This window comes from Pseudomonas sp. HMSC066A08 (assembly GCF_001813025.1).
Classification (GTDB): Bacteria; Pseudomonadota; Gammaproteobacteria; order Pseudomonadales; family Pseudomonadaceae; genus Pseudomonas; species Pseudomonas aeruginosa.
The window spans coordinates 1-51457 of the sequence record NZ_KV811305.1; the positions used below are offsets into that span (position 1 = coordinate 1).

Annotated in this window: 44 protein-coding genes, 2 tRNA genes and 1 pseudogene; 33 read left to right on the forward strand and 14 right to left on the reverse strand. The window is 61.1% G+C overall.

The features are described from left to right. On the forward strand, positions 1-188 hold a 188-nt coding region (locus HMPREF2886_RS34850; RefSeq protein WP_204372646.1), incomplete at its 5' end, for a hypothetical protein. 61 nt (positions 189-249) lie between these two features. Next, positions 250-1101 carry a D-hexose-6-phosphate mutarotase gene (locus HMPREF2886_RS16295; RefSeq protein ID WP_003112064.1) on the forward strand — a complete coding sequence of 284 codons (852 nt, stop codon included), beginning with the start codon at positions 250-252 and terminating at the stop codon, positions 1099-1101. 8 nt (positions 1102-1109) lie between these two features. Here the strand turns inward: HMPREF2886_RS16295 and HMPREF2886_RS16300 are convergent, their stop codons facing one another. Further along, complete coding sequence (locus HMPREF2886_RS16300) at positions 1110-1967, reverse strand: MurR/RpiR family transcriptional regulator (RefSeq protein ID WP_033978814.1); 858 nt, start codon at positions 1965-1967, stop codon at positions 1110-1112. 186 nt (positions 1968-2153) lie between these two features. On the opposite strand from HMPREF2886_RS16300, the gene zwf reads away from it, so the two are divergent. From zwf to HMPREF2886_RS16315, 3 genes are read left to right on the forward strand one after another with little or no spacing between them, the layout of a single operon-like run. After that, positions 2154-3623, forward strand: a complete 1470-nt coding sequence (gene zwf, locus HMPREF2886_RS16305) for a glucose-6-phosphate dehydrogenase (RefSeq protein WP_003091465.1) — start codon at positions 2154-2156, stop codon at positions 3621-3623. After that, entirely contained in the window at positions 3610-4326 is a 717-nt protein-coding gene (pgl, locus tag HMPREF2886_RS16310) for a 6-phosphogluconolactonase (RefSeq protein WP_033971625.1), read from the forward strand. The genes zwf and pgl overlap by 14 nt, the downstream gene beginning before the upstream one ends. A gap of 17 nt (positions 4327-4343) precedes the next feature. Next, positions 4344-5006: a bifunctional 4-hydroxy-2-oxoglutarate aldolase/2-dehydro-3-deoxy-phosphogluconate aldolase gene (locus HMPREF2886_RS16315; RefSeq protein ID WP_039028008.1), complete on the forward strand. Its 663-nt coding sequence runs from the start codon at positions 4344-4346 to the stop codon at positions 5004-5006. A 90-nt stretch (positions 5007-5096) separates the two neighbouring features. Here the strand turns inward: HMPREF2886_RS16315 and HMPREF2886_RS16320 are convergent, their stop codons facing one another. Next, entirely contained in the window at positions 5097-5534 is a 438-nt protein-coding gene (locus tag HMPREF2886_RS16320) for an NUDIX hydrolase (protein ID WP_003107683.1), read from the reverse strand. A gap of 147 nt (positions 5535-5681) precedes the next feature. On the opposite strand from HMPREF2886_RS16320, the gene rluB reads away from it, so the two are divergent. Both rluB and HMPREF2886_RS16330 read left to right on the forward strand, forming a co-directional pair. Beyond that, positions 5682-6842 carry a 23S rRNA pseudouridine(2605) synthase RluB gene (gene rluB, locus HMPREF2886_RS16325; protein ID WP_033971624.1) on the forward strand — a complete coding sequence of 387 codons (1161 nt, stop codon included), beginning with the start codon at positions 5682-5684 and terminating at the stop codon, positions 6840-6842. Between the two features lie 92 nt (positions 6843-6934). After that, positions 6935-7312: a hypothetical protein gene (locus HMPREF2886_RS16330; RefSeq protein ID WP_070747849.1), complete on the forward strand. Its 378-nt coding sequence runs from the start codon at positions 6935-6937 to the stop codon at positions 7310-7312. 103 nt (positions 7313-7415) lie between these two features. On the opposite strand, the gene HMPREF2886_RS16335 is transcribed toward HMPREF2886_RS16330, so the two are convergent. The 8 genes from HMPREF2886_RS16335 to HMPREF2886_RS16370 form a co-directional block, all read right to left on the reverse strand. Further along, positions 7416-8339: a GGDEF domain-containing protein gene (locus tag HMPREF2886_RS16335; RefSeq protein WP_033971618.1), complete on the reverse strand. Its 924-nt coding sequence runs from the start codon at positions 8337-8339 to the stop codon at positions 7416-7418. A gap of 228 nt (positions 8340-8567) precedes the next feature. Next, positions 8568-9782, reverse strand: coding sequence for a sodium/glutamate symporter (gltS, locus tag HMPREF2886_RS16340; RefSeq protein WP_033978818.1), 1215 nt, complete (start codon positions 9780-9782; stop codon positions 8568-8570). A gap of 38 nt (positions 9783-9820) precedes the next feature. After that, a complete protein-coding gene (gene hutG, locus HMPREF2886_RS16345) occupies positions 9821-10756 on the reverse strand; it encodes a formimidoylglutamase (RefSeq protein ID WP_033971607.1) in 936 nt (311 codons plus the stop codon). A gap of 15 nt (positions 10757-10771) precedes the next feature. Beyond that, on the reverse strand, positions 10772-11500 hold the full coding sequence (locus tag HMPREF2886_RS16350) for an IclR family transcriptional regulator (protein WP_003091454.1): 729 nt from the start codon (positions 11498-11500) through the stop codon (positions 10772-10774). Between the two features lie 158 nt (positions 11501-11658). Next, a complete protein-coding gene (locus tag HMPREF2886_RS16355; RefSeq protein ID WP_003091453.1) occupies positions 11659-12399 on the reverse strand; it encodes a YciK family oxidoreductase in 741 nt (246 codons plus the stop codon). A gap of 64 nt (positions 12400-12463) precedes the next feature. Then, a complete protein-coding gene (gene mupP, locus HMPREF2886_RS16360) occupies positions 12464-13144 on the reverse strand; it encodes an N-acetylmuramic acid 6-phosphate phosphatase MupP (protein ID WP_078452126.1) in 681 nt (226 codons plus the stop codon). Beyond that, positions 13141-13839: a bifunctional 2-polyprenyl-6-hydroxyphenol methylase/3-demethylubiquinol 3-O-methyltransferase UbiG gene (gene ubiG, locus HMPREF2886_RS16365; protein WP_003122245.1), complete on the reverse strand. Its 699-nt coding sequence runs from the start codon at positions 13837-13839 to the stop codon at positions 13141-13143. Before ubiG ends, mupP begins: the two co-directional genes overlap by 4 nt. Before the next feature lie 150 nt (positions 13840-13989). Then, positions 13990-15324 (reverse strand): TRZ/ATZ family hydrolase, encoded by a 1335-nt coding sequence (locus tag HMPREF2886_RS16370; RefSeq protein ID WP_033971604.1) that lies wholly within the window; start codon positions 15322-15324, stop codon positions 13990-13992. Between the two features lie 109 nt (positions 15325-15433). On the opposite strand from HMPREF2886_RS16370, the gene mtnA reads away from it, so the two are divergent. The 22 genes and pseudogenes from mtnA to HMPREF2886_RS16455 all read left to right on the forward strand — a co-directional run bounded on the left by mtnA (position 15434) and on the right by HMPREF2886_RS16455 (position 42354). Further along, positions 15434-16510, forward strand: coding sequence for an S-methyl-5-thioribose-1-phosphate isomerase (gene mtnA / locus HMPREF2886_RS16375; RefSeq protein WP_033971602.1), 1077 nt, complete (start codon positions 15434-15436; stop codon positions 16508-16510). A gap of 236 nt (positions 16511-16746) precedes the next feature. Beyond that, positions 16747-19512, forward strand: coding sequence for a DNA gyrase subunit A (gene gyrA / locus HMPREF2886_RS16380; RefSeq protein ID WP_003116419.1), 2766 nt, complete (start codon positions 16747-16749; stop codon positions 19510-19512). Positions 19513-19599: 87 nt separating this feature from the next. Next, positions 19600-20685: a 3-phosphoserine/phosphohydroxythreonine transaminase gene (serC, locus tag HMPREF2886_RS16385; RefSeq protein ID WP_033978820.1), complete on the forward strand. Its 1086-nt coding sequence runs from the start codon at positions 19600-19602 to the stop codon at positions 20683-20685. Beyond that, positions 20685-21782: a prephenate dehydratase gene (gene pheA / locus HMPREF2886_RS16390; RefSeq protein ID WP_033978821.1), complete on the forward strand. Its 1098-nt coding sequence runs from the start codon at positions 20685-20687 to the stop codon at positions 21780-21782. Before serC ends, pheA begins: the two co-directional genes overlap by 1 nt. Positions 21783-21850: 68 nt before the next feature. Further along, on the forward strand, positions 21851-22960 hold the full coding sequence (gene hisC / locus HMPREF2886_RS16395) for a histidinol-phosphate transaminase (protein ID WP_033971597.1): 1110 nt from the start codon (positions 21851-21853) through the stop codon (positions 22958-22960). Then, entirely contained in the window at positions 22953-25193 is a 2241-nt protein-coding gene (locus tag HMPREF2886_RS16400) for a bifunctional prephenate dehydrogenase/3-phosphoshikimate 1-carboxyvinyltransferase (RefSeq protein WP_070747852.1), read from the forward strand. The genes hisC and HMPREF2886_RS16400 overlap by 8 nt, the downstream gene beginning before the upstream one ends. Further along, positions 25193-25882 (forward strand): (d)CMP kinase, encoded by a 690-nt coding sequence (cmk, locus tag HMPREF2886_RS16405; RefSeq protein WP_033978822.1) that lies wholly within the window; start codon positions 25193-25195, stop codon positions 25880-25882. The genes HMPREF2886_RS16400 and cmk overlap by 1 nt, the downstream gene beginning before the upstream one ends. Positions 25883-26149: 267 nt before the next feature. Continuing rightward, entirely contained in the window at positions 26150-27829 is a 1680-nt protein-coding gene (gene rpsA, locus HMPREF2886_RS16410; RefSeq protein ID WP_003091442.1) for a 30S ribosomal protein S1, read from the forward strand. 136 nt (positions 27830-27965) lie between these two features. Next, entirely contained in the window at positions 27966-28250 is a 285-nt protein-coding gene (gene ihfB, locus HMPREF2886_RS16415; RefSeq protein ID WP_003091441.1) for an integration host factor subunit beta, read from the forward strand. Between the two features lie 40 nt (positions 28251-28290). Then, on the forward strand, positions 28291-28533 hold the full coding sequence (locus HMPREF2886_RS33395) for a LapA family protein (RefSeq protein ID WP_071534085.1): 243 nt from the start codon (positions 28291-28293) through the stop codon (positions 28531-28533). Between the two features lie 86 nt (positions 28534-28619). Next, positions 28620-29681, forward strand: coding sequence for a Wzz/FepE/Etk N-terminal domain-containing protein (locus HMPREF2886_RS16420; protein ID WP_256562542.1), 1062 nt, complete (start codon positions 28620-28622; stop codon positions 29679-29681). Positions 29682-29806: 125 nt separating this feature from the next. Continuing rightward, positions 29807-31004 (forward strand): annotated as a pseudogene (locus HMPREF2886_RS35325) (oligosaccharide flippase family protein). Further along, on the forward strand, positions 31004-32008 hold the full coding sequence (locus HMPREF2886_RS33410) for a glycosyltransferase family 2 protein (protein WP_071575244.1): 1005 nt from the start codon (positions 31004-31006) through the stop codon (positions 32006-32008). Before HMPREF2886_RS35325 ends, HMPREF2886_RS33410 begins: the two are co-directional and overlap by 1 nt. Further along, positions 32005-33240 carry a hypothetical protein gene (locus tag HMPREF2886_RS34735; RefSeq protein WP_177344456.1) on the forward strand — a complete coding sequence of 412 codons (1236 nt, stop codon included), beginning with the start codon at positions 32005-32007 and terminating at the stop codon, positions 33238-33240. The genes HMPREF2886_RS33410 and HMPREF2886_RS34735 overlap by 4 nt, the downstream gene beginning before the upstream one ends. Then, positions 33233-34267: a polysaccharide biosynthesis protein gene (locus tag HMPREF2886_RS33415; RefSeq protein ID WP_058173203.1), complete on the forward strand. Its 1035-nt coding sequence runs from the start codon at positions 33233-33235 to the stop codon at positions 34265-34267. Before HMPREF2886_RS34735 ends, HMPREF2886_RS33415 begins: the two co-directional genes overlap by 8 nt. Positions 34268-34270: 3 nt before the next feature. After that, positions 34271-35389, forward strand: coding sequence for a UDP-2-acetamido-2,6-beta-L-arabino-hexul-4-ose reductase (locus tag HMPREF2886_RS33420; protein WP_071575243.1), 1119 nt, complete (start codon positions 34271-34273; stop codon positions 35387-35389). A gap of 17 nt (positions 35390-35406) precedes the next feature. Beyond that, the gene (wecB, locus tag HMPREF2886_RS16435; RefSeq protein ID WP_033978835.1) at positions 35407-36537 is read left to right on the forward strand and encodes a non-hydrolyzing UDP-N-acetylglucosamine 2-epimerase; all 1131 of its coding nucleotides are present in this window, start codon (positions 35407-35409) and stop codon (positions 36535-36537) included. Positions 36538-36554: 17 nt separating this feature from the next. After that, positions 36555-37757 (forward strand): glycosyltransferase family 4 protein, encoded by a 1203-nt coding sequence (locus HMPREF2886_RS33425; RefSeq protein ID WP_071575242.1) that lies wholly within the window; start codon positions 36555-36557, stop codon positions 37755-37757. Further along, the gene (locus HMPREF2886_RS16440; RefSeq protein WP_033978826.1) at positions 37754-38698 is read left to right on the forward strand and encodes an NAD-dependent epimerase/dehydratase family protein; all 945 of its coding nucleotides are present in this window, start codon (positions 37754-37756) and stop codon (positions 38696-38698) included. The genes HMPREF2886_RS33425 and HMPREF2886_RS16440 overlap by 4 nt, the downstream gene beginning before the upstream one ends. Positions 38699-38798: 100 nt before the next feature. Continuing rightward, positions 38799-39824 (forward strand): MraY family glycosyltransferase, encoded by a 1026-nt coding sequence (locus HMPREF2886_RS16445; RefSeq protein ID WP_033978827.1) that lies wholly within the window; start codon positions 38799-38801, stop codon positions 39822-39824. Positions 39825-39836: 12 nt separating this feature from the next. Continuing rightward, the gene (locus tag HMPREF2886_RS16450; RefSeq protein ID WP_033978828.1) at positions 39837-41834 is read left to right on the forward strand and encodes a polysaccharide biosynthesis protein; all 1998 of its coding nucleotides are present in this window, start codon (positions 39837-39839) and stop codon (positions 41832-41834) included. Between the two features lie 190 nt (positions 41835-42024). Further along, complete coding sequence (locus HMPREF2886_RS16455) at positions 42025-42354, forward strand: ComEA family DNA-binding protein (protein WP_003091430.1); 330 nt, start codon at positions 42025-42027, stop codon at positions 42352-42354. Positions 42355-42426: 72 nt separating this feature from the next. Here the strand turns inward: HMPREF2886_RS16455 and HMPREF2886_RS16460 are convergent. Then, positions 42427-42502: transfer RNA gene (locus HMPREF2886_RS16460), tRNA-Asn, on the reverse strand. Between the two features lie 68 nt (positions 42503-42570). Beyond that, positions 42571-43767: an amino acid aminotransferase gene (locus HMPREF2886_RS16465; protein ID WP_003104588.1), complete on the reverse strand. Its 1197-nt coding sequence runs from the start codon at positions 43765-43767 to the stop codon at positions 42571-42573. Between the two features lie 187 nt (positions 43768-43954). Here HMPREF2886_RS16465 and uvrB point away from each other — a divergent pair, with 187 nt between their 5' ends. Beyond that, a complete protein-coding gene (gene uvrB, locus HMPREF2886_RS16470) occupies positions 43955-45967 on the forward strand; it encodes an excinuclease ABC subunit UvrB (RefSeq protein WP_003104590.1) in 2013 nt (670 codons plus the stop codon). A 3-nt stretch (positions 45968-45970) separates the two neighbouring features. Here the strand turns inward: uvrB and HMPREF2886_RS16475 are convergent, their stop codons facing one another. Together HMPREF2886_RS16475 and HMPREF2886_RS16480 are read right to left on the reverse strand one after the other, a co-directional pair. Next, positions 45971-47470 carry an MDR family MFS transporter gene (locus HMPREF2886_RS16475; protein ID WP_079385360.1) on the reverse strand — a complete coding sequence of 500 codons (1500 nt, stop codon included), beginning with the start codon at positions 47468-47470 and terminating at the stop codon, positions 45971-45973. 49 nt (positions 47471-47519) lie between these two features. Further along, entirely contained in the window at positions 47520-48554 is a 1035-nt protein-coding gene (locus HMPREF2886_RS16480) for an HlyD family secretion protein (RefSeq protein WP_033971542.1), read from the reverse strand. A 102-nt stretch (positions 48555-48656) separates the two neighbouring features. Here HMPREF2886_RS16480 and HMPREF2886_RS16485 point away from each other — a divergent pair, with 102 nt between their 5' ends. The 3 genes from HMPREF2886_RS16485 (at position 48657) to HMPREF2886_RS16495 (ending at position 51376) form a co-directional block, all read left to right on the forward strand. Continuing rightward, positions 48657-49577, forward strand: a complete 921-nt coding sequence (locus tag HMPREF2886_RS16485) for a LysR family transcriptional regulator (RefSeq protein ID WP_033971541.1) — start codon at positions 48657-48659, stop codon at positions 49575-49577. Between the two features lie 37 nt (positions 49578-49614). Then, positions 49615-51099, forward strand: a complete 1485-nt coding sequence (gene gltX / locus HMPREF2886_RS16490) for a glutamate--tRNA ligase (RefSeq protein ID WP_070747859.1) — start codon at positions 49615-49617, stop codon at positions 51097-51099. Positions 51100-51300: 201 nt separating this feature from the next. Further along, positions 51301-51376, forward strand: a tRNA-Ala gene (locus tag HMPREF2886_RS16495). Positions 51377-51457: the final 81 nt, after the last annotated feature.

Here is a 51457-nt window from a genome sequence, read left to right on the forward strand (position 1 = left end):
CTGGTGGCGGGGATCAAGATCCAGACGGTGTTCTGACCGTCGCGTTGCCTGCTCCGGTGTTGTGCCTGGGCCCGCCCGAGCGTTTCGGGCGGGCCGTTTTTTCCGGCGACCGTTCTTCCCGGCTGCCTGTTACAAACCGACTACGCTTTTCCTGTGCCGATCATTTGGGGCTTGCGTGCGAAATGTAGTAAAACTACACGGATACACGCCCGGGCTTTCCGGGAAGGGGAGAGGGTAGGACAATCGGACATGCTTGAGCATCCGCTGCAGCGTTTCTTTCATTCCATGCGGGCCAAGCGACCGTTCGACTGGGTACGCTTCCAACGTCGCGATCTGCTGTTGATCGACCATCCACTGTGCCAGGCCGTATTCAGTCGGCAAGGGGCGCAGCTCCTGCATTTCCAGCCGCAGGGCGAACGCCCGTTGCTGTGGTGCGCCAGCGAATGGCCGGCCCTCAGCAGTGCGCCGGTGCGCGGCGGCATCCCGGTCTGCTGGCCGTGGTTCGGTAGCCATCCGAACGGCAGCGAATGGCCGCAGCAGGGCTGGGCGCGGCAACGCGAATGGCGCCTGCTGGATGCCTACGCCGACGAAAGCAAGGTGGTGGTGAGCTGGCAACTGGATCTGGAGGACTGGCACGTGCGCCTCGATGCGCGCCTTGGCCAGCGCCTGGAGCTGGAGCTGTGCAGCTACCATGAGGAAGACGACGATTGTCTGTTCAGCTTTGCCCTGCAGCCCTACTGGCGGGTCGGCGCGCTGAGCCGGGTGGTGGTGCACGGCATGGAGCTGGAGTCGGCTCGCGGCCAGCGCGGCGCTTCGCGGATTCCGGGAACCTGGATACCGCGCGGCGCGGTCAAGCAGGTGCTCTACCATCCCGGATCGCTGGTGCTGGAGGACGGCGGCTGGAACCGCCGCCTGCGGATCGACAAGAACGTCAGCGCCGGTAGCGTGATCTGGCACCCCGGCAGCCGCCCGGTGGAGCAGGTCGAGCCGGGCGAAGCGGAACGCTTTCTCTGTATCGGCGCCGCTGGCTACCGCCCGGGCGGGCTGATCCTGGCGCCCGGCGAACGCATGCGCCTGAGCCTCGCCGCCGGCCTGCAATAGACGGGCGGTCAGTTGTCCTCGTCGAGGGGATAGCGGGTCGGTACCAGGCTTTCCTTGATCCGCCGCAGGTGCGGCTGGAAGTCCACGCCGCGGCGCAGGGTCACCCCGGTGGCCAGTACGTCGAGCACGGTGAGCTGGACGATCCGCGAAGTCATCGGCATATAGATGTCGGTGTCTTCCGGCAACGGGATATCCAGGCACAGGGTACTGGCCCTCGCCAGCGGCGAGCCGGCAGCGGTCAGGCCGAGCACCGAGGCGCCGTTCTCCCGCGCCAGGTGCGCCACCTCCACCAGCTCGCGGGTGCGTCCGGTGTAGGAAATCACCACGAACAGGTCGCCGGTATGCGCCACCGAGGCGACCATCCGTTGCATCAGCACGTCGGCCTGGGCGCTCACCGCCAGGTTGAAGCGGAAGAACTTGTGCTGCGCGTCGAGCGCTACCGAGGCCGAGGCGCCGAGACCGAAGAAGTGGATCTGCCGGGCCTGGATCAACAGGTCCACGGCGCGGTCGATGACGCGTGGGTCGAGCAGCTTGTGGGCGCCGTCGAGGGAGGCGATGGTGTTGCTGAAGATCTTCCGCGTATAGGCTTCCGGTCCGTCGTCCTCGGCTACCGCCTGGGTGACGAAGGCAGCGCCGCTGGCCAGGCTCTGGGCCAGCTGGATCTTCAGTTCCGGATAGCCGCTCATGCCGAAGGAGCGACAGAAGCGGTTCACCGTCGGTTCGCTGACCGCTGCCGCCTGGGCCAGGGCGGCGATGCTGAAGCGGGTGGCCTGCTGCGGGTTCTGCAGGATGACCTCGGCGACTTTGCGCTCCGCCTTGTTCAGTTCGTCCAGGCGGCTCTGGATCTGCTCCAGCAGGTTTTTCATCCGGGTTCCTCGTGTTCTGTCGGCCCGGCGGGGAAGGGCCGGCGGCGGCGCCTATCCTAACGTCAGGCCGGCATGCGACCAACAGCGTGGCGGACTTGGAAAAATATGTTGTTTAATTACTACATATTTGTCTTAATTGCGCAGTGGATGGCTCAATATCACTCAATATTTGGTTGGTAACAACAAATGCCTGATGTCCGCGTTCTGCCTTGCACGTTAGCGCTGTTCGGTGCGCTGGGCGATCTCGCCTTGCGCAAGCTGTTCCCGGCGCTCTACCAACTCGATCGCGAGAACCTGCTGCACCGCGATACCCGCGTCCTGGCCCTGGCCCGTGACGAAGGTGCTCCCGCCGAACACCTGGCCACGCTGGAGCAGCGCCTGCGCCTGGCGGTGCCGGCGAAGGAGTGGGACGACGCGGTCTGGCAGCGTTTCCGCGAACGCCTCGACTACCTGAGCATGGACTTCCTCGACCCGCAGGCCTATGTCGGCTTGCGCGAGGCGGTGGACGACGAATTGCCGCTGGTCGCCTACTTCGCCACGCCGGCCTCGGTGTTCGGCGGCATCTGCGAGAACCTCGCCGCCGCCGGTCTCGCCGAGCGCACCCGGGTGGTGCTGGAGAAGCCCATCGGCCATGACCTGGAGTCGTCCCGCGAGGTCAACGAGGCAGTCGCCCGGTTCTTCCCGGAAAGCCGCATCTACCGGATCGACCATTACCTGGGCAAGGAGACGGTGCAGAACCTGATCGCCCTGCGCTTCGCCAACAGCCTCTTCGAGACCCAGTGGAACCAGAACCACATCTCCCACGTGGAGATCACCGTGGCCGAGAAGGTCGGCATCGAAGGCCGCTGGGGCTACTTCGACCAGGCCGGGCAACTGCGCGACATGGTGCAGAACCACCTGTTGCAACTGCTCTGCCTGATCGCCATGGATCCGCCCAGCGACCTTTCGGCGGACAGCATTCGCGACGAGAAGGTCAAGGTGCTCCGCGCCCTCGAGCCGATTCCCGCCGAACAACTGGCTTCGCGCGTGGTGCGTGGGCAGTACACCGCCGGTTTCAGCGACGGCAAGGCAGTGCCGGGCTACCTGGAGGAGGAACATGCGAATCGCGACAGCGACGCGGAAACCTTCGTCGCCCTGCGCGTGGACATCCGCAACTGGCGCTGGTCCGGCGTGCCCTTCTACCTGCGCACCGGCAAGCGCATGCCGCAGAAGCTGTCGCAGATCGTCATCCACTTCAAGGAGCCGCCGCACTACATCTTCGCTCCCGAGCAGCGTTCGCTGATCAGCAACCGGCTGATCATCCGCCTGCAGCCGGACGAAGGGATCTCCCTGCAAGTGATGACCAAGGACCAGGGCCTGGGCAAGGGCATGCAATTGCGTACCGGCCCGCTGCAACTGAGTTTTTCCGAGACCTACCACGCGGCGCGGATTCCCGATGCCTACGAGCGTCTGCTGCTGGAGGTCACCCAGGGCAACCAGTACCTGTTCGTGCGCAAGGACGAGGTGGAGTTCGCCTGGAAGTGGTGCGACCAGCTGATCGCCGGCTGGGAACGCCTGAGCGAAGCGCCCAAGCCGTATCCGGCGGGGAGCTGGGGGCCGGTGGCCTCGGTGGCCCTGGTGGCCCGCGATGGGAGGAGTTGGTATGGCGATTTCTGAGTTGAAGCTGCCGGCCGGCGTCGGCCTGAAGGTCTGGGACAGCGCCGCCGAGCAGGCCCGCGGCCTGGCCGCCGGGGTCGCCGACCGGTTGCGCTCGGCGCTGGCCGAGCAGGGCCAGGCGCTGCTGGTGGTGTCCGGCGGACGCAGCCCGGTGGCCTTCCTCGAAGCCTTGAGCGAGGAGCCGCTGGACTGGTCGCGGGTCACCGTCAGCCTGGCCGACGAGCGCTGGGTGCCGGAGTCGCATGCCGATAGCAACGCCGGCCTGGTTCGCCGCCACCTGCTCCGTGGCGAGGCGGCGAAGGCGCGCTTCATCGGCCTCTACCAGCCGGCGGCGAGCCTGGAGGAAGCGGCCGAACTGGCCGACCACCACCTGCACGAGCTGCCGTTGCCGATCGACGTGCTGGTTCTCGGCATGGGCGACGACGGCCATACCGCCTCGCTGTTCCCGAACAGCCCTGGCCTGGACCTGGCGATGGATCCCCAGGGGACGCGCCGTTGCCTGCCGATGTGGGCGCCGAGCGTGCCGCACCAGCGCCTGACCCTGTCGCGCGCCGTGCTTGCGGCTGCGAAGGTGCAGCTGCTGGCGATCCAGGGCCAGTCCAAGCTGGCCACCCTGAACACCGCGCTGGCGGTCGAGGACGAACGGCGGATGCCGGTTCGCGCCTTCCTCCGCGCGCCGCTGACGATCCATTGGTACCCCTGAGTGGCGGAGCTGTAGCCATGCACAACCTTGAACAGAAGACCGCCCGCATCGACACGCTGTGCCGGGAGGCGCGCATCCTCCCGGTGATCACCATCGACCGCGAGGCGGACATCCTGCCGATGGCCGATGCCCTCGCCGCCGGCGGCCTGACCGCCCTGGAGATCACCCTGCGCACGGCGCACGGGCTGAGCGCCATCCGTCGCCTCAGCGAGGAGCGCCCACACCTGCGCATCGGCGCCGGCACCGTGCTCGACCCGCAGACCTTCGCCGCTGCGGAAAAGGCCGGGGCGAGCTTCGTGGTCACTCCCGGCTGCACCGACGAATTGCTGCGCTTCGCCCTGGACAGCGAAGTCCCGCTGTTGCCCGGCGTGGCCAGCGCTTCCGAGATCATGCTCGCCTATCGCCATGGCTACCGCCGCTTCAAGCTGTTCCCCGCCGAGGTCAGCGGCGGCCCGGCGGCACTGAAGGCATTCTCGGGGCCATTCCCCGATATCCGCTTCTGCCCCACCGGAGGCGTCAGCCTGAACAATCTCGCCGACTACCTGGCGGTACCCAACGTGATGTGCGTCGGCGGCACCTGGATGCTGCCCAAGGCCGTGGTCGACCGTGGCGACTGGGCCCAGGTCGAGCGCCTCAGCCGCGAAGCCCTGGAGCGCTTCGCCGAGCACCGCAGACACTGAGACTGCCCGCCTGGGCATGCCCGGCTTCGGCCGGGTTTTTTTTATGCCGCCCGGACTATCCGGGGCATAGAACGGATAACGTCATCCGCGTTATTCGCCGATGCGCCGGCGTTCCCGCAGATAATCGCCGAGCCGGCTCTGCAGGTAGGGTACGGCCATGGCATGCGCGAGGTAGGCGTCCACCTCCATCAATCGCCAGTATTGTCCTTCGTCGCCGAAGCGGATGGCCTCGAACTCGCGGTCCTCCAGGCGCGCCACCAGGAAGTAGGCGAAGGGCGCGCTGCCGCTGGTGCTCGGATACTGTCGCTGCCATTCGATACGAGGTTCTTCCAGGCGGATGGAGAACTCTTCCTCGAGTTCGCGCAGGGCGCATTCGGCAGGCGTCTCCAGGCCCTCGCGGCCGCCGCCGGGAAAGTCCCAGTAGCCGGGGAAGGGAATGCCGGGTTTTTCGTCGCGTTTGTAGACGACCAGGTGGTCGCCATAGAACAGCGCCAGCTTGGCGCCGCTGAAGGGGGGGACATCGTGCACCGGGGCCTCCGGGTGGCGGGGTGGGTGAACCCGGCCTAGTCTAGCGGGATTGTCCGGGTTTCCGCCCGGGGACGGTGCTTTGTCCTGACGAAGCGCGTATGATGCGCGCCCTTCGATTCGTTGCCAGCCACACCGGGAGGTGCCCAGATGAACGATACCCCAGAGAATCCCCACGTACCGGTCGGGGAAAAATTGCAGAAAGTCCTCGCCCGTCTCGGTGTCGGTTCCCGGCGCGACGTAGAAGTGTGGATCGCCGAAGGCCGGGTCAACGTCAATGGTAGCGTGGCCAGCCTCGGCCAGCGGGTCGACAGCCACGATGCGATCACCGTCGATGGCCACCTGATCCGCCGCGAAGAGGCCGCCGAGAGTGTCCGTCGCGTGCTGATCTACAACAAGCCGGAAGGCGAGGTCTGCACCCGCGACGATCCGGAAGGTCGTCCGACCATCTTCGACCGCCTGCCGCGCCTGCGCACCGGACGCTGGATCAATGTCGGTCGCCTGGACATCAACACCACCGGGCTGCTGCTGTTCACCACCGATGGCGAACTGGCCAACCGCCTGATGCATCCTTCCTATGAGATGGACCGCGAGTACGCGGTACGGGTGCGCGGCGAGGTTACCGAAGAGATGATCGAGCGCCTGCTCAACGGCGTGATGCTCGAGGACGGCCCGGCCAAGTTCAGCGATATCCAGCAGGCGCCGGGCGGCGAAGGCTTCAACCACTGGTACCACTGCGTAGTGATGGAGGGCCGCAACCGCGAGGTGCGCCGGTTGTGGGAATCCCAGGGGTTGGTGGTCAGCCGCCTGAAGCGGGTGCGTTTCGGCCCGGTGTTCCTGACCTCCGAGCTGACCATGGGCCGCTACCGCGAAATGGACCAGCGCGAGATCGATATCCTCAGCGAGGAAGTCGGCCTCAAGCCGGTGACCCTGCCGGGCATGACCACCAAGGCGCGCGAGAAGGCCGAACGCCAGCAGCGCAAGCAGGCCCGTCCGCTGGCGCGCAGCGAACGCCCGGAAGCCGGGCGCAAGCGTGCGCCGCGGCGCGAGGAGGGCGAGAATGCCGCTCGTCGCGCGCCGGCTTCGCGTCCCGCGCGCGGTCCGCAGCCGAGCGCCGAGCGCAAGGGGCGCGAGCAGGGCACTCCGGTTGCCGAGCGGCCTCGTGAGAGCAACCGCAAGCCGCGCCCGAGCAAGCCGCGCGACGAGCGTCCGGCCAGCGCGCCGGGCGACAAGCCGGCGGCCCGCAAGCCGCAGGTCAAGCGGCGGCCGAAACCGGCCGGCGACGGTATGCGCCCGGGCTTCCGCCGCTGAGCGGAAAGCGCCCTGGAAAGGCCCCTTCGGGGGCCTTTTTCATGCCTGGGAATCGGTGTCTAATGGTCGCTCGCACACAAGGAGGTGGTGAAATGCACAGGATCCTGGCTATCGCGTTCTGCACGCTATGGAGCGTCGCCGGGCTGGCGGAGGATGCGGCGATGCCGGAGCAGAGCTGCGCAAGCCTTGGCGAGGCGACGGCTGACCCCGAGGACAACTTCCGTCCGCCGCTGGAGGGCGAGGTGATCGACAAGGGGCGCGCCTATTTCCACAGCGCGCCGCGTGCCGACTGTGCCACTGGGGTCTTCGTGATTCCCGGCGACTTCGTCACTGTCTACAAGCCGAGCGGCGAGTGGCTGAACGTCATGTACGTGGCTCGAGACGGCAAGGAAACCAGCGGCTGGCTGCTGGAGAAGCGCGTCCGCTTGCGCCAGGCCTATGGCGCCCCGGACGAGCCGGCGCAGCCATAAGAGGCAGGGCCTTGGCGGAAACCGTGACTGCGCCGGTGAGAGCCGTTGCTACTGCCATCGCCCGATGCGCCTGCTCCGCGCTTCGAGGGCGAGGCGGCGGGCCTCAGGCGCAGCGCAGGCGGTTGCGGCCGTCGCGCTTGGCTTCGTAGAGCGCCTCGTCGACCCGTCGCAGCAGGTCGTCGCTGCCTTCGCCGGGCCGCAGGTCGGCGCAGCCGAGGCTGATCGACAGCTTCAGCGCTTCGCCGGCGTGCCGGTAGTCCAGTTCCTCCACCGCCTGGCGCAGGCGTTCGCCGACCATGCAGGCAGCCTGCAGCGGTGTGCTGGACAGCAGGACGAGGAATTCCTCGCCGCCGAAGCGGAACACCATGTCGACATTGCGCAGGTGGTCCTTGATGGTTTCCGCCACGGCCTTGAGGGCTTCGTCGCCGACGGCGTGACCGTAGTGGTCGTTGACCCGCTTGAAGTGGTCGATATCGAGCATCAGCACCGAGAGCGGCTGCAGGTTGCGCCGGGCCAGTTCCAGTTCGCGGCCGAGCGCCTGGTCCATGGCGATGCGGTTGCCGGTGCCGGTCAGGGCGTCGCGCAAGGCGGTCTGGATCGCGGCGCGATAGAGCAGGGCGTTGCGCAGCGGGAATAGCAGGGTGCCGAGCAGGCTCTCCAGTTGCCGTTGTTCGTCTTCGCCGAGGCGCTGGCGACGACGGAAGATCAGTTCGCCGAGGTAGTCGCTATCGTGGCTCAGGCGATAGCTCACCGAATGCTTGGCGCTGCTGCCGAACTCCAGGCGCAGGTCGGAGCCCGGATGGCGATAGCCAAGGGCGTCCAGCGGGATCAATTGGCGGACTTCCTCGAAGAACAGGCCGAGAATCCGCTCTGCCTCCAGGCTGCTCTGCAACTGCTGGGTCAGTTGCTGGCGCAACTCCATCAGGTTGCCGGCGCGCGGCCCGCTGGCGTTACCGCCGGGCTGGGAGCCGCGCTTCTGCTTGGCGGCGTCGAAATCGATGGTATTGGACTGTTTGGGAGGAGCCATGCGCGGGACCTCTGGCGCGAAAGACGGCGACAGTAGGGCTAAGGCGAGTTTCGTGCCAGCCAACTGAAGAACGGAGAAATCAGAGGCACAGACAGGTTTTCCTAGGAATTGTTTCCACATTCTGTAGGAATTTCGAAGAGATTTCGACGGAATAATGGCGTTTTGATTGCAAACTGCCGCAGTGCTCGTCGGAAAGCTGGCGCTCCGCTGGCGGAGCGCCGCCATGGTTCAACTGAAGGCGTTGATGAACCAGGTGATCGCCGGGATGGCGACGAGATCGATCAGTACCGCGCCGCACAGGGGTACGATGATGAAGGCCTTGTGCGAGAACACCCGATAGTGCTCGCAGACCGCGCCCATGTTGGCCACCGCGTTGGGCGTGGCGCCCAGGCCGTGGCCGAGGAAGCCGGCGCAGAGCACCGCGGCGTCGTAATTGCGGCCGAGCAGGCGGAACAGCACGAAGATCGTCAGCAGCAACAGCACCGCGACCTGGATGAGCAGTACGCCGAGCAGCGGCAGGCCGAGGTTCTCCAGTTCCCAGAACTTCAGGCTCATCATCGCCATGGTCAGGAATATACCCAGGCAGACGTCGCCCAAGGTGCCGACGGCATGGTCCGGAATGCGCAGCCAACCGAGGCGGTCGTCGAGGTTGCGCAGCACGATGGCGATGAACATCGCCCCGACATAACTGGGCAGCACCAGGCCCAGGCGTTCCTCGAGCGCGTCGCCGAGCCAGAAGCCGAGCACCATCACCAGCAGCACGCAGGTCAGCAGGCGCAGCAGGAGATTGCCGTCCAGCGTGGCCCCGGCCTGCTGGCGCCGCTCCTGCTGGCCGAGGGCTTCCAGCCGGCTGTCGCTTTCCGCCTGCACCGGCAAGCGATTGCGTTCGATCAGCCAGCGCGCCACCGGGCTGCCGAGCAGGCCGCCAGCGACCATGCCGAAGGTGGCCGAGGCCAGCGCCACGGTGGTCGCGCCCTGGGCGCCGAGCCCTTCCGCAACCGGGCCGAAGGCCGCCGCCGCGCCGAAGCCGCCTTCCAGCGACACCGCGCCGGCCATGATCCCGAGCAGCGGGTCGAGGCCGAGCAGCCCGGCGCTGCCGACGCCGATCAGGTTTTGCAGTATCGCCAGTGCCCAGCAGGCCGCCAGGTAGACCAGCAGGGTCTTGCCGCCCTTGCGCAGTAGGCCGAGGCTGCCGCCGAGGCCGACGGTGGTGAAGAACGCCACCATCAGGGGCGTCTGCAGGCTGGTGTCGAGGCCGATGTCGAGCCAGCCGCGATCCCTGAGCAGCCAGACCAGGAAGGCGAAGCCGAAGCCGGCGATCACCGGCGACGGTACGCACAGACGTGTCAGCCAGCGGCTGCGCTTCTTCAATTGGCTGCCGAGGGCGAGCAGGAGCAGGGCGAGGGCGGTGGTGGACAGGGCGTCCAGGTGCAATGTCGGCATGGTGTGGCTCTATTGTTGTTGTGTGGGCGAAAGGGCGATCAGTTGACCAGGCTGTCGACCAGGCGCGCGGCGATCCGGGCGGTGCGCTGGTCGCTATCGAGTTGCGGGTTGAGTTCGGCGATGTCGGCCAGGCGCAGCTTGCCGCTGGCCTTGGCGCGGCGGACCAGGTGCTCCACCACCGGCATCTCCACGCCGTGCGCCGAGGGTGCGCTGACGCCGGGCGCCTGGGCGGCCGGGAGCACGTCGAGGCAAACGGTCAGGTAGAGGTGGTCGACGGATTGCAGGAAGCCGTCGAGGAAGGCTTCGCTGCGTTCCAGATTCCACGGCTGCAACTGGCGGTCCAGCAGGTAGCGCACGCCCAGGCGCTGGGCCTGGTCGAACAGCGCCGCGGTGTTGCTCAGGCGGCTGATGCCCAGGCAGCAATAGGCGAACGGCCAGTCGCTGGCCTGGCAGAGTTCGGCGATCTGGCGGAACGGCGTGCCGGAGCTGGCCCGTTCGGCGTGGCGCAGGTCGAAATGCGCGTCGAAATTGAGGATGCCGATGCGCGGCAGGCGCTCATGCCGACTCAGGTGGCGGGCTAGGCCGGCGAAGCTGGCATAGGCGATTTCGTGGCCGCCGCCCAGGCCGACCACCCGATGGCCGCGCGCGAGCAGGTCGGCGACGCGTTGCGCGTAGCGTTCCTGGGCGGCTTCCAGATCTTCGCCGGCGACGATGTCGCCGGCATCGTAGATCGCTTGCTCGCCGTGCCAGGCCAGGTTGGCCAGCGCGCGACGCAAGGCTGGCGGTCCGTGGCGCGCGCCCTGGCGACCCTGGTTGCGGCGCACGCCTTCGTCGCTGGCGAAACCGAGCAGCACGCTGGCCGCTTCGGCGTCGTCTGCGTAGGGACGCATCCATTGGTGCCAGCGCCGCGCGTCGGCGCCTTCCTGGCTATCGATCCGGCCTTGCCAGAGGCTCATGTCGGGGGCGGGGTACATCGAAACTCCTGTTGGTCAGTCCAGCCGCGCGGAAAGTCGCGCGGCGGCGTCGAGGGTCCATTGCCGCAAGCGTTCGCTGCGCGACTGGGCGCGCAAGGCGGGGGCCATCAGGCTGAGGGCGCCGTGCAGGCGCTGGCGGCTGTCCAGCAGCGGTACGCTGATACCCCAGACGCCTTCGTCGATCTCGCCCTGGCTGACGGCGTAGCCCTGTTCGCGGATCAGCCGGAGTTCCTGCTCCAGCTTGTCGATACGCTCGGCGGAGAGTTCCTGGGCGAGGTACAGCTCCTCGCGCCGTTCGTCCTCCAGGTGCGCCAGCAGGGCTTTGGCCGAGGCGCCATGCAACAGCGGCTGCGCCAGCCCTTTCTGGTAGCAGCAGCGCAGCGGCTGCGGACTGTCGAACAGTTCCAGGCAGATCGCCTGCTGGTTGCTGGCTACCATCAGCGCCACGCTCTCCTGGCTCAGGTCGGCCAGGCGCTTGAGTTCCGGTTTGGCGAGACCGATCAGCGAGGCCTCGCGATCGAATTTCTTCGCCAGTTGCAGGCAGGCCGGGCCGGGCAGGTAGCGGCCCTGGCCGGCCTGTTCTTCGGCCAGGCCCCAGCGCAACAGGGTCTTCAGGTGGCGGTAGGTGCTGCTCAGCGGCTGCTCCAGGGTCAGCGACAGCTCCTTGGCAGACAGGGCTTCGGGAGCCTGGCCGAGGGCAATGAGGATCTGCAGCAGGCGATCGGTGGGGGAATGCTTCGACATGGGAACTCCTTGACCCACAGGGTGAAGGCGATTTCCCGGAAAATGAAACCACTTTCCCACTCAGTGGGAAAAATATGCAAAAAGAATGGGAAGTTCCGGACGGGAAGAGAGAAAGGAAGGACAGGGCAGCCTCGCCGGGCGGCGAGGCTGCCGGCGAATCACTGGGCGTCGAAGGCCTGGCCGTTGACGCCGGCGCTGTCCGGCCCCATGAGGTACAGGTAGACCGGCATGATCTCCTCGCCGGTGGGGTTGTTCAGCGGGTTTTCCCCAGGGTAGGCGAGGGCGCGCATGCTGGTGCGGGTGGCGCCGGGGTTGACGCTGTTGGCGCGGATCGCGCTGGTACCGTCGAGTTCGTCGGCAAGGGTCTGCATCAGGCCCTCGGTGGCGAACTTCGATACCGAATACGCGCCCCAGTAGGCGCGGCCCTTCCGGCCCACGCTGCTCGAGGTGAAGATGATCGAGGCGTCGCTGGAGAGCTTCATCAGTGGCAGCATGGCGGTGGTCAGCATGAACATGGCATTGACGTTCACCTGCATCACGCGCATGAAGTTCTCCCCGGAAATCTGCTGCATCGGCGAGCGCGGACCGAGGATCGAGGCGTTGTGCAGCAGGCCGTCGATGCGGCCGAACTCGTTCTCCAGGGTTGCCGCCAGTTCCTCGAACTGGTGCGGCTGGGCGGTCTCCAGGTTGAACGGGATCACGGCGGCCTGCGGATGGCCGGCGGCCTCGATGGCGTCGTAGACCTCGTTCAGGTACTCCTCGGTCTTGCCCAGCAGCAGCACGGTGGCGCCGTGGGCGGCGAAGGTTTTGGCGGCGGCGGCGCCGATGCCGCGGCCGGCTCCGGTGACCAGGATCACGCGGTCTTTCAGCAGGTCGGGGCGAGCGGAGTACTGGAACATGTCGAATCCTTTGAATGCATGACCCGCCTGGCGGCGGGTCGTTGTCTGTCGGCGGCGCTGCGGATCAGCAGTCGCAGAGCGCGCGGTCGAGAACGTCGATGAGTTCGCGCGGGTGGTCGACGATCACGTCGGCACCCCAGTGCGCGGGGTTGTCTTCGGGATGGATGTAGCCATAGCGCACCGCCGCGGTCTTGGTCCCGGCGTCGCGGCCGGATTCGATGTCGCGCAGGTCGTCGCCGACGAACAGCACCCTCGACGGATCGATGCCGAGCTGGCTACAGGCCAGTAGCAGTGGCTCGGGATCGGGCTTGCTGCGGGTCACGTGGTCCGGGCAGACCAGCACCCTGGAACGCTCGGCGTAGCCCAGGCGCTGCATGATCGGTTCGGCGAAGCGCACCGGCTTGTTGGTCACCACGCCCCAGATCAACCCGGCTTTCTCGATCGCCGCGAGCAGTTCGGGGATGCCGTCGTAGGGCCGGCTGAGAACCGCGCAATGCTCCTGGTAGCGGTCGAGGAACTCCTGGCGCAGGGGTTCCAGTTCCGGGCTGTCCAGCGACAGGCCGAAGGCCGCGGCGACCATCGCGCGCGCGCCGCCGGAGACCACGTCGCGCACCCGTTGCTCGTCCACCGGCGGGAGGCCATGGGCGGCACGCATGGCCTGGGTGATGGCGATGAAGTCCGGCGCCGTGTCGAGCAGGGTGCCATCCATGTCGAACAGTACCGCTTTGAGCCGCATGCGCTTCACGCCTCCCGCTGGGTCTGGACCATGTAGTTGACGTCGACATCGTTGGCCAGCTTGTAGTGCTTGGTCAGCGGGTTGTAGGTCAGGCCGATGATGTCCTTGACCTCGAGACCGGCCTCGCGCGACCAGGCGCCGAGTTCCGACGGACGGATGAACTTGCGGAAGTCGTGGGTCCCACGCGGCAGCAACTGGAGGATGTATTCCGCGCCGATCACCGCGAACAGATAGGCCTTGGGATTGCGGTTGATGGTCGAGAGGAATACCTGTCCGCCCGGCTTGACCAGGCGGTGGCAGGCGCGGATCACCGAGGCCGGGTCCGGCACGTGTTCGAGCATCTCCAGGCAGGTGACCACGTCGAACTGCCCGGGCATTTCCTCGGCCATCTGCTCGGCGGTGATCTGCCGGTAGTCGACGGCGACACCGGATTCCAGCTGGTGCAGGCGCGCCACCGCGAGCGGCGCTTCGCCCATGTCGATGCCGGTGACGCTGGCGCCGCGCTGGGCCATGGCTTCACTGAGGATGCCGCCGCCGCAACCGATGTCGAGCACCTTCTTGCCGGCCAGGCCGGCGCGCTCGTCGATCCAGTTGACGCGCAGCGGGTTGATGTCGTGGAGCGGCTTGAACTCGCTCTCGCGGTCCCACCAGCGATGGGCCAGTGCCTCGAATTTGGCGATCTCGGCGTGGTCGACGTTGCTCATAATCGTTCCCGTTGAAGAATGAAGCCTTTGGGGGAAGGGCCGCGGCGGCGGAATCCAATCCTTCATGTTGCCAGCTTTGGCGGAGGGATGGGGCCGGCGGCGGTTCGCCTTCCTATGTCAGTTTGTCGCAGCGGGCCCGCCCGCCGCGGTTCAGGACCTGTCGCTGGCGGCGATCTTCGCCCCCCATTCGCGGGCCCTGGCGATCAGGCGCTGTTCGTCGTGACGGAGCAGGCGGCCGTCGTCGAGGAGTTGCCTGCCGCCGACCCAGACATGCCGAACGCAGTCGCGGCCGCTGGCATAGATAAGTTGCGAAACCGGGTCGTAGACCGGTTGCTGGGCCAGGCCGGACAGGTCGAAGGCCACCAGGTCGGCGGCCTTGCCGGTTTCCAGGGAGCCGATCAGGCGCTCCAGGCCAAGCGCGCGGGCGCCGTTCAGGGTGGCCATGCGCAGCGCGCGATGGGCGTCGAGGGCGGTGGCCTGGCCGTACACTGCCTTGGCCAGCAGCGCCGCGGTGCGGGTCTCGCCGAGCAGGTCGAGGTCGTTGTTGCTCGCCGCACCGTCGGTGCCGATGGCTACGTTGACCCCGGCCTGCCAGAGCTTTTCCACCGGGCAGAAGCCGCTGGCCAGCTTGAGGTTGGATTCCGGGCAGTGGATCACCGAACTGTTGGTTTCCACCAGCATCGCCAGGTCGTCGTCGTCCACCTGGGTCATGTGCACCGCCTGGAAGCGCGGGCCGAGCAGGCCGAGGCGGTGCAGGCGGGCCAGCGGGCGCTCGCCGTTGCGCTCCATGGCCTGCTCCACCTCGAAGGCGGTCTCGTGGACGTGCATCTGGACGCTGGCGTCGAGTTCTTCGGTGAGCACCAGGATCTGCTCCAGCTTGTCGTCGCTCACCGTATAAGGTGCGTGCGGGCCGAAGGCGATGCGGATGCGTGGGTGGTGCTTGAGGTCGTCGAACAGCGCCATGCCCTGGCGGATCGCCTCGGCGCTGTCGCGGGCGCCGGGGATCGGGAAGTCCAGCACCGGGATCGCCACCTGGGCGCGTACCCCGCTGTCATGGACCACGCCGCAGATGGCCTGTGGATAGAAGTACATGTCGGAGAAACAGGTGATGCCGCCCTTTACCTGTTCGGCGATGGCCAGCTCCGTGCCGTCGCGGATGAAATCCTCGCTGACCCATTGGCCTTCGGCCGGCCAGATGTGGTCTTGCAGCCAGGTCATCAGCGGCAGGTCGTCGGCGAGACCGCGGAACAGACTCATCGCCGAATGGCCGTGGGCGTTGACCAGGCCGGGGGCGAGCAGCATGCCGGGCAATTCGCGGATTTCCGTGGCGCCATGGCGCATGGCCTGCTCGCGCGGCGCGACCAGGGCGATCTGGCCGTCGCGGATGCCCAGCGCGTGATCGCGCAGCACCACCCCGGCGGGCTCCACGGGGACGATCCAGGTCGGCAGCAGGAGGAGGTCGAAGGGGTTACGGACGTTGGGCATGGCGGCGCATCCTGGGCGCAGAGCGGGAAGCCGGAAGTATACCCGAGCGTCCGCGGCTGGGGCTCGTTATAATCCGCAGCTTTTCCGTGATTCAGCGAGAGGTGTGTGCATGCGAGAGCGACTGCTGGCGGCCGAGCGGGTCAAGGCGATCGAGTGGCGGGACGGTACGCTGCGGTTGCTGGATCAGCGCCTGCTGCCCCAGGAGGAGGTCTGGCTCGAACACGAGTCGGCGGCCGAGGTGGCCAAGGCCATTCGCGATATGGTCGTGCGCGGCGCGCCGGCCATCGGCATCAGCGCCGCCTACGGTATCGTCCTTGGCGCCCGCGCGCGCCTGGCGCAGGGCGGCGACTGGCGCGCCGCGCTGGAGGAGGACTTCCGCCTGCTGGCCGACTCGCGACCCACGGCGGTCAACCTGTTCTGGGCGCTGAACCGCATGCGCGACCGTCTGGAGCGAATGAAAGAGGGCGACCGGCCGCTGGCGGTGCTGGAAGCCGAGGCGATCTCCATCCATGAAAGCGACCGCGAGGCCAACCTGACCATGGCCCAGTTGGGCATGGAGCTGATCCGCAAGCAGCAGGGCAGCCCGCAGAACATCCTCACCCACTGCAATACCGGCGCCCTGGCGACCGGCGGGTTCGGCACCGCGCTGGGGGTGATCCGCGCCGCGCACCTGGAAGGCCTTGTCAATCGCATCTACGCCGACGAAACCCGGCCCTGGCTCCAGGGCTCTCGGCTGACCGCCTGGGAGCTGGCCAACGAAGGCATCCCGGTCAGCCTGAACGTGGATTCGGCCGCCGCGCACCTGATGAAGACCGAGAACATCACCTGGGTCATCGTCGGCGCCGACCGCATCACCGCCAATGGCGATGTCGCCAACAAGATCGGCACCTACCAGTTGGCGGTCAACGCCATGCACCACGGCGTGCGCTTCATGGTGGTGGCGCCGAGTTCGACCATCGACATGAACCTGGAGAGCGGCGAGGACATCCCGATCGAAGAGCGCGACGGTCGCGAGCTGCTGGAAATCGGCGGGCGACGGGTGGCGGCCGAGGTCGATGCCTACAATCCGGTATTCGACGTGACCCCGGCGGATCTTATCGATGCCATCGTGACCGAGCGTGGCGTCGTCGAGCGTCCCGACGCCGAGCGCATGGCCGCCCTGATGAGCCGCAAGCGCCTGCATTGAACGAGGCGACTGGAGGTCGTCCCCGCCAGGGCCTTTGCCTTGGGCTGGGGCGTGGGCTGTGGTAAGCTCCGACGGTTATTCGAGCGCCCCGCGGAGGGGCCTCGAGAGTGCGCGAATCCTTGACTCAAGTCGTTGATTTGTAGTGAGTTGGCGCTGCTCGGGCATGCGCCGACCTACTTCGTTTGCCTCAGGATCGAGGCGGCGAAGTTCCACCAGAAAAAGGAACCAGGCTTCTCATGGGCGAACTGGCCAAAGAAATTCTCCCGGTCAATATCGAAGACGAGCTGAAACAGTCCTATCTCGACTACGCGATGAGCGTGATCGTCGGGCGGGCCCTGCCGGATGCACGTGACGGCCTGAAGCCGGTGCACCGCCGTGTGCTTTATGCCATGAGCGAGCTGGGCAACGACTGGAACAAGCCCTACAAGAAATCCGCCCGTGTGGTCGGCGACGTGATCGGTAAGTACCACCCACACGGCGACACCGCGGTCTACGACACCATCGTGCGCATGGCGCAGCCGTTCTCGCTGCGCTACATGCTGGTAGACGGCCAGGGCAACTTCGGTTCGGTGGACGGCGACAACGCCGCAGCCATGCGATACACCGAAGTGCGCATGGCCAAGCTGGCCCATGAACTGCTGGCGGACCTGGAAAAGGAAACCGTCGACTGGGTGCCCAACTACGATGGCACCGAGCAGATCCCGGCGGTCATGCCGACCAAGATTCCCAACCTGCTGGTCAACGGTTCCAGCGGTATCGCCGTGGGCATGGCGACCAACATCCCGCCGCACAACCTCGGCGAAGTGATCGATGGCTGCCTGGCGCTGATGGACAACCCCGACCTGACCGTCGATGAGCTGATGCAGTACATCCCCGGTCCGGACTTCCCCACCGCCGGTATCATCAACGGCCGCGCCGGGATCATAGAGGCCTACCGCACCGGGCGCGGGCGCATCTACATCCGCGCCCGCGCCGTCGTCGAGGAGATGGAGAAAGGCGGCGGCCGCGAGCAGATCATCATCACCGAGCTGCCGTACCAGTTGAACAAGGCGCGGTTGATCGAAAAGATCGCCGAGCTGGTGAAAGAGAAGAAGATCGAGGGTATTTCCGAGCTGCGCGACGAGTCCGACAAGGACGGCATGCGCGTGGTCATCGAGCTGCGTCGCGGCGAGGTGGGCGAGGTGGTCCTCAACAATCTCTATGCCCAGACCCAGCTGCAGAGCGTGTTCGGCATCAACGTGGTGGCCCTGGTCGACGGGCAGCCGCGCACGCTGAACCTGAAGGACATGCTCGAAGTGTTCGTCCGCCACCGCCGCGAAGTGGTGACCCGGCGTACCGTCTACGAGCTGCGCAAGGCCCGCGAGCGCGGGCACATCCTGGAAGGCCAGGCGGTCGCCCTGTCGAACATCGACCCGGTGATCGAGCTGATCAAGAGTTCGCCGACCCCGGCCGAGGCCAAGGAACGCCTGATCGCCACTGCCTGGGAGTCCAGCGCGGTGGAAGCGATGGTCGAGCGTGCCGGCGCCGACGCCTGTCGTCCGGAAGACCTGGATCCGCAGTACGGCCTGCGCGACGGCAAGTACTACCTGTCGCCGGAACAGGCCCAGGCGATCCTCGAGCTGCGCCTGCATCGCCTGACCGGCCTGGAGCATGAGAAGCTGCTCTCCGAATACCAGGAAATCCTCAACCTGATCGGCGAGCTGATCCGCATCCTGACCAATCCGGCGCGCCTGATGGAGGTGATCCGTGAGGAGCTGGAAGCGGTCAAGGCCGAATTCGGCGATGCTCGCCGCACCGAGATCGTGGCTTCCCAGGTCGACCTGACCATCGCCGACCTGATCACCGAGGAAGACCGCGTGGTGACCATCTCCCACGGCGGCTACGCCAAGTCCCAGCCGCTGGCCGCCTACCAGGCGCAGCGTCGCGGTGGCAAGGGCAAGTCCGCCACCGGGATGAAGGACGAGGACTACATCGAACACCTGCTGGTGGCCAACAGCCATGCGACCCTCCTGCTGTTCTCCAGCAAGGGCAAGGTCTACTGGCTGCGTACCTTCGAGATCCCGGAAGCCTCGCGTACCGCGCGTGGCCGGCCGCTGGTGAACCTGCTGCCGCTGGACGAGGGCGAGCGGATCACCGCGATGTTGCAGATCGACCTGGAGGCGCTGCAGCAGAACGGCGGCGCCGATGACGACCTCGACGAAGCCGAAGGCGCGGTGCTCGAGGGCGAGGTGGTCGAGGCCGCCGAGGTCGAGGAAGTCGAGGGCGAGACCGCCGAGCTGGTGGCCGAGCCGACCGGCGCCTACATCTTCATGGCCACCGCCTTCGGTACCGTGAAGAAGACCCCGCTGGTGCAGTTCAGCCGTCCGCGCAGCAGCGGCCTGATCGCGCTCAAGCTGGAAGAGGGCGACACCCTGATCGCCGCCGCGATCACCGATGGCGCCAAGGAAGTCATGCTGTTCTCCAGCGCCGGCAAGGTGATCCGCTTCGCCGAGAGCGTGGTGCGCATCATGGGCCGCAACGCCCGTGGCGTACGTGGCATGCGCCTGGGCAAGGGACAGCAGCTGATCTCCATGCTGATTCCGGAGTCCGGGGCGCAGATCCTCACCGCCTCCGAGCGCGGCTTCGGCAAGCGTACCCCGCTGAGCAAGTTCCCGCGTCGCGGCCGTGGCGGCCAGGGGGTGATCGCCATGGTCACCAACGAGCGCAACGGCGCGCTGATCGCCGCGGTACAGGTCCAGGAAGGCGAGGAGATCATGCTGATTTCCGACCAGGGCACCCTGGTGCGGACGCGTGTCGACGAAGTCTCCCTGTCCGGCCGCAATACCCAGGGCGTAACCCTGATCAAGCTCGCCAGCGACGAGGTACTGGTCGGTCTGGAGCGTGTCCAGGAGCCGTCGGGCGGGGATGACGAGGACCTGCCCGAGGGCGAGGAAGCTGCCGAATCGCTGGGCGAGTCGGCCGAATCCGAACCCGCGGCGGAAGCGGAAGGCAACGAAGAGTAAGGCTCGGGGCGGGCGCTTGCGCCCGCCCGGCCGATGACGTCGGCGGATAACTCACGGCTATCCGCCCTACCTATAGCGAGAGTGGATGTGAGCAAGCGAGCCTTCAATTTCTGCGCCGGTCCCGCGGCGCTTCCCGACGCAGTTCTGCAACGTGCCCAGGCCGAGCTTCTCGACTGGCGGGGCAAGGGCCTTTCGGTCATGGAAATGAGCCACCGTAGCGACGACTACGTGGCCATCGCCAGCAAGGCCGAGCAGGACCTGCGCGACCTGCTCGACATTCCCTCTGACTACAAGGTGCTGTTCCTGCAGGGCGGCGCCAGCCAGCAGTTCGCCGAGATCCCGCTGAACCTGCTGCCCGAAGATGGCGTCGCCGACTATATCGATACCGGTATCTGGTCGAAGAAGGCCATCGAGGAGGCCCGTCGCTATGGCAGCGTGAACGTCGCGGCCAGCGCCAAGGAGTACGACTACTTCGCCATTCCGGGTCAGAACGAGTGGACGCTGACCAAGGGCGCGGCCTATGTGCACTACGCCTCCAACGAGACCATCGGTGGCCTCGAGTTCGACTGGATTCCCGAGACCGGCGACGTGCCGCTGGTCACCGACATGTCCTCCGATATCCTCTCGCGCCCGCTCGACGTGTCCCGCTTCGGCCTGATCTATGCCGGGGCGCAGAAGAACATCGGCCCGTCCGGCCTGGTGGTGGTGATCGTTCGCGAAGACCTGCTCGGCCGCGCCCGCAGCGTCTGCCCGACCATGCTCAACTACAAGATCGCCGCGGACAACGGTTCCATGTACAACACCCCGGCGACTTACTCCTGGTACCTGTCCGGCCTGGTCTTCGAATGGCTGAAGGAGCAGGGCGGGGTGACCGCGATGGAGCAGCGCAACCGCGCCAAGAAGGACCTGCTGTACAAGACCATCGATGCCAGCGACTTCTACACCAACCCGATCCAGCCGAGCGCCCGCTCCTGGATGAACGTGCCGTTCCGCCTGGCCGACGAGCGTCTCGACAAGCCGTTCCTGGAAGGCGCCGAGGCGCGCGGGCTGCTCAACCTGAAAGGCCACCGCTCGGTCGGCGGCATGCGCGCTTCCATCTACAACGCCCTCGGCCTGGATGCGGTCGAGGCGCTGGTCGCATACATGGCGGAGTTCGAGAAGGAGCACGGCTGATGGCGGACCAGGACCAGCTCAAGGCCTTGCGCCTGCGCATCGACAGCCTCGACGAGAAGTTGCTCGAGCTGATCAGCGAGCGTGCCCGTTGCGCCCAGGACGTGGCGCGAGTGAAGACCCAGACCCTGGGCGAGGGCGAGGCGCCGGTGTTCTACCGTCCCGAGCGCGAAGCCTGGGTGCTCAAGCACATCATGCAATTGAACAAGGGGCCGCTGGACAACGAAGAGGTCGCGCGACTGTTCCGCGAGATCATGTCGTCCTGCCTGGCGCTCGAGCAGCCGCTGAAAGTGGCCTATCTCGGACCCGAGGGCACCTTCACCCAGGCCGCGGCGCTCAAGCATTTCGGCAATGCGGTGATCAGCACGCCGATGGCGGCGATCGACGAGGTGTTCCGCGAGGTTGCCGCCGGCGCGGTGAACTTCGGCGTGGTGCCTGTGGAAAACTCCACCGAGGGAGCGGTCAACCATACCCTCGACAGCTTCCTCGAGCATGACATGGTGATCTGCGGCGAAGTCGAGCTGCGTATCCACCATCACCTGCTGGTCGGCGAAACCACCAAGATCGACAACATCACCCGGATCTATTCCCATGCCCAATCCCTCGCGCAATGTCGCAAGTGGCTGGACTCGCACTACCCGAGCGTCGAGCGGGTGGCGGTGTCGAGCAACGCCGACGCGGCCAAGCGGGTGAAGAGCGAGTGGAATTCGGCAGCGATCGCCGGCGACATGGCGGCCAGCCTGTACGACCTGAGCAAGTTGCACGAGAAGATCGAGGACCGCCCGGACAACTCCACGCGTTTCCTGATCATCGGCAACCAGGAGGTGCCGCCGACCGGCGACGACAAGACCTCGATCATCGTTTCCATGCGCAACAAGCCGGGGGCCCTGCACGAGTTGCTGGTACCGTTCCACAACAACGGTATCGACCTGACCCGCATCGAAACCCGTCCGTCGCGCAGCGGCAAATGGACCTACGTGTTCTTCATCGATTTCGTCGGCCACCATAAAGAACCGCTGATCAAGGACGTCCTGGAGAAGATCGGCCAGGAAGCCGTCGCCCTGAAGGTCCTGGGGTCCTATCCGAAAGCGGTGCTCTGAGCGCGCTGTCATTCCGAAGAGACGGGGCATCGATGAATGCCCCGTCCCGCGTCGAGGCTGAACTATCCATGTCCGATTTCCTTGCCCTGGCCCAGCCGGGGGTGCAAAAGCTGTCGCCCTACGTCCCTGGCAAGCCGGTGGACGAACTGGCCCGCGAGCTGGGCCTCGACCCTGCGGCGATCGTCAAGCTCGCCAGCAACGAGAATCCGCTGGGTGCGAGCCCACAGGCGCTGGAGGCAATCCGCGCCGAACTGGCGGAACTGACCCGTTATCCTGACGGCAACGGTTTCGAGCTCAAGCGCAAGCTGGCCGAGCGTTGCGCGGTGGATGCGGCGCAGGTGACCCTGGGTAACGGCTCCAATGACATTCTCGACCTGGTCGCCCGTGCCTACCTCGCGCCTGGTCTGAACGCCGTGTTCAGCGAACATGCCTTCGCCGTCTACCCGATCGCCACCCAGGCCGTGGGCGCCGAGGGGCGGGCGGTCAAGGCGCGCGCCTGGGGGCATGACCTGGAGGCGATGCTCGCCGCCATCGATGGGCAAACTCGCGTAGTGTTCGTCGCCAACCCGAACAACCCGACCGGGACCTGGTTCGGTGCGGACGCCCTGGAGCGTTTCCTCGCCCGGGTGCCGGCGGAGGTGCTGGTGGTGCTGGACGAGGCCTATATCGAATATGCCGAGGGCGACGAGTTGCCCGATGGCCTGGACTACCTGGCGCGTCACCCCAACCTGCTGGTCTCGCGGACCTTCTCCAAGGCCTATGGCCTGGCTTCGCTACGGGTCGGCTACGCGCTTTCGAGCAAGGCGGTGGCCGATGTGCTCAACCGCGTGCGCCAGCCGTTCAATGTCAATAGCCTGGCCCTGGCGGCTGCCTGCGCGGCGCTGGACGACCATGACTACCTGGCGCAGAGTCGCCGCCTGAACGATTCCGGCATGGCGCAGTTGGAGGATGGTTTCCACGCGTTGGGCCTTTCCTGGATTCCCTCGAAGGGCAACTTCATCGCCGTGGATCTGGCTCGCGATGCCGGTCCGGTCTACCAGGCGCTGCTGCGCGAAGGCGTGATCGTGCGTCCGGTGGCTGGCTACGGGATGCCGACCTTCCTGCGCGTCTCCATCGGGCTGCCGGAAGAGAACGATCGTTTCCTCCAGGCGCTGGGCAAGGTGCTGGCGCATGACTGAGGTCACGCCGCTGCAACAGTCGACCCCTAAGCTGGGCCGCCTGGTGGTGGTGGGGCTGGGCCTGATCGGCGGCTCCTTCGCCAAGGGGTTGCGGAGCAAAGGGGTGTTCCGGGAAGTGGTCGGCGTGGATCGGGATGCCGAGTCTTGCCGCCTGGCGGTGGAGCTCGGCGTGGTCGACCGTTGCGAGGAGGATCTTGGCCGCGCCTGCGTCGGCGCCGACGTGATCCAGCTGGCGGTGCCGATCCTGGCGATGGAACGGGTGCTGGCCGACCTGGCGAAGCTCGACCTGGGCAAGGCTGTATTGACCGACGTTGGCAGCGCCAAGGGCAATATCGTGCGTGCCGCGCGTGCCGCGTTCGGTGGGATGCCGCGGTACCTGGTACCGGGGCATCCGATCGCGGGTTCCGAGCAGAGCGGAGTGACCGCGGCGAAGGCGACCCTGTTCCGCCGGCACAAGGTGATTCTCACGCCCTCCGCGGAGACCGATGCCGACGCGCTGGCGCTGGTCGACAGCCTGTGGCGCGCGCTGGGCGCGGATGTCGAGCATATGGAGGTCGAGCATCACGACGAGGTTCTGGCGGCCACCAGCCACCTGCCTCACCTGCTGGCCTTCACTCTGGTCGACTCCCTGGCCAAGCGCAGCGAGAACCTGGAGATCTTCCGCTATGCCGCCGGCGGTTTCCGTGATTTCACGCGGATCGCCGGCAGCGACCCGGTGATGTGGCACGACATCTTTCTCGCCAATCGCGAGGCGGTGCTGCGTACACTGGATGTTTTTCGTGACGACCTCGACGCGCTGCGCGAGGCCGTCGACACTGGGGACGGGCACCAGTTGTTGGGCGTTTTCACGCGCGCCCGGGTAGCCCGTGAGCATTTCAGCAAAATCCTGGCCCGTCGGGCCTATGTGGACGCCATGCACAACAACGACCTGATTTATCTGGCCCAGCCGGGCGGCAGCCTGTCCGGAACCATCCGGGTACCGGGCGACAAGTCGATTTCCCATCGCTCGATCATGCTCGGCTCCCTGGCCGAAGGCACCACCGAAGTGGAGGGCTTCCTCGAGGGCGAGGACGCACTGGCAACCATCCAGGCGTTCCGCGACATGGGGGTGGTGATCGAGGGGCCGCAGAACGGCCGCGTCACCGTCCATGGCGTTGGCCTGCACGGCCTCAAGGCCCCGCCTGGGCCGATCTACCTGGGTAACTCCGGTACTTCCATGCGTCTACTCAGCGGTCTGCTGGCGGCCCAGCCGTTCGACAGCACCCTGACCGGCGACGCTTCCCTTTCCAAGCGGCCGATGAATCGCGTAGCCAAGCCGCTGCGCGAGATGGGCGCGGTAATCGAGACGGGGCCGGAAGGTCGCCCGCCGATGACCATTCGCGGCGGCCAGCGCCTGACCGGTATGCATTACGACATGCCGATGGCCAGCGCCCAGGTGAAGTCCTGCCTGTTGCTCGCCGGGCTCTATGCCGCGGGCGAGACCTCGGTCACCGAACCGGCACCGACCCGCGACCACACCGAGCGCATGCTGCGCGGCTTCGGCTATCCGGTGGAGGTCGAGGGCAGCACCGCCAAGGTCGAATCCGGGCACAAGTTGAGCGCCACCCATATCGAGGTCCCGGCCGACATTTCCTCGGCAGCCTTCTTCCTGGTTGCCGCCAGTATCGCCGAAGGTTCGGAGCTGGTCCTGCAGCACGTCGGCATCAACCCGACGCGCATCGGCGTCATCCAGATACTGCGCCTGATGGGCGGTGACCTGAGCCTGGAAAACCAGCGCGAGGTCGGCGGCGAGCCGGTCGCCGACATCCGTGTGCGCTCCGCGCGGCTCAAGGGCATCGACATTCCCGAGGACCTGGTGCCACTGGCCATCGACGAGTTCCCGGTACTCTTCGTGGCTGCCGCCTGCGCCGAGGGGCGCACCGTCCTGCGTGGCGCCGAAGAGCTGCGGGTCAAGGAGTCGGACCGTATCCAGGTCATGGCCGACGGCCTGAAGGCCCTGGGCGTGAAGGCCGAGCCGACCCCGGATGGCATCGTCATCGAGGGTGGGGCGTTCGGAGGCGGCGAAGTCTGGGCGCACGGCGACCATCGTATCGCCATGTCCTTCAGCGTCGCTTCGCTGCGCGCCAGCGGGCCGATCCGCATCCACGATTGCGCCAACGTCGCCACCTCGTTCCCCAACTTCCTTGCCCTGTGTGCCCAGACCGGTATCCGGGTGGCCGTGGAGAACAACTGATGAACGGCGCTGTACCGATGCTCGCCATCGATGGCCCCAGTGGCGCCGGCAAGGGCACGGTCGCCGGGCTGCTCGCCCGGCGCCTGGGCTGGAACCTGCTGGATTCCGGGGCGCTTTATCGGCTGTTGGCGTTCGCCGCGGTCAACCATGGTGTCGACCTGACCAATGAAGAGGCGCTGAAGGTCCTGGCTGCGCACCTCGATGTGCAGTTCGTCGCCGCCGATGGCAGCCATGGGCAGCGCATCATTCTCGAAGGCGAGGAAGTGACCGATGTGATCCGTACCGAGCAGGTCGGTGCCGGCGCCTCGCAGGTCGCGGCGCTGCCGGCCGTGCGCGATGCGCTGCTGCAGCGCCAGCGGGCGTTTCGCGAGGTGCCGGGACTGGTGGCCGACGGGCGCGACATGGGCACCGTGGTGTTTCCCGATGCGCCTCTGAAGATATTCCTCACTGCCTCGGCGGAGGAGCGTGCGCGTCGACGCTACCTGCAGTTGAAGGCGAAGGGCGCGGATGTCGACCAGTCTGCCTTGCTGGAAGAAATCCGCGAGCGCGACGAGCGCGACAGCCAGCGCGCGGTCGCGCCGCTGAAACCGGCCGATGACGCGATCCTGCTGGACTCCACCGAAATGAGCATCGAGGCGGTGGTCGAGACGATCATCCGGCACTGCGAGCGGCAGGGCTGGGACGTCTGAGGTCTCGGCGCGGGAATTGACGATACAGGGCCTGGTTGCTAATATTCCAGACCTTATGTTGTGGCGTTTTGCAGGTGCGGCGAGGGTTACCTCCCGACTTGCCTGGTGCCATCGCAGAACAACCCAACTGGGCATTCCCATTCGGGAGTGCAATCAGAAGCTAGCAGGAAACCAGCACATTGTCCTGTGGCTTCATTTAATGACTTGACCGCATTGGCTGGTGATGCGGAATCGGGCCCTTCCGGGCCTTTGACTACAGGTATGAACATGAGCGAAAGCTTCGCAGAACTCTTTGAAGAAAGTCTGAAATCCCTCGACATGCAGCCGGGTGCCATCATCACCGGCATCGTGGTCGACATCGATGGTGACTGGGTCACCGTCCATGCCGGTCTGAAGTCCGAGGGCGTCATCCCGGTCGAGCAGTTCTACAACGAACAGGGCGAGCTGACCATCAAGGTGGGTGACGAAGTCCACGTCGCACTGGACGCGGTAGAAGACGGCTTTGGCGAGACCAAGCTGTCCCGCGAGAAAGCCAAGCGCGCCGAGAGCTGGATTGTTCTGGAAGCGGCTTTCGCTGCCGACGAAGTGGTCAAGGGCGTCATCAACGGCAAGGTCAAGGGCGGTTTCACCGTCGACGTCAACGGCATCCGCGCGTTCCTGCCGGGTTCGCTGGTCGACGTTCGTCCGGTTCGCGACACCACCCACCTGGAAGGCAAAGAGCTCGAGTTCAAGGTCATCAAGCTCGACCAGAAGCGCAACAACGTTGTCGTTTCCCGCCGCAGCGTCCTGGAAGCCGAGAACAGCGCCGAGCGTGAAGCTCTGCTGGAATCGCTGCAGGAAGGCCAGCAGGTCAAGGGTATCGTCAAGAACCTCACCGACTACGGCGCATTCGTGGATCTGGGCGGCGTAGACGGCCTGCTGCACATCACCGACATGGCCTGGAAGCGCATCAAGCATCCGTCCGAGATCGTCAACGTTGGCGACGAGATCGACGTCAAGGTCCTGAAGTTCGACCGCGAGCGCAACCGTGTGTCCCTGGGCCTGAAGCAACTGGGTGAAGACCCGTGGGTTGCCATCAAGGCGCGTTACCCGGAAGGCACCCGCGTCATGGCCCGCGTCACCAACCTCACCGACTACGGCTGCTTCGCCGAGCTGGAAGAGGGCGTGGAAGGCCTGGTACACGTCTCCGAAATGGACTGGACCAACAAGAACATCCATCCGTCGAAAGTCGTCCAGGTTGGCGACGAGGTGGAAGTTCAGGTTCTGGACATCGACGAAGAGCGTCGTCGTATCTCCCTGGGTATCAAGCAGTGCAAATCCAACCCGTGGGAAGACTTCTCCAGCCAGTTCAACAAGGGTGATCGTATCTCCGGTACCATCAAGTCGATCACCGACTTCGGTATCTTCATCGGTCTGGACGGCGGCATTGACGGCCTGGTCCACCTGTCCGACATCTCCTGGAACGAAGTCGGCGAAGAAGCCGTACGTCGCTTCAAGAAGGGCGACGAGCTGGAAACCGTCATCCTGTCGGTCGACCCGGAGCGCGAGCGCATCTCCCTGGGCATCAAGCAGCTGGAAGACGATCCGTTCTCCAACTACGCGTCCCTGCACGAGAAAGGCAGCATCGTCCGCGGTACCGTGAAGGAAGTCGACGCCAAGGGCGCTGTCATCAGCCTGGGCGATGACATCGAAGGTATCCTGAAGGCTTCCGAAATCAGCCGTGACCGCGTCGAAGACGCGCGCAACGTCCTGAAGGAAGGCGAGGAAGTCGAAGCCAAGATCATCAGCATCGACCGCAAGAGCCGCGTCATCAGCCTCTCCGTCAAGTCCAAGGACGTCGACGACGAGAAGGACGCAATGAAAGAACTGCGCAAGCAGGAAGTAGAAAGCGCTGGTCCGACCACCATCGGTGACCTGATCCGTGCTCAGATGGAGAATCAGGGCTAAGTCTCTGATCCATCATAAAAAAGGGCGGCCTAGGCCGCCCTTTTTCGTTTTCCCTTTCTTGGACCTGTTCAAAGACTGATCAGCATGCTAAAAGAGACCTGAGCTGATCTAGCCGCTTGAAAAAGAAGGGAAAACCATGACCAAGTCGGAGTTGATCGAACGGATCGTTACCCATCAGGGGCAACTGTCCGCGAAGGATGTCGAGTTGGCAATCAAGACCATGCTGGAGCAAATGTCCCAGGCCCTGGCGACCGGGGACCGGATCGAGATCCGTGGTTTCGGCAGCTTTTCCTTGCACTACCGCGCCCCGCGCGTCGGTCGCAACCCCAAGACCGGGGAGTCGGTACGCCTCGACGGCAAGTTCGTGCCGCACTTCAAGCCGGGCAAGGAGTTGCGGGATCGGGTCAACGAGCCAGAATAAGGCTGTTTAGAGGCTTGACCTGCTTGGTATGGAGGTATTCATGCGCACGCTTAAAAGAATGCTTGTTGGGCTACTGATAGTGGTTGTGGCCTTGTCAGCAATTATTTTTACTTTGGAAAATCGTGCTCTTATCCAGTTTTCCTTCTTGGGGTGGGAGACGCCTGCGATTCCGAGTGCATTGTTATTTTCATTGGTATTTGTTGCGGGCGGTCTGCTCGGTTGGTTTTTTGGAGTTTTTGCAGGCTTTGCGCATCATAAGTCCTCAAGGCAACCTTCCGTGTAGAACTTGTCGGGGATCGTGGTGTCCAATACATCTTGTTGGGCTTTTCCCCTGATAGAGTTTCCGATTGGACTGATGATGGACTGAATGTGAATAAGCAGAATTCTTCTTTGATGACGGCTGATGGTGAGGTTGACCTGGTGAAGCTGGTCAAGGAGCTTTGGGTTAACAAGGTTCTGATTCTTCTGACTACTCTTCTTGCATTAATCGGGTCTTTTACCTATGCGTATCTGAGTAAGCCTGTATATGAATACAGGGTTGCAGTAGTGCCTCCTGCTCTTGGGTCTATCGAAGGTTTCAATATTGGTAGAAGGGAGAATGGCCTGGATGCATATACTGTTAGAAGTATCTATGCGATCTTTTCGCGCAATCTGCTTTCGGATGAGAATAAAAAAGAGTTCTTCTATAAGATATACCTTCCCCAAGTGGGCGAGGGAGCGGAAAGCGAAGATGAGCAGGAGGAGTTTTATAAGAAATTCTCCAAAGAGGTAAAGATTGATCCAGCTAACAAGCCAGATGCAGACCGTTATACGGTAATTGTGGAGGGCACGAAGCGAGAGGTTCTTGCTGCTTGGGCACAAGCTTTCGTGCGTTTGGCTGCGGATCGGGCCGTGCATGAGGTTATTGATAGTGCAGGTAGAGATTTCCAGGTAAGAAATGCTGCAATGCAGAGCCGCATAACCGTGCTGCAGAATATGGCGAAGGGCCGCCGTGATGATAGAATTGCACGTTTGAAGGAGGCATTGTTGATTGCGGAGTCGCTCAAGATAGATGGCCCGCCATTGATAGAAGGGGCGTCCGAGCAACAACTCTCCTCGATCATGGATGGTGACTTGATGTACATGCGAGGAGCTAAGGCGCTGCGCGCTGAAATCAACAATCTCGAGTCGCGTAGCGTAGATGCTCCGTTCATTCCTGAGTTGAGAACTCTCCAAGGGAAGCTATCTTGGAATTCCAGTTTGTCTGTGGATTCTGATGCGGTGGCTGTCTACAAGGAAGACGAGGGGCTCTCTTTTTCAAATCAACCCATTAAGCCGAAGAAGATTCTGATAGTTACTATAGGTACTTTGGCAGGATTGATAATTGGGATTCTACTCGCAGTGCTCGCTGGTTTTATAAGAAAGGTCCGTAGCGATGGCTCGCTTCGCTAAATTTTGATCTCAACCCTGATGGCACTTACTGTCATCAGGGTTTACTTGTTGTAGTTGTTGAATCGTATTAGGGAGTATCGAGTAGAATGTCAATAAGGCGGGGCGTTTTCTACTCCGGTATATCCATGGGCAGCAACTATCTTTTGCCTCTTGCTGCGATTCCTTTTCTCACGAGATCATTGTCAAGCGAAGCGTTTGGCCAATTGGTGATTGCCCAGGCCGTGGCTATCATTTTATGTCAACTGGTAGACTTTGGGTTTATTTTGGCAGGGTCAAGAAAAGCTGCCATTATCGATAACAAAGTTGAACTGTCTAGTTTCTTTTCTGTTGTACAGAGTGCTAGATTCCTATTATTGCTGCTTTCACTTTTAGTGCTGGCCATTTTGGCTGTATCTTCTATTTTACCAATCCCCTTGCTTGTCTTGGTTACGGCTACTCTTCCGGCAGTAGTTGGAAATTATCTTCAAGCAGTATGGTTCTTTCAGGGGAGAGCGTTGTTTGGATGGTTGGCGCTTACCAATTTTTTGTCTAAGGCGTTTTATTTCCTATTGGTCGTTTTTTTTCGTTATGAAGGATTCTGACCTTGTGCTGGCTTCGTTGGGGTTTGGTTTTTCCTATGTCATAGGTGGAAGTGCTCTCTGTTGTATTTTATTTTCTATGGGAATACGGTGGCGCCCGGTTCTCGAGAAAGACAGAATTTTCGATATATTGCGTGACGGTGCTCGATCTTTTCTTTCTCTGGCTTTACTTAGCTTGCACATGCAAGTGCTCGTTGCGGCGGTTGGTGTTGTTGGTGGAACCTCCGCGGCCGGAGTGCTTTCTACTGCGGATAAATTCCTTCGCGGGATCGCGGCTGCTACTTCACCCATAGCTAGCGCTCTATTTCCGACTTTTAGCAGGATGTATGCGAGTGCCGACCCGGCAGTCGGCAGTTTAAGAAGGAGAGCGCTAGGTCTGATGTTATTAATTGCTGTTCCTAGTTGTTTATTTCTTTTCTTATTTTCTGAATACATTTCATATCTCCTATTCCCGGAACAGTCTAGTGGTCTAACTGTTGTGATAAGAATGTTCTCGATAGTGCCAGTGTTTGCTTGTATTGGTGTTCTGTATGGAGGGCTGACTCTTGTTCCTTCCGGGTATGATGGTGTATATTTGCGAGCAATTTTTTTTGCGGAGTTGGGCGGGGTATTAACATTTATCCTCTTGGCGCTTTGGGGGGATGAGCTTTTTGGAGCGTGGACGCTGGTCGTTACAGAGGTCTCTTTGGGGATGGGAATGTTTTTGCTGGCCACGATTAAGTTGAGAGAGAAAAGGGGACTTTGATGTTGTTGAGTGTCGTCGTTAGTACTTGGCGTCGTCCCAAGGAACTAAAATTGGTCCTGGCCGGCCTTGTAGCGCAGTCTCTGCCTTTTAAGGATTTTGAAGTTATTGTTGTCGACAGTAATAGTGGTGATGAAACACCCGATGTGGTCCGCGAGTTCGAAGCGGTTCAGGGCTTCAACGTCCGTCTTGAGCAGGCCGAGCTGAATTCGGCTAGTGCAAAACGAAATAAAGGCGTTCGTTTAGCGGAGGGGCGCTACGTAGTGCTTCTTGATGACGATTGTGTGCCAGATCCTACTCATCTCTCGAATTTTCTGAACGCTGCTAACTCTCGAAGGGGGGAACGCGTTATCTGGTGCGGTGGTGTCAGATTTTCTCGCTCATTGGTGTCGACGAGTAATTACTATCGCTATAGGGATAGTTGTCACTTCTCTGCTGACAAGCCGCTGCCCAACTCCTTGGGCTATAAAACTATTGTTACCATGAATATGCTCGCTGAGAGGGATATTCTGCTCCAAGACAATGCTTTTTTTGATGAGCGATTTGTTGGATACGGCTTTGAAGATACGGAATTTGGATTAAGGGTCGGCAAGCTTGGTTATTCTGTTCTTCCTTGTCGGGCTGAAATCGAGCATGTCGAACCGGAAGGTAGTATTTCGAAGTTCTGTCGCAAGTACTATCATGCCGCCCGTGACGGAATGCCGGAATTCATGAAAGTTGCAACAACTGAGGACCTTGAGACTCTTGGTCCTATACGATGGATGGAACCGGGGTTTGTTTTGTCAAGCAAGTTTCAGAGTCTATTCAGGGCAGTGCTGTGTCTTGCGCTGGAGTCAAAGTTTTCAAATGTTCTTATTCATTCTCTAGAGAAAACGGACTCTATTCGATGGCTCTACTCCAGAGCTGCTTATAGGCTCGTTTTGGCCTCCTCTTATCGGAAGGGGGTTCTCGATAGAAAGTCAAAACTTTCCAAAGAGAAAGCAAACAAAGATGGGTGGTACTCGTGAAGCAGAGAAGCGTTGCTCTGGTTCTCCTTTTTGTGTTTCTATTTCATATTCTGCGGAATCTATCCGGTGCATATTATTTAGTTCTTGCTGGGTTTTGTGGGCTATTTTTTCTCTTGTTTATTAATAATTGGAGGGATATTAAATATAGCGCATTAGGAATATTTGTTATTTTCTTCTGGACGTATGCCTCGCTCGTTTCGATGTTATGGTTCGACCTATATGGAGACTATTCCATAGGGATTTTCAGGTTGTGGGCATCATTGCCTCTTCTCTTTGTTGCTATGGTTCTTGCCAGAGATAATCTAAAAGCGCCCATGCAACTTATTTCATTTTTTTTCAGTCTGGCGGCTCTTTCTTTCCTCTGGCAGTATGCATTTGGACCTATAGAATGGTTCGCTGAAGCCAGTGAGCGTGCCGGGGGCGCTCGTTTTGCATCGTTGGTAGGAAGTTTGACCGCATATGGTGTTATGGTAGGAGTTCCCGCACTTGCTTCACTCTTTTATCTAAAGGGTTGGGCGCGCGTGATATGTTTCTTCCTTCTTTGCTTGGGGGCGATGCTGTCGCTGCAGAAAGCTGCTCTGGCCAATATCGTCATAGTCTTATTCTTTGCCTATTGGCTAAATCTGATCAAAAAGACATACTTGTTTTTCACCTTCCTTCTTGCAGGGCTGGGTTTATCTGTATTTTTCCTTGCAGACTTCGGGGCTGGCAGTCTGGAAACTGTGCATCGACTGATTGTCGGGCTCCTCACCTCCGACTCTTCAGTCTCGCAAGATGTTCCATTCTTCGAATCCATATTCGATCGGGTAACTGCACTGCCTTTGGAAACATTGTCTTTCTACGGTAGCGAGATACTTGTTTTGGGCGCCGGCGTTTTTGGGGGAGGGGGGGTTCTAGGGTATGCGCAATATCCAATGGCGCACAATGGTATTGTCGAACTGCTTTGCATCTATGGTTTCATTTTTGGTGGCTTGGCTGTTCTTTTGCTATTGTTGCTTTTTGTCTACTCTGTATTTTTGCTTGTCTTCCGGCGAAGAAAAATAGCTTGTACTGAGTTAGGCTTCTTATGCTCTGCATTTATAATCTGGTTCGTTAATTATGTCTTTAGCGGCGGTGGGCTTTTCCATCCGGTAGGGGCTGCATTGTTCTGGCTCGTTGTTTTTCGCTTTCTTTATCTTTTGAGGCGGAAAAGGGACGTTGAACGCACTAGTAAAGAGGTGGTGTATGGATAAGAATTCTGTTCTGTTGATTACCGGTGGAACTGGTTCCTTTGGAAATGCCGTTCTGAAGCGTTTTCTGGATACAGATATTGGTGAAATACGTGTGTTCAGTCGGGATGAGAAGAAGCAAGATGATATGCGTAAGCGCTATGCTCACCCCAAGCTGAGGTTTTATATTGGAGATGTCCGGGACTATCAAAGCACTCTGAATGCTACTCGCGGTGTGGACTACATTTTTCATGCGGCTGCATTGAAGCAGGTTCCCTCTTGTGAGTTCTACCCAATGGAGGCTGTGAAGACCAATGTCATCGGAACGGAAAATGTCCTCGAATCTGCTATCCAGAATGGCGTCAAGAAAGTCGTTTGTCTGAGTACGGATAAGGCGGTTTACCCAATCAATGCCATGGGTATTTCAAAGGCCATGATGGAAAAGGTCATGGTCGCCAAGTCTCGAAACCTGGAGCGCACTCCGACCGTAATTTGTGGCACCCGTTATGGTAACGTCATGGCTTCAAGGGGCTCGGTCATTCCTCTCTTTATCGAGCAAATGCGATCAGGCCAGCCTCTTACAATCACTGATCCAAACATGACACGTTTCATGATGACGCTTACGGATGCCGTAGACCTTGTGCTTTATGCTTTCGAGCATGGTACCAATGGAGATCTTTTTGTACAGAAAGCACCGGCTGCAACCATCGAGGTGCTGGCTCATGCGCTTACTCAATTGCTTGGCAAGTCTGGTTATCCTATCAATGTAATAGGCACACGCCATGGAGAGAAGCTTTATGAGGCGCTTCTTAGTCGAGAGGAAATGGCCTGTGCTGAAGACATGGGTGACTACTATCGTATCCCCCCAGATTTGCGTGATCTGAACTATAGTAAGTTTGTGGAGCAAGGCGAGGAAAAAATTACTCATACAGAGGACTATAACTCTCATAATACCAAACGTCTGGATATCGAAGGAATGCAAAAGCTGTTGCTGAAGTTGGATTTCATTCGTGCTATTCAGCGTGGCGAGAGTGCCAGTCCAGAGGAGTAAACGATGAAGGTTTTTGTAACCGGCGCGAATGGATTTGTTGGAAGGAATCTGTGCGCTCATCTTGCAGAGCGGGGCGGTATCGAGGTGGTGTCATTCACTCGCGAGAGTAGTGTTGGTGATCTGCCTGAACTAATTCGTTCCGTTGATTTTATTTTTCATCTTGCCGGGGTCAATCGTCCGGAAAAACCAGAAGAGTTTAAGATCGGGAATTCCGAACTCACGCGGGCTCTGTGTGAGGCGGTAAGGTCCAATGGACGAGCCATACCACTCCTTTATACTTCATCCATTCAGGCTGAGGTGGATAATGAGTACGGTTTAAGCAAGCGAGCCGCAGAAGAACATCTCGAAGTTCTAGGTGAGGATGTTGGCTGTCCTGTCTACATATTTCGCCTTCCTAATGTGTTCGGTAAATGGTCGCGTCCGAATTATAATTCGGCGGTTGCGACTTTTTGTCATAACATTACTCGAGATATTCCGATTCAAATTAACAATCCCTCGGCAGAGATCACTCTTGTATACATAGATGATGTGGTTCGCACCTTCATGAAAGTCATGGATGGGAAGCTATCCAATGCGACTTCACTGCAGGTAGAGCCCCAGTATCAGATTTCAGTTGGCAAACTCGCAGAGCAATTGTATGAGTTTCGTGATAGTCGAAAGTCACTGATTACCGCAAGGGTTGGCTCGGGATTGACCCGCGCCTTGTACTCGACTTATCTAAGTTTTTTGCCAGAAGATAGTTTTAGTTACGACGTACCAATGCATTCGGATCCGCGTGGCACATTCGTCGAGATGCTGAAGACCGCGGATTCTGGCCAGTTCTCGTTTTTTACGGCTCATCCAGGTGTTACCAGGGGCGGGCATTACCATCACTCGAAAACCGAAAAGTTTCTGGTTATCAAAGGGATGGCACGTTTCAAGTTTAGAAACATACTGACCGGGGCATTTTACGAAATTTTCACCAATGGTGAAAAGGCAGAGATTGTCGAAACAGTGCCTGGATGGACTCATGACATTACTAATGTCGGAACTGACGATATGGTAGTCATGTTGTGGGCTAACGAAGTATTTGATCGGGAAAATCCGGATACCTACGCTTGTTCAGTAGGCGAAGGTGCGTAAGGTATAGTGAGATGACAATGCAGAAGCTAAAAGTCGTTACGGTTGTTGGAACTCGTCCTGAGATTATTCGCTTGTCCAGGGTCATGGCGAAGCTTGATCAGTACTGTGAGCATGTACTTGTCCATACTGGACAGAATTATGATTACGAACTTAATGAAATATTTTTTCAGGACCTCGGTATAAGAAAGCCGGATTATTTCCTAAATGCCGCCGGGTCTTCCGGGGCTGAAACGATAGGGAATGTAATAATTGCAGTCGATCGTGTTCTGGGCGAAATAGATCCCGATGCGCTGCTCGTGCTGGGTGATACCAATAGTTGTATGGCGGTACTGCCTGCAAAACGGCGTAAGATACCGACCTTTCATATGGAGGCAGGCAATCGCTGTTTCGATATGCGTGTGCCTGAAGAGATAAATCGGCGCATTGTCGATCATACAGCTGATATAAATTTGACCTATAGTACCATCGCGCGTGATTATCTCTTGCGTGAAGGACTTTCTCCAGAAATGGTTATCAAGACTGGTAGCCCCATGTTCGAAGTTCTCGAACACTATCGTGACGGGATCGAGTCCTCCGATATTCTTGAAAGGCTCGGATTGAAAACAGAGCGGTTCTTTGTCGTGAGTGCGCACCGAGAGGAAAACATAGATTCGGATAAGAATTTCTTGAAGTTGGTTTCTATGCTCAACGCTGTGGCAGAAAAGTACTCGCTGCCCGTGATCGTATCAACTCACCCTAGAACAAAAAAGAGAATTGAGGGAACGGGGGCAAAGTTTCACGAGGGTATTAAACTGCTGAAACCCCTCGGCTTTAAGGATTATAATAAACTGCAAATGACAGCCAAGGCAGTTATTTCTGATAGTGGGACCATCAGTGAGGAGTCTTCAATACTGAATTTTCCCGCTTTGAATATTCGCGAGGCTCATGAACGCCCAGAAGGCATGGAAGAGGCTGTGGTGATGATGGTCGGGCTGGATTCGGATCGAGTACTACAAGCACTCGAGGTGTTGGAGGGACAGGGGCGCGACGCAGAGCGTATGTTACGCTTGGTCGCTGACTATAGCATGCCCAACGTTTCTGAAAAGATTGTTCGAATAGTTCATAGCTATCGGGACTATGTCATGCGAACTGTCTGGAAAAAATATTAACTTGAGGCGTGGAGTTGATGGCAAGGATATTTGTGGTTTCTGAGTATGTCGGTGCCAATCAGAACTCCACGGGATACTATTGGGAGAAGATAATAGGAAAGATGCAGCGGGAGTTTGGTGGGCTAACCGTAATCTTTCCGCTGACCGCAGGGGAAACCCCGCCTGTGGTTTCACCTTCCGTTGAGCAAGAATGCTTTAAGTTTCCGAGGAGCAATAAGAATAGACTCCTCTCTAGAGGATTAGCGCAGATTTTTCAGGCGTTTCTGTTCTCAGTAAAATTGACTTCTCGTGCTAGACGAGGAGATGTGGTATTGAGTGGAACCAATCCTGCTCTTCTACTGATGACGTTTCCCTTGCTAAGATATGCCCTCGGTTTCAAGTGGGTGCTGCTGGTGCATGATGTGTTTCCCGAGAACTTGGTGCCGGCGGGTGTTCTGAAGAAAGATAGTATTGCCTACCGGCTTCTACATCGTTTCTTTTCTTTCATTTACTCATCCGCTGATCGTCTGGTCGTAATAGGGCGCGATATGGAAGCTCTTATGAAAGAGAAGGTGAATGACCCGCGATCTTTGGTCTTTATTTCGAATTGGGCCTGTGAGAAAGAGGTTTTCCCAGTGCCGAGAGAGGATGCTCCTTTTATCAATATTCCCGAGTGGAAAGGTAAAAGGGTTTTCCAATTTTTTGGTAATGTCGGTCGATTACAAGGTATAGAAAACATACTTTCTGCTATTCAGTTGGTTAAAAACGAGAAGGCGGCTTTTGCTTTTATTGGAGATGGTGCCTTGGTCGACAGTGTAAAAAAGCATGCGTTGGAAGATCAGTGTGCTCGGTTGAGGTATTTTGGAAAGCTGCCATTAGCCGAAAAGAATTTTGGTTTGGCGGCCTGTGACGTTGCCTTAGTTACCTTAGAAGAAGGAATGTTCGGGCTTGGGGTTCCCAGCAAGGCATATTTCTCCATGGCAGCAGACAAACCGATTCTAGCTGTCATGGAAAAAGGGGCTGAAATCTCCCGTATAATAGATGAGACCGGAATCGGTTGGAACTGTCCGCCGAATGATCCGGTTGCTTTGGCAAGATTGATCGATGAGATTTGTGAACTCGACTTGTCTAGTTTAAGGGGAGTCCCGCGGAGTATCCTTCAGCAAAACTATTCTGAATATATTTCATTGGAAAAATTCGCTGCCTGTGTTCGACCGCTTCTATCTGAGTCGAAAATATGATGAAGGTGCTGGTAACCGGGGCTAGCGGTTTTGTCGGGAGTGCGCTTTGCAGGTCGCTTGCTGCCGGCCCCTTTCAGGTTATTGGACAAGTACGATCCCTGTGCAATCCTGTTGCGGGGGTTGAGTATGTTCGGGCGGAGCTGAAAGAGAGCACTAAGCTTGATGCTGCGCTGCGGGGCGTTGAATGCGTAGTTCATCTAGCTGGACGAGCCCATATCTTTGGAAGGCAGCGTGATTCACTAGATATTTTTCGGAAGGTGAATCGCGATGCTACTCTGGCGCTTGCTCGGCAGGCGATCGAAGCATCTGTAAAGCGTTTTATTTTTGTTAGTTCTATTGGTGTAAATGGCGCTTTAACCAAAAAAAAGCCCTTCGATGAGAATTCCAAGCCGGCTCCTCATGCAGAATATGCGATTTCAAAGTTTGAGGCTGAAGTAGCGCTTCGTGAGCTTTTCAAGCAGTCCTCAACAGAACTTGTTATCGTCAGGCCTCCACTTGTTTACGACTGGAATGCTCCTGGAAATTTCTCGCGATTGTTGAAACTGGTTGCTTCGGGGCTTCCTCTTCCATTTGGTTGCATAGATAACCGACGAAGTTTTGTTTCTCTGGATAATTTAGTTGACTTTCTAGCTTGCTGTATGACGCATCCTTCTGCTGCCGGCGAACTGTTTTTGGTATCCGATGGTCAGGATATTTCTACCAAGCAACTGGTGACTGCGCTTGCTACGGGAATGGGGCATCGCCCCATCATGTGGCCTGTTCCTAGGTTTATTCTGGGGTTTCTTAAATTAGTAGGAAAGGGTGGTTTATACACTCAGTTATGCTGCTCGCTAGAGGTCGACTCGTCGAAAGGCAGGTTTTTGCTTGGCTGGGAACCCCGCAAGAGCACCCTTTCCGCGTTGGAAGATGTTGGTAGAATATACGTCAAACGTACTAAATGATTATCTGCAGGCGCTTTTCTACTAGCATGGCGTACCACGCAGAACAATCGAATTGAACCCTGTTGAAGGGGTGAGAGTATTGTTGGGGATGAATTTATAAATGGAAGAATGGTATTTGTTACTCGCTGCATCTGGGGTTTCGGGACTGCTTACAGGCCTCTTGCGCCGTTATGCCTTAGCGAGGAGCTTACTTGACACCCCTAACTCTCGAAGTTCCCATGTCGTTCCCACTCCACGCGGAGGTGGGGTCGCCATTGTAGTTACATTTTGTCTCATGCTGCCTATTTGGGCTGTACTGGGAAGTATCTCATGGGCCGTGTCCTGGGCCTTGCTTTTCGCTGGCGGCGGGGTTGCCATTATTGGATTCATGGATGATCACGGTCATATCGCCGCACGCTGGCGTCTGCTGGGACATTTCAGTGCAGCCTTGGTCTCATTGTACTTTTTGAATGGCATACCACCATTTCAGATTGTTGGTGTCAGTTGGGACCTGGGGTGGTTCGGAGGACTTCTCTTTGCTTTCTATCTCGTCTGGTTGCTGAATCTCTATAACTTCATGGATGGGATCGATGGACTTGCCAGCCTTCAGGCCATTTTTGTCTGTATTGGTGGGGCATTATTATACTGGCTGAATGGCCAACTGACGCAGGCTGTGCTCCCCTTATCGCTAGCTTTTGCCGTTTTTGGATTCTTATTCTGGAATTTTCCACCCGCAAAAATTTTCATGGGAGATGCGGGTAGTGGTTTTCTGGGGATTGTTTTAGGAATTCTTTCCATTCATGCCATGTGGATGGATACAAATTTTTTCTGGGCATGGTTGGTCCTGTTAGGCGTTTTCATCGTTGATGCGACCTATACTCTGATTCGTCGCTTGCTGAGAGGGGACAAGGTGTATGAGGCTCATCGAAGCCATGCCTATCAATACGCAAGCCGGTATTATGGAAAGCATGCTCCTGTTACGATTGGCGTCACGGCATTGAACGTCATCTGGCTCCTCCCTATAGCCTTGTTGGTCGGGAGTGGGTCTCTAGAGCCTTTGATGGGCATCGTCATAGCCTACGTCCCTCTCGTTTTTCTAGCAGTGAGGTTCAAGGCGGGTAAGCTAGAGTCGTCCGCTCAGGCCTAAAGGAGTAGGGGAATGCTAGATCGTTTAAGAGTAAAGTTGTTATCCATGCCTCGTCGCTGGAAACGTTTGCTTCAAGTGGCTACGGATATCCTTCTGGTATGGCTGTCTCTGTGGCTCGCTTTTGTGGTCCGTCTAGGCACGGACGATATGATCGACGTGTTCGGCGAGCATGCATGGCTTTTCATCACTGCGCCGGTTGTCGCCATTCCACTATTCATTCGCTTCGGCATGTATCGCGCGGTAATGCGCTATCTCGGTAACGATGCATTGATCGCCATCGCCAAGGCGGTGACTATCTCGGCTCTGGTGCTGTCGCTGGTGGTGTACTGGTATCGTGGCGCACCGGCGCCGGTGCCGCGTTCCCTGGTGTTCAACTACTGGTGGCTGAGCATGCTGCTGATCGGCGGCTTGCGTCTGGCCATGCGCCAGTATTTCATGGGCGACTGGTACTCTGCTGTGCAGTCGGTACCATTTCTCAATCGTCAGGACGGCCTGCCCAGGGTGGCCATCTATGGCGCAGGGGCGGCCGGCAACCAGTTGGTTGCGGCATTGCGTCTCGGTCGGGCGATGCGTCCGGTGGCGTTCATCGATGACGACAAGCAGATCGCCAACCGGGTCATCGCCGGTCTGCGGGTCTATACCGCCAAGCATATCCGCCAGATGATCGACGAGACGGGCGCGCAGGAGGTTCTCCTGGCGATTCCTTCCGCCACTCGGGCCCGGCGCCGAGAGATTCTCGAGTCCCTGGAGCCGTTCCCGCTCCACGTGCGCAGCATGCCCGGCTTCATGGACCTGGCCAGCGGCCGGGTCAAGGTGGACGACCTGCAGGAGGTGGACATCGCTGACCTGCTGGGGCGCGACAGCGTCGCACCGCGCAAGGAGCTGCTGGAACGGTGCATCCGCGGTCAGGTGGTGATGGTGACCGGGGCGGGTGGCTCTATCGGTTCGGAACTCTGTCGGCAGATCATGAGTTGTTCGCCTAGCGTGCTGATCCTGTTCGAGCACAGCGAATACAACCTCTACAGCATCCATCAGGAACTGGAGCGTCGGATCAAGCGCGAGTCGCTTTCGGTGAACCTGTTGCCGATCCTCGGTTCGGTGCGCAACCCCGAGCGCCTGGTGGACGTGATGCGCACCTGGAAGGTCAATACCGTCTACCATGCGGCGGCCTACAAGCATGTGCCGATCGTCGAGCACAACATCGCCGAAGGCGTTCTCAACAACGTGATAGGCACCTTGCATGCGGTGCAGGCCGCGGTGCAGGTCGGCGTGCAGAACTTCGTGCTGATTTCCACCGACAAGGCGGTGCGGCCGACCAATGTGATGGGCAGCACCAAGCGCCTGGCGGAGATGGTCCTTCAGGCGCTCAGCAACGAATCGGCGCCGGTGCTGTTCGGCGACCGGAAGGACGTGCATCACGTCAACAAGACCCGTTTCACCATGGTCCGCTTCGGTAACGTCCTCGGTTCGTCCGGCTCGGTCATTCCGCTGTTCCGCGAGCAGATCAAGCGCGGCGGCCCGGTGACGGTCACCCACCCGAGCATCACCCGTTACTTCATGACCATTCCCGAGGCGGCGCAGTTGGTTATCCAGGCCGGTTCGATGGGGCAGGGCGGAGATGTATTCGTGCTGGACATGGGGCCGCCGGTGAAGATCCTGGAACTCGCCGAGAAGATGATCCACCTGTCCGGCCTGAGCGTGCGTTCCGAGCGTTCGCCTCATGGTGACATCGCCATCGAGTTCAGTGGCCTGCGTCCTGGCGAGAAGCTTTACGAAGAGCTGCTGATCGGTGACAACGTGAATCCCACCGACCATCCGATGATCATGCGGGCCAACGAGGAACATCTGAGCTGGGAGGCCTTCAAGGTCGTGCTGGAGCAGTTGCTGGCCGCCGTGGAGAAGGACGACTACTCGCGGGTTCGCCAGTTGCTGCGGGAAACCGTCAGCGGCTATGCGCCTGACGGTGAAATCGTCGACTGGATCTATCGCCAGAGGCGGCGAGAACCCTGAGTCATCGTTCTCCGGAAAAGGCCGCCTAGCGGCCTTTTTTGTTTTCTACGTACGATGTTTCCGGTGCCGGACCAGGAAGCGACTGCTTTGCTGGGGCTGTCGATCCAGGTGCGTTCCACGGCGATAAGGTGGTTTCGTGGATGGGCATGAAGCCCTCTACGTGGTCATTCATCTCTGAAGGAGTGCACCCATGCACCTAATCAAATCCGCTCTGCTTCTCATCCTGTTCGCCTGTCTTCCGTTTTCGGCTTCCGCCGCACCGGTCGCCGTCGCCAAGAATCCGCTGGCCGCGACGACACCTGCGACGACCGTGTCGCCGGGGGAACAGGTCAATATCAACACGGTCGACGAGGCCGCCCTGATACGGGGGCTCAACGGTGTCGGCGAGGCCAAGGCCAGGGCGATCCTCGAGTATCGTGCGGCCCATGGTCCGTTCGTCTCGGTGGATCAACTGCTGGAAGTGAAAGGGGTAGGCCCGGCGTTGCTGGAGAAGAACCGGTCGCGGATCGTCATCGAGTGAGGTGCGACTGAAGGGGCGAACTTTCGTCCCGATAACGAAAAAGCCCCCGGCATGTGCCGAGGGCTTTGAATTTGGCTCCGCGACCTGGACTCGAACCAGGGACCCAATGATTAACAGTCATTTGCTCTACCGACTGAGCTATCGCGGAACAGCGAGGCGTATGTTACTGATTAAAAAGGGGAAGTCAAGCCTCTCCCGATGACTTCCCCATTTTCCCTACAGGACCTGGACGATGGCCTTGGTGATGGTCTCCAGGTTCGATTTGTTCAGCGCGGCGACGCAGATACGGCCGGTGCTGACGGCGTAGATACCGAACTCGGTCTTCAGGCGCTCGACCTGGTCGGCGGTCAGACCGGAATAGGAGAACATGCCACGTTGGCGACCGACGAAGCTGAAGTCGCGCTTGGCGCCGTGGGCTGCCAGTTGCTCGACCATCGCCAGGCGCATGTCGCGGATGCGGTCGCGCATCTCGCCCAGTTCCTGTTCCCAGAGGGCCCGCAGTTCCGGACTGTTGAGCACGGAGGAGACGACGCTGGCGCCGTGGGTCGGTGGGTTCGAATAGTTGGTGCGGATCACCCGCTTCACTTGCGACAGCACGCGGGCCGATTCATCGCGGCTTTCGGTAACGATCGACAGGGCGCCGACGCGTTCGCCATAGAGCGAGAAGGATTTGGAGAACGAGCTGGAGACGAAGAAGCTCAGGCCCGACTGGGCGAACAGGCGCACCGCGGCGGCGTCTTCCTCGATGCCGTTGCCGAAGCCCTGGTAGGCGATATCGAGGAACGGTACATGGCCCTTGGCCTTGAGCACGTCCAGCACCTGCTTCCAGTCGTCCAGCTCGAGATCGACGCCGGTCGGGTTATGGCAGCAGGCGTGCAGGACCACGATCGAGCGGGCCGGCAGGGCATTCAGGTCTTCCAGCAGGCCGGCGCGGTTCACGCCGTTGCTGGCGGCGTCGTAATAGCGGTAGTTCTGCACCGGGAAGCCGGCGGCTTCGAACAGTGCGCGGTGGTTTTCCCAGCTCGGGTCGCTGATGGCCACGGTGGCGTCGGGCAGCAGGCGCTTGAGGAAGTCGGCGCCGAGCTTGAGGGCGCCGGTGCCGCCGACGGCCTGGGTCGTGACCACACGGCCGGCGGCCAGCAGCTCGGATTCGTTACCGAACAGCAGTTTCTGTACGCCCTGGTCGTAGGCGGCGATCCCTTCGATCGGCAGGTAGCCGCGCGGCGCATGGGCCTCGATGCGGGCCTTCTCGGCAGCCTGCACGGCACGCAACAGCGGAATGCGCCCCTCCTCGTTGTAGTACACGCCCACGCCCAGGTTGATCTTGCCCGGACGGGTATCGGCGTTGAAGGCTTCGTTCAGGCCAAGGATGGGATCACGCGGTGCCATTTCGACGGCAGAAAACAGACTCATTTTGCGGCTGCTCGGAGTGTGAAGAGAGGAGGGCAACGCAACCCGTTATGCGGGGGCGCAAAGGGTTGCGCAAACGGGGGGTTATTATAGACACCCCTTGATGCATGCGGCGACATTTAGGTGCATGCTTTCAGCTATTTCTGACGCCGGATTTTCCTTGGCGTCACAGCTCCCTGCGAGGTTTTTCATGGATACGTTCCAACTCGACTCGCGCTTCAAGCCCGCCGGCGACCAGCCGGAAGCCATCCGGCAGATGGTCGAGGGGCTGGAGGCGGGGCTTTCGCACCAGACCCTGCTGGGGGTGACGGGCTCTGGCAAGACTTTCAGCATCGCCAACGTGATTGCCCAGGTGCAGCGCCCGACCCTGGTCCTGGCGCCGAACAAGACCCTGGCGGCCCAGCTCTACGGGGAGTTCAAGACGTTCTTCCCGCACAATTCCGTGGAGTACTTCGTTTCCTACTACGACTACTACCAGCCGGAGGCCTACGTACCGTCTTCCGATACCTATATCGAGAAGGATTCCTCGATCAACGACCATATCGAGCAGATGCGCCTGTCGGCGACCAAGGCGCTGCTCGAGCGTCCGGATGCGATCATCGTTGCCACCGTGTCGTCCATCTACGGCCTCGGTGATCCCGCGTCCTACCTGAAGATGGTCCTGCACCTGGACCGCGGCGACCGCATCGACCAGCGCGAACTGCTGCGGCGACTGACCAGCCTGCAGTACACCCGCAACGACATGGATTTCGCCCGTGCGACTTTCCGTGTGCGTGGCGATGTGATCGACATCTTCCCGGCCGAATCCGACCTCGAAGCGATCCGTGTCGAGTTGTTCGACGACGAGGTGGAAAGTCTCTCGGCCTTCGACCCGCTCACCGGCGAGGTGATCCGCAAGCTGCCGCGCTTCACCTTCTACCCCAAGAGCCACTACGTGACCCCGCGCGAGACGCTGCTGGAGGCGGTCGACCAGATCAAGGCCGAACTCAAGGAACGCCTTGACTACCTGCGCAACAACAACAAGCTGGTGGAAGCGCAGCGCCTGGAGCAGCGCACGCGTTTCGACCTGGAGATGATCCTCGAACTGGGCTACTGCAACGGCATCGAGAATTACTCGCGCTATCTTTCCGGGCGGGCCCCCGGCGAGCCGCCGCCGACGCTCTATGACTACCTGCCGGCCAATTCGCTGCTGGTTATCGACGAGTCGCACGTCAGCGTTCCGCAGGTCGGCGCGATGTTCAAGGGCGACCGCTCGCGCAAGGAGACCCTGGTGGAATACGGTTTCCGCCTGCCTTCGGCGCTGGACAACCGGCCGCTGCGCTTCGAAGAGTGGGAGGCGGTGAGTCCGCAGACCATCTTCGTCTCCGCCACCCCGGGCCCCTACGAGGCGGAACATGCCGGGCGGGTCATCGAGCAGGTGGTGCGTCCCACCGGGCTGGTCGATCCGGAGATCGAGGTACGTCCGGCGATGACCCAGGTGGACGACCTGCTCTCGCAGATCCGCCAGCGGGTGGCCAAGGACGAGCGGGTGCTGGTGACTACCCTGACCAAGCGCATGGCCGAGGACCTCACCGATTATCTCGGTGATCACGACGTTCGGGTACGCTACCTGCACTCGGACATCGATACCGTCGAGCGAGTGGAGATCATCCGCGACCTGCGCGCCGGTGCGTTCGACGTGCTGGTGGGGATCAACCTGCTGCGCGAAGGCCTGGACATGCCCGAGGTGTCGCTGGTGGCGATCCTCGACGCGGACAAGGAAGGCTTCCTGCGCTCGGAGCGCTCGCTGATCCAGACCATCGGTCGTGCCGCGCGCAACCTGCACGGCAAGGCGATCCTCTACGCCGACAACGTCACCGGCTCGATGCAGCGCGCGATCGACGAGACCGAGCGGCGTCGGGCCAAGCAGATCGCCTTCAACGAAGCCCATGGCATCGTGCCCAAGGGGGTGCGCAAGGACATCAAGGACATTCTCGAAGGCGCCGTGGTGCCCGGCGCGCGCGGCAAGCGCAAGGGCGTGGCCAAGGTGGCGGAAGAGAGCGGGCGCTACGAGAACGAACTGCGCTCGCCGAGCGAGATCAGCAAGCGCATCCGCCAACTGGAGGAAAAGATGTACCAGTTGGCCCGCGACCTGGAGTTCGAGGCGGCGGCGCAACTACGCGACGAGATCCAGACGCTGCGCGAGCGCCTGGTCAACGTCTGATCCTCAGTGAGCCCCGGCGTCGGCGCGGGCGCCGATGCCGGCCGGCAGCGAGCGGGTCAGCAGCACCGCGAGCATGCTCACTGCGAGCACCATGCCGATGACATGGAAAGCATCGTTGTAGGCCATGATCATCGCCTGCTGGTGGGTGATCTCGCTGAGTTTGCCCAGCGCCGCCTGCTGGCTGCCCAGTTGCGCGGCGAGTTGCGCGAGGCGTTCGTCGACCTGCGGGTTGGTCGGCACCAGGGCTTCGCGCAGATAGTCGAAGTACACCTTGGCGCGACTGTCGAGCAGGGTCGCGAGCAGGGCGATGCCGATGGCGCCGCCGAGGTTGCGCAGGATGTTGAACAGGCTCGAGGCCGAGCCGGCATCCTGTGGCTGCAGGTAGGCGGTGGCGATCAGCGAAATGGTCACCATGATCATCGGCTGGCCGAGGGCGCGCAGTAGCTGGATCTGGTTGAACTGCGGTCCGGCGAAGTCCGGGTTGAGCACTCCGGAGAAGAAGCTGGCAAGGCCGAACAGGCCGAAGCCGGCGGCGCAGAGCAGGCGCGGCGAGACCAGCTTCATCAACTTCGGGACCAGCGGGATCAGGAACAGTTGGGGAATGCCCATCCACATGATCACCTCGCCGATCTGCATGGCGTTGTAGCCCTGGATTTGCGCCAGGTACAGCGGCAGTACGTAGATCGAGCCGTACAGGCCCATGCCCAGACCGATGCTGGAAATGCTCGCGAGGCCGAAGTTGCGGTTGCGCAGGATGCCCAGGTCGATCAGTGGGTTCGGCCGCGAAAGCTGCAGGATGACGAACAGGACCAGGCTGAACAGGGCGACGCTGCCGAGGCTGACGATCAGTTGCGACTCCAGCCAGTCCTTGCGGTGACCTTCCTCGAGGAAGACCTGCAGGCAGCCCAGGCCAATGCCGAGGGTGACGATGCCGGCGTAGTCGGTACTCTTCAGCAGTTCCCAGTGCGGCGCCTTTTTCTCCAGGCCGTAGAGCAGCCCGGCGATCATCAACAGGCCCGGCGGCACATTGATATAGAAGATGTATTCCCAGCCGAAGTTTTCCGTCAACCAGCCTCCCAGGGTCGGTCCGATGGAGGGCGCGAAGGTGGCGGTGATGGCGAACAGCGCCATGCCCTTCGGACGGTGGTGTTCCGGCAACTTGACCAGGGCCAGGGTGAACGCCAGCGGAATCAGCGCGCCGCCGGTGAAACCCTGCATGGCGCGGAACACGATCATGCTTTCCAGGTTCCAGGCGAACGAGCAGAGCAGCGAGGACACCAGGAAGCCCGCCGAGATCATCACCGCCAGGCGCCTTGCCGAGAGCAGCTGCACCAGCCAGGCGGTCATCGGGATCATGATGATCTCCGCTACCAGGTAGGAGGTGGAGATCCACGAGCCTTCCTCGAGGGTCGCCGCCAGCGCGCCCTGGATGTCCTTCAGCGAGGAGTTGGTGATCTGGATGTCGAGCACCGCCATGAATGCGCCGAGCATGGCGCTGAGCACCGCGATCCAGTCGCGCCGGGTCGGTTCGCCAAGCGGCCGGGCCAGCGCCTCAGCGGTCACGGAGCTCGACCTCGGCTTCGACGGACATGCCGGGACGGATGCGGCCATGCAGCGGGTTGTCGGCGTCGAACACGATCTTCACCGGGATGCGTTGCACCACCTTGGTGAAGTTGCCGGTGGCGTTGTCCGGCGGCAGCAGGCTGAACTGCGCGCCGGAAGCGGCGAACAGGCTGTCGATGCGGCCGTCGATAGGCGTATCGGGGAAGGCGTCGAAGGTCAGGCGCGCCTTCTGCCCGTCGCGCATGCGGCCGACCTGGGTCTCCTTGAAGTTGGCCTGGACCCAGATGTCTTCGTCCGGCACCAGCGACAGCAAATGGGTACCAACCTGCACGTACTGGCCGTTGCGTGCGCTGCGCTGGCCGACCAGGCCGCTGATCGGCGAATGGATCAGGGTGCGTGACAGGTTGATTTCGGCTTGCGCCAGTTCGGTGCGGGCGCTGGCGATCTGCGCTTCCAGGCGCTTGATCTCGGCGCCCAGGGTGTCGCGCTGAACGCGTTGTGCCTCGAGGTCGGCGCGGGCCTTGGCCAGTTGCGAGCGGGCCACGTGGTTGTCGGCGGTGAGGGTGGTGACCCGCTCCTCGGAAACGTAGCCGGGCTTGCGCAGGGCTTCGGCGCGGTTCAGGTCGATCTGTGCGCGGCCGAGGGTTGCCTGGCTGGCGTTGACGTCGGCGGCGCTGGCGGCGATCAGGCTGCCCTGCTGCACCAGCTTGCTGCGTGCCTGGGCCAGTTCCGCCTCGCGGGTGGCCAGCGCGGCCTGGGCGCGCTCGACGGCGAGCTTGAAGTCGGCGTCTTCCAGGCGTACCAGTAGCTGCCCCTTGTCCACGTGCTGGTTGTCGCGCACCAGGACTTCCTCGACCCGCGCGCCCAACTGGCTGGCCACCCGCGTGATCTCGCCCTGGACGTAGGCGTTGTCGGTGCTTTCTACATGGCGGCCGATGAACCACCAGTGCAGGAAGAAGGCCAGGGCGATCAGGCCGACGGCCACCAGGAAGACGGTCAGGCGACGTTTGAGTTGGGCGGGCATGGGTGGAGTGTTCCGTCGGCAAAATTCGGCCAATCTAGCAGTGTTCCGCCGGACGTTATAGGCGCTACACTTCGGACTCTTTGTTGCTTATAGGGAACAATAATGGGGCTTGATGATGCGCTGATCTTCACCCGCGTGGTGGAGTACCACAGCTTCACCCAGGCCGCGCAGAGCCTGGGCATGCAGAAGTCCACGGTGAGCCGGCGCATCGCCCTGCTGGAGGAGCGCCTGGGCGTCCGCCTGCTCAATCGCACCACCCGCAAGTTGCGCCTGACCGAAGTAGGGCAGGCCTACTACGAGCGCTGCCGGCAGATCATGCATGATTTCGCCGAGGCCGAGCAGGCGGTCATGCAGCTGCAGCGGGCGCCGTCGGGATTACTGCGGATCACCTCGCCGATAGAGTTCGGCCAGATGTTCCTCGCCAGCCTGCTGGGCGACTTCATGCGCCAGTACCCGCAGATCACCGCCGAGGTCGAGCTGGCCTCGCGCAGCGTCGATCCGTTGCAGGAGGGTGTCGACATCGTGATCATGGTCGGCCAGCCGGAGGATTCCACTCTGGTGGCTCGTCGCCTGCTCTCCACCAGCCGCTGGCTCTGCGCCAGCCCCGACTACCTGGCGGCGCACGGCACGCCGACATCGGTGGCAGAGCTCGCCGGGCATCGCGCGGTCCTTCTGTCCACCGACTCCCAGCGCTACTGGCCGCTTTCCGGAGACAGCCTGCCCTGCCAGCGCGTGCTGTCCTGCAACAACATCACCTTCGCCCGCGAGGCGGTGGTCGCCGGCGCCGGCATTGCCGCGCTACCGGCACTGATCTGTGCGGAGAGCGTGCACAGCGGGCGTCTGGTGCGTTTGCTGGCGGACGTGCCGCTGCCGGTCGGCGAACTGTATGCGGTCTATCCTTCGCGGCGTTTCCAGGCGATGAAGGTCAAGGCCTTCCTCGATTTCCTGATCAGCCGACTGCCGGCCGACACCGGTCGTTTACTGGAGCCGGAGGCGGCCCGCCTGATAACATCGCGCCCCTGAATTTCCGTTTTAACTTCCGCTTGGCAAGAGAGTCTCCATGACCACTGTTCGTACTCGCATCGCCCCGTCGCCGACGGGCGACCCGCACGTCGGTACCGCATACATCGCGCTGTTCAACCTGTGCTTCGCGCGTCAGCACGGCGGTCAGTTCATCCTGCGCATCGAGGACACCGACCAACTGCGTTCGACGCGGGAGTCCGAGCAGCAGATCTACGACGCCCTGCGCTGGCTCGGCATCGAGTGGGACGAGGGCCCGGACGTCGGCGGCCCGCATGGCCCGTACCGGCAGAGCGAGCGCGGGCACATCTACAAGAAGTATTCGGACGAACTGGTCGAGAAGGGCCATGCCTTCACCTGCTTCTGCACACCCGAGCGCCTCGATGCGGTTCGCGCCGAGCAGATGGCGCGCAAGGAAACCCCGCGCTACGACGGCCACTGCATGCACCTGCCGAAAGATGAGGTGCAGCGCCGCGTCGCCACCGGCGAATCCCATGTCACCCGCATGAAGGTGCCGACCGAGGGTGTCTGCGTGGTGCCGGACATGCTCCGCGGTGATGTCGAGATTCCGTGGGATCGCATGGACATGCAGGTGCTGATGAAGGCCGACGGCCTGCCCACCTACTTCCTCGCCAACGTGGTCGACGACCACCTGATGGGGATCACCCACGTCCTGCGCGGCGAAGAGTGGCTGCCGTCGGCGCCCAAGCTGATCAAGCTCTACGAGTATTTCGGCTGGGAGCAGCCGCAGCTCTGCTACATGCCGCTGCTGCGCAACCCGGACAAGAGCAAGCTGTCCAAGCGCAAGAACCCGACCTCTATCACCTTCTACGAACGCATGGGCTACCTGCCGCAGGCGCTGCTCAACTATCTCGGGCGGATGGGTTGGTCGATGCCGGACGAGCGCGAGAAATTCACCCTTGCCGAGATGATCGAGCATTTCGACCTGTCGCGCGTCTCCCTGGGCGGACCGATCTTCGACCTGGAGAAGCTCTCCTGGCTGAACGGACAGTGGATCCGCGAGCAGTCCGTGGAGGAGTTTGCCCGTGAGGTACAGAAGTGGGCGTTGAATCCCGAATACCTGATGAAGATCGCTCCGCACGTGCAGGGACGGGTGGAGAACTTCAGCCAGATCGCGCCGCTGGCCGGATTCTTCTTCAGCGGCGGGGTGTCGCTGGACGCTTCGCTGTTCGAACACAAGAAGCTCGATCCGACCCAGGTCCGCCAGGTCCTGCAACTGGTGCTGTGGAAACTCGAATCCCTGCGCCAGTGGGAGAAGGAGCGCATCACCGGCTGCATCCAGGCTGTCGCCGAACACCTCCAGCTCAAGCTGCGCGACGTGATGCCGCTGATGTTCCCGGCCATCACCGGGCATGCCAGCTCGGTTTCGGTACTGGACGCCATGGAGATCCTTGGCGCCGACCTGTCACGCTATCGCTTGCGCCAGGCCCTGGAGCTGCTGGGCGGGGCGTCGAAAAAGGAAACCAAGGAGTGGGAGAAGATCCGCGACGCCATTCCCGGCTGACCGGCTTTCTTCCACAGTCGATGACGAGGCCCGCCCAGTTGCGGGCCTCGTTTTTGGGGGAGGGGAGGTAAGTGATTGTTCTTCCGGTAAAATTTTTTAGGTTTCGATGAAAAATAATGTTGACAGCCTCAAGCCTCGCCCTTAGTATGCGCCCCGTCTTCACGACGAACTCAACGAAGTGAAGCGATCCAGCGGTACTTTGGGGCTATAGCTCAGCTGGGAGAGCGCTTGCATGGCATGCAAGAGGTCGACGGTTCGATCCCGTCTAGCTCCACCAAATTGCCGGGAATACGCGGTCGGTTTTGCGGATTCCTACGAAGGTTTCGTCCCCTTCGTCTAGTGGCCTAGGACACCGCCC

Coding starts and splice junctions, on each gene's coding strand:
- HMPREF2886_RS16295 (WP_003112064.1), top strand. CDS start 250: ATGCTTGAGCATCCGCTGCAGCGTTTCTTTCATTCCATGCGGGCCAAG.
- HMPREF2886_RS16300 (WP_033978814.1), bottom strand. CDS start 1,967: ATGAAAAACCTGCTGGAGCAGATCCAGAGCCGCCTGGACGAACTGAAC.
- zwf (WP_003091465.1), top strand. CDS start 2,154: ATGCCTGATGTCCGCGTTCTGCCTTGCACGTTAGCGCTGTTCGGTGCG.
- pgl (WP_033971625.1), top strand. CDS start 3,610: ATGGCGATTTCTGAGTTGAAGCTGCCGGCCGGCGTCGGCCTGAAGGTC.
- HMPREF2886_RS16315 (WP_039028008.1), top strand. CDS start 4,344: ATGCACAACCTTGAACAGAAGACCGCCCGCATCGACACGCTGTGCCGG.
- rluB (WP_033971624.1), top strand. CDS start 5,682: ATGAACGATACCCCAGAGAATCCCCACGTACCGGTCGGGGAAAAATTG.
- HMPREF2886_RS16330 (WP_070747849.1), top strand. CDS start 6,935: ATGCACAGGATCCTGGCTATCGCGTTCTGCACGCTATGGAGCGTCGCC.
- HMPREF2886_RS16335 (WP_033971618.1), bottom strand. CDS start 8,339: ATGGCTCCTCCCAAACAGTCCAATACCATCGATTTCGACGCCGCCAAG.
- gltS (WP_033978818.1), bottom strand. CDS start 9,782: ATGCCGACATTGCACCTGGACGCCCTGTCCACCACCGCCCTCGCCCTG.
- hutG (WP_033971607.1), bottom strand. CDS start 10,756: ATGTACCCCGCCCCCGACATGAGCCTCTGGCAAGGCCGGATCGATAGC.
- HMPREF2886_RS16350 (WP_003091454.1), bottom strand. CDS start 11,500: ATGTCGAAGCATTCCCCCACCGATCGCCTGCTGCAGATCCTCATTGCC.
- HMPREF2886_RS16355 (WP_003091453.1), bottom strand. CDS start 12,399: ATGTTCCAGTACTCCGCTCGCCCCGACCTGCTGAAAGACCGCGTGATC.
- ubiG (WP_003122245.1), bottom strand. CDS start 13,839: ATGAGCAACGTCGACCACGCCGAGATCGCCAAATTCGAGGCACTGGCC.
- HMPREF2886_RS16370 (WP_033971604.1), bottom strand. CDS start 15,324: ATGCCCAACGTCCGTAACCCCTTCGACCTCCTCCTGCTGCCGACCTGG.
- mtnA (WP_033971602.1), top strand. CDS start 15,434: ATGCGAGAGCGACTGCTGGCGGCCGAGCGGGTCAAGGCGATCGAGTGG.
- gyrA (WP_003116419.1), top strand. CDS start 16,747: ATGGGCGAACTGGCCAAAGAAATTCTCCCGGTCAATATCGAAGACGAG.
- pheA (WP_033978821.1), top strand. CDS start 20,685: ATGGCGGACCAGGACCAGCTCAAGGCCTTGCGCCTGCGCATCGACAGC.
- hisC (WP_033971597.1), top strand. CDS start 21,851: ATGTCCGATTTCCTTGCCCTGGCCCAGCCGGGGGTGCAAAAGCTGTCG.
- HMPREF2886_RS16400 (WP_070747852.1), top strand. CDS start 22,953: ATGACTGAGGTCACGCCGCTGCAACAGTCGACCCCTAAGCTGGGCCGC.
- cmk (WP_033978822.1), top strand. CDS start 25,193: ATGAACGGCGCTGTACCGATGCTCGCCATCGATGGCCCCAGTGGCGCC.
- rpsA (WP_003091442.1), top strand. CDS start 26,150: ATGAGCGAAAGCTTCGCAGAACTCTTTGAAGAAAGTCTGAAATCCCTC.
- ihfB (WP_003091441.1), top strand. CDS start 27,966: ATGACCAAGTCGGAGTTGATCGAACGGATCGTTACCCATCAGGGGCAA.
- HMPREF2886_RS33395 (WP_071534085.1), top strand. CDS start 28,291: ATGCGCACGCTTAAAAGAATGCTTGTTGGGCTACTGATAGTGGTTGTG.
- HMPREF2886_RS33410 (WP_071575244.1), top strand. CDS start 31,004: ATGTTGTTGAGTGTCGTCGTTAGTACTTGGCGTCGTCCCAAGGAACTA.
- HMPREF2886_RS33415 (WP_058173203.1), top strand. CDS start 33,233: ATGGATAAGAATTCTGTTCTGTTGATTACCGGTGGAACTGGTTCCTTT.
- HMPREF2886_RS33420 (WP_071575243.1), top strand. CDS start 34,271: ATGAAGGTTTTTGTAACCGGCGCGAATGGATTTGTTGGAAGGAATCTG.
- wecB (WP_033978835.1), top strand. CDS start 35,407: ATGCAGAAGCTAAAAGTCGTTACGGTTGTTGGAACTCGTCCTGAGATT.
- HMPREF2886_RS33425 (WP_071575242.1), top strand. CDS start 36,555: ATGGCAAGGATATTTGTGGTTTCTGAGTATGTCGGTGCCAATCAGAAC.
- HMPREF2886_RS16440 (WP_033978826.1), top strand. CDS start 37,754: ATGATGAAGGTGCTGGTAACCGGGGCTAGCGGTTTTGTCGGGAGTGCG.
- HMPREF2886_RS16445 (WP_033978827.1), top strand. CDS start 38,799: ATGGAAGAATGGTATTTGTTACTCGCTGCATCTGGGGTTTCGGGACTG.
- HMPREF2886_RS16450 (WP_033978828.1), top strand. CDS start 39,837: ATGCTAGATCGTTTAAGAGTAAAGTTGTTATCCATGCCTCGTCGCTGG.
- HMPREF2886_RS16455 (WP_003091430.1), top strand. CDS start 42,025: ATGCACCTAATCAAATCCGCTCTGCTTCTCATCCTGTTCGCCTGTCTT.
- HMPREF2886_RS16465 (WP_003104588.1), bottom strand. CDS start 43,767: ATGAGTCTGTTTTCTGCCGTCGAAATGGCACCGCGTGATCCCATCCTT.
- uvrB (WP_003104590.1), top strand. CDS start 43,955: ATGGATACGTTCCAACTCGACTCGCGCTTCAAGCCCGCCGGCGACCAG.
- HMPREF2886_RS16480 (WP_033971542.1), bottom strand. CDS start 48,554: ATGCCCGCCCAACTCAAACGTCGCCTGACCGTCTTCCTGGTGGCCGTC.
- HMPREF2886_RS16485 (WP_033971541.1), top strand. CDS start 48,657: ATGGGGCTTGATGATGCGCTGATCTTCACCCGCGTGGTGGAGTACCAC.
- gltX (WP_070747859.1), top strand. CDS start 49,615: ATGACCACTGTTCGTACTCGCATCGCCCCGTCGCCGACGGGCGACCCG.